Origin of the sequence: Phytohabitans aurantiacus (assembly GCF_027923225.1) — a bacterium.
GTDB classification, from domain to species: domain Bacteria; phylum Actinomycetota; class Actinomycetes; order Mycobacteriales; family Micromonosporaceae; genus Phytohabitans; species Phytohabitans aurantiacus.
Genome location: NZ_BSDI01000020.1, coordinates 57,672 through 115,342, shown reverse-complemented (window position 1 = coordinate 115,342; position 57,671 = coordinate 57,672). Strand labels below are relative to the sequence as shown.

51 protein-coding genes and 1 riboswitch (2 of these 52 cut by a window edge) are annotated in these 57,671 nt (G+C 71.0%); of the genes, 37 read left to right on the top strand and 14 right to left on the bottom strand.

The features are described 5' to 3' along the window. Positions 1-31, top strand: the end of a protein-coding gene (locus QMG73_RS21895; protein ID WP_281898499.1) for an alkaline phosphatase D family protein. It extends 1,607 nt beyond the left edge of the window; 31 of the gene's 1,638 nt are visible here — the last part of the coding sequence; its start codon lies beyond the left edge, outside the window; the stop codon is at positions 29-31. Here the strand turns inward: QMG73_RS21895 and QMG73_RS21890 are convergent, their stop codons facing one another. Next, a complete protein-coding gene (locus QMG73_RS21890; protein ID WP_281898497.1) occupies positions 32-1,588 on the bottom strand; it encodes a mucoidy inhibitor MuiA family protein in 1,557 nt (518 codons plus the stop codon). Between the two features lie 36 nt (positions 1,589-1,624). Here QMG73_RS21890 and QMG73_RS21885 point away from each other — a divergent pair, with 36 nt between their 5' ends. The 10 genes from QMG73_RS21885 (at position 1,625) to QMG73_RS21840 (ending at position 14,860) form a co-directional block, all read left to right on the top strand. Next, positions 1,625-2,029, top strand: a complete 405-nt coding sequence (locus QMG73_RS21885; RefSeq protein ID WP_281898496.1) for a YjbQ family protein — start codon at positions 1,625-1,627, stop codon at positions 2,027-2,029. 130 nt (positions 2,030-2,159) lie between these two features. Beyond that, a complete protein-coding gene (gene aceE / locus QMG73_RS21880; RefSeq protein ID WP_309299511.1) occupies positions 2,160-4,934 on the top strand; it encodes a pyruvate dehydrogenase (acetyl-transferring), homodimeric type in 2,775 nt (924 codons plus the stop codon). Between the two features lie 87 nt (positions 4,935-5,021). After that, complete coding sequence (locus QMG73_RS21875) at positions 5,022-5,474, top strand: hypothetical protein (RefSeq protein ID WP_281898494.1); 453 nt, start codon at positions 5,022-5,024, stop codon at positions 5,472-5,474. A 40-nt stretch (positions 5,475-5,514) separates the two neighbouring features. Continuing rightward, on the top strand, positions 5,515-6,795 hold the full coding sequence (locus tag QMG73_RS21870; RefSeq protein WP_281898492.1) for a GH1 family beta-glucosidase: 1,281 nt from the start codon (positions 5,515-5,517) through the stop codon (positions 6,793-6,795). Beyond that, positions 6,792-8,063: an MFS transporter gene (locus QMG73_RS21865; protein ID WP_281898490.1), complete on the top strand. Its 1,272-nt coding sequence runs from the start codon at positions 6,792-6,794 to the stop codon at positions 8,061-8,063. Before QMG73_RS21870 ends, QMG73_RS21865 begins: the two co-directional genes overlap by 4 nt. After that, positions 8,060-9,469: a glutamate--tRNA ligase gene (gene gltX / locus QMG73_RS21860; RefSeq protein WP_281898488.1), complete on the top strand. Its 1,410-nt coding sequence runs from the start codon at positions 8,060-8,062 to the stop codon at positions 9,467-9,469. Before QMG73_RS21865 ends, gltX begins: the two co-directional genes overlap by 4 nt. 205 nt (positions 9,470-9,674) lie before the next feature. Further along, entirely contained in the window at positions 9,675-10,331 is a 657-nt protein-coding gene (locus QMG73_RS21855; RefSeq protein WP_281898486.1) for a hypothetical protein, read from the top strand. A 172-nt stretch (positions 10,332-10,503) separates the two neighbouring features. Next, a complete protein-coding gene (locus QMG73_RS21850) occupies positions 10,504-11,979 on the top strand; it encodes an ABC transporter substrate-binding protein (protein ID WP_281898484.1) in 1,476 nt (491 codons plus the stop codon). Then, positions 11,979-13,682 (top strand): ABC transporter permease subunit, encoded by a 1,704-nt coding sequence (locus QMG73_RS21845; RefSeq protein ID WP_281898481.1) that lies wholly within the window; start codon positions 11,979-11,981, stop codon positions 13,680-13,682. The genes QMG73_RS21850 and QMG73_RS21845 overlap by 1 nt, the downstream gene beginning before the upstream one ends. Then, a complete protein-coding gene (locus tag QMG73_RS21840; protein ID WP_281898479.1) occupies positions 13,679-14,860 on the top strand; it encodes an MFS transporter in 1,182 nt (393 codons plus the stop codon). Before QMG73_RS21845 ends, QMG73_RS21840 begins: the two co-directional genes overlap by 4 nt. A 21-nt stretch (positions 14,861-14,881) precedes the next feature. On the opposite strand, the gene QMG73_RS21835 is transcribed toward QMG73_RS21840, so the two are convergent. Then, complete coding sequence (locus QMG73_RS21835) at positions 14,882-15,205, bottom strand: hypothetical protein (RefSeq protein ID WP_281898477.1); 324 nt, start codon at positions 15,203-15,205, stop codon at positions 14,882-14,884. A gap of 217 nt (positions 15,206-15,422) precedes the next feature. Between QMG73_RS21835 and QMG73_RS21830 the strand changes: the two genes are divergently transcribed. Then, positions 15,423-16,586 carry a sensor histidine kinase gene (locus tag QMG73_RS21830; protein ID WP_281898476.1) on the top strand — a complete coding sequence of 388 codons (1,164 nt, stop codon included), beginning with the start codon at positions 15,423-15,425 and terminating at the stop codon, positions 16,584-16,586. Continuing rightward, positions 16,583-17,239, top strand: a complete 657-nt coding sequence (locus QMG73_RS21825; RefSeq protein WP_281898474.1) for a response regulator — start codon at positions 16,583-16,585, stop codon at positions 17,237-17,239. Before QMG73_RS21830 ends, QMG73_RS21825 begins: the two co-directional genes overlap by 4 nt. On the opposite strand, the gene QMG73_RS21820 is transcribed toward QMG73_RS21825, so the two are convergent. Beyond that, on the bottom strand, positions 17,240-17,863 hold the full coding sequence (locus QMG73_RS21820; protein WP_281898472.1) for a phosphatase PAP2 family protein: 624 nt from the start codon (positions 17,861-17,863) through the stop codon (positions 17,240-17,242). Here QMG73_RS21820 and QMG73_RS21815 point away from each other — a divergent pair. The 7 genes from QMG73_RS21815 to QMG73_RS21785 all read left to right on the top strand — a co-directional run bounded on the left by QMG73_RS21815 (position 17,772) and on the right by QMG73_RS21785 (position 25,009). Next, complete coding sequence (locus QMG73_RS21815) at positions 17,772-19,103, top strand: PucR family transcriptional regulator (RefSeq protein ID WP_407676841.1); 1,332 nt, start codon at positions 17,772-17,774, stop codon at positions 19,101-19,103. The genes QMG73_RS21820 and QMG73_RS21815 overlap by 92 nt on opposite strands. Before the next feature lie 113 nt (positions 19,104-19,216). Then, positions 19,217-20,386 (top strand): acyltransferase domain-containing protein, encoded by a 1,170-nt coding sequence (locus QMG73_RS21810; RefSeq protein ID WP_281898469.1) that lies wholly within the window; start codon positions 19,217-19,219, stop codon positions 20,384-20,386. Beyond that, positions 20,386-21,330 (top strand): beta-ketoacyl-ACP synthase III, encoded by a 945-nt coding sequence (locus QMG73_RS21805; protein WP_281898467.1) that lies wholly within the window; start codon positions 20,386-20,388, stop codon positions 21,328-21,330. Before QMG73_RS21810 ends, QMG73_RS21805 begins: the two co-directional genes overlap by 1 nt. A 50-nt stretch (positions 21,331-21,380) precedes the next feature. Continuing rightward, positions 21,381-21,620 carry an acyl carrier protein gene (locus tag QMG73_RS21800; protein ID WP_265254092.1) on the top strand — a complete coding sequence of 80 codons (240 nt, stop codon included), beginning with the start codon at positions 21,381-21,383 and terminating at the stop codon, positions 21,618-21,620. A 3-nt stretch (positions 21,621-21,623) separates the two neighbouring features. Continuing rightward, the gene (gene fabF / locus QMG73_RS21795; protein WP_281898465.1) at positions 21,624-22,847 is read left to right on the top strand and encodes a beta-ketoacyl-ACP synthase II; all 1,224 of its coding nucleotides are present in this window, start codon (positions 21,624-21,626) and stop codon (positions 22,845-22,847) included. Between the two features lie 52 nt (positions 22,848-22,899). After that, positions 22,900-24,291, top strand: a complete 1,392-nt coding sequence (locus tag QMG73_RS21790) for an acyl-CoA carboxylase subunit beta (RefSeq protein ID WP_281898518.1) — start codon at positions 22,900-22,902, stop codon at positions 24,289-24,291. A 10-nt stretch (positions 24,292-24,301) separates the two neighbouring features. Then, positions 24,302-25,009: a class I SAM-dependent methyltransferase gene (locus QMG73_RS21785; RefSeq protein WP_281898463.1), complete on the top strand. Its 708-nt coding sequence runs from the start codon at positions 24,302-24,304 to the stop codon at positions 25,007-25,009. On the opposite strand, the gene QMG73_RS21780 is transcribed toward QMG73_RS21785, so the two are convergent. The 4 genes from QMG73_RS21780 to QMG73_RS21765 are packed head-to-tail and all read right to left on the bottom strand — an operon-like array spanning position 24,990 to position 30,347. Next, positions 24,990-27,152, bottom strand: coding sequence for a hypothetical protein (locus QMG73_RS21780; RefSeq protein ID WP_281898462.1), 2,163 nt, complete (start codon positions 27,150-27,152; stop codon positions 24,990-24,992). The two genes, QMG73_RS21785 and QMG73_RS21780, sit on opposite strands and share 20 nt — an antisense overlap. Further along, the gene (locus QMG73_RS21775; RefSeq protein ID WP_281898444.1) at positions 27,149-28,114 is read right to left on the bottom strand and encodes a glycosyltransferase family 2 protein; all 966 of its coding nucleotides are present in this window, start codon (positions 28,112-28,114) and stop codon (positions 27,149-27,151) included. Before QMG73_RS21775 ends, QMG73_RS21780 begins: the two co-directional genes overlap by 4 nt. A gap of 19 nt (positions 28,115-28,133) precedes the next feature. After that, positions 28,134-29,843 carry a glycoside hydrolase family 3 protein gene (locus QMG73_RS21770; RefSeq protein WP_407676839.1) on the bottom strand — a complete coding sequence of 570 codons (1,710 nt, stop codon included), beginning with the start codon at positions 29,841-29,843 and terminating at the stop codon, positions 28,134-28,136. A 12-nt stretch (positions 29,844-29,855) separates the two neighbouring features. Then, positions 29,856-30,347 carry a DUF3145 domain-containing protein gene (locus QMG73_RS21765; RefSeq protein WP_281898442.1) on the bottom strand — a complete coding sequence of 164 codons (492 nt, stop codon included), beginning with the start codon at positions 30,345-30,347 and terminating at the stop codon, positions 29,856-29,858. Between the two features lie 234 nt (positions 30,348-30,581). Here QMG73_RS21765 and QMG73_RS21760 point away from each other — a divergent pair, with 234 nt between their 5' ends. Next, positions 30,582-30,911, top strand: a complete 330-nt coding sequence (locus QMG73_RS21760) for a hypothetical protein (RefSeq protein ID WP_281898440.1) — start codon at positions 30,582-30,584, stop codon at positions 30,909-30,911. Positions 30,912-30,962: 51 nt separating this feature from the next. Here the strand turns inward: QMG73_RS21760 and QMG73_RS21755 are convergent, their stop codons facing one another. Continuing rightward, positions 30,963-31,808, bottom strand: a complete 846-nt coding sequence (locus tag QMG73_RS21755; protein WP_281898438.1) for a GNAT family N-acetyltransferase — start codon at positions 31,806-31,808, stop codon at positions 30,963-30,965. A 110-nt stretch (positions 31,809-31,918) separates the two neighbouring features. On the opposite strand from QMG73_RS21755, the gene QMG73_RS21750 reads away from it, so the two are divergent. Continuing rightward, the gene (locus QMG73_RS21750; protein WP_281898436.1) at positions 31,919-32,815 is read left to right on the top strand and encodes an alpha/beta fold hydrolase; all 897 of its coding nucleotides are present in this window, start codon (positions 31,919-31,921) and stop codon (positions 32,813-32,815) included. Between the two features lie 62 nt (positions 32,816-32,877). Beyond that, a complete protein-coding gene (locus QMG73_RS21745) occupies positions 32,878-35,031 on the top strand; it encodes a HelD family protein (RefSeq protein ID WP_281898434.1) in 2,154 nt (717 codons plus the stop codon). Here QMG73_RS21745 and QMG73_RS21740 read toward each other — a convergent pair. Further along, entirely contained in the window at positions 35,015-35,959 is a 945-nt protein-coding gene (locus QMG73_RS21740) for an SMP-30/gluconolactonase/LRE family protein (protein WP_281898432.1), read from the bottom strand. The two genes, QMG73_RS21745 and QMG73_RS21740, sit on opposite strands and share 17 nt — an antisense overlap. An 81-nt stretch (positions 35,960-36,040) precedes the next feature. On the opposite strand from QMG73_RS21740, the gene QMG73_RS21735 reads away from it, so the two are divergent. Beyond that, complete coding sequence (locus QMG73_RS21735; RefSeq protein WP_281898430.1) at positions 36,041-36,934, top strand: cation diffusion facilitator family transporter; 894 nt, start codon at positions 36,041-36,043, stop codon at positions 36,932-36,934. 95 nt (positions 36,935-37,029) lie between these two features. After that, a riboswitch (cyclic di-AMP (ydaO/yuaA leader) is annotated at positions 37,030-37,174 on the top strand. A 4-nt stretch (positions 37,175-37,178) separates the two neighbouring features. Then, positions 37,179-38,177, top strand: a complete 999-nt coding sequence (locus tag QMG73_RS21730) for a coiled-coil domain-containing protein (RefSeq protein WP_281898428.1) — start codon at positions 37,179-37,181, stop codon at positions 38,175-38,177. A 53-nt stretch (positions 38,178-38,230) separates the two neighbouring features. Here the strand turns inward: QMG73_RS21730 and QMG73_RS21725 are convergent, their stop codons facing one another. After that, positions 38,231-39,448: a cellulose-binding domain-containing protein gene (locus QMG73_RS21725; RefSeq protein WP_281898425.1), complete on the bottom strand. Its 1,218-nt coding sequence runs from the start codon at positions 39,446-39,448 to the stop codon at positions 38,231-38,233. A gap of 131 nt (positions 39,449-39,579) precedes the next feature. Between QMG73_RS21725 and QMG73_RS21720 the strand changes: the two genes are divergently transcribed. Further along, on the top strand, positions 39,580-40,572 hold the full coding sequence (locus tag QMG73_RS21720; RefSeq protein ID WP_281898423.1) for a 1-phosphofructokinase family hexose kinase: 993 nt from the start codon (positions 39,580-39,582) through the stop codon (positions 40,570-40,572). Next, on the top strand, positions 40,569-41,372 hold the full coding sequence (surE, locus tag QMG73_RS21715) for a 5'/3'-nucleotidase SurE (RefSeq protein WP_281898421.1): 804 nt from the start codon (positions 40,569-40,571) through the stop codon (positions 41,370-41,372). Before QMG73_RS21720 ends, surE begins: the two co-directional genes overlap by 4 nt. Here surE and QMG73_RS21710 read toward each other — a convergent pair. After that, on the bottom strand, positions 41,329-42,216 hold the full coding sequence (locus QMG73_RS21710; protein ID WP_281898420.1) for a serine/threonine-protein kinase: 888 nt from the start codon (positions 42,214-42,216) through the stop codon (positions 41,329-41,331). The two genes, surE and QMG73_RS21710, sit on opposite strands and share 44 nt — an antisense overlap. 41 nt (positions 42,217-42,257) lie before the next feature. Then, on the bottom strand, positions 42,258-42,629 hold the full coding sequence (locus tag QMG73_RS21705) for an STAS domain-containing protein (RefSeq protein WP_281898418.1): 372 nt from the start codon (positions 42,627-42,629) through the stop codon (positions 42,258-42,260). Between the two features lie 354 nt (positions 42,630-42,983). Between QMG73_RS21705 and QMG73_RS21700 the strand changes: the two genes are divergently transcribed. The 6 genes from QMG73_RS21700 to QMG73_RS21675 all read left to right on the top strand — a co-directional run bounded on the left by QMG73_RS21700 (position 42,984) and on the right by QMG73_RS21675 (position 49,434). Continuing rightward, the gene (locus QMG73_RS21700) at positions 42,984-43,349 is read left to right on the top strand and encodes a hypothetical protein (protein ID WP_281898416.1); all 366 of its coding nucleotides are present in this window, start codon (positions 42,984-42,986) and stop codon (positions 43,347-43,349) included. A gap of 135 nt (positions 43,350-43,484) precedes the next feature. Further along, a complete protein-coding gene (locus tag QMG73_RS21695) occupies positions 43,485-45,488 on the top strand; it encodes a glycoside hydrolase family 31 protein (protein WP_281898414.1) in 2,004 nt (667 codons plus the stop codon). 319 nt (positions 45,489-45,807) lie between these two features. Next, positions 45,808-46,902, top strand: a complete 1,095-nt coding sequence (locus QMG73_RS21690) for a hypothetical protein (RefSeq protein WP_281898413.1) — start codon at positions 45,808-45,810, stop codon at positions 46,900-46,902. Continuing rightward, a complete protein-coding gene (locus QMG73_RS21685; protein WP_281898411.1) occupies positions 46,877-47,584 on the top strand; it encodes a methyltransferase in 708 nt (235 codons plus the stop codon). Before QMG73_RS21690 ends, QMG73_RS21685 begins: the two co-directional genes overlap by 26 nt. Beyond that, a complete protein-coding gene (locus QMG73_RS21680; protein WP_281898409.1) occupies positions 47,554-48,378 on the top strand; it encodes an inositol monophosphatase family protein in 825 nt (274 codons plus the stop codon). Before QMG73_RS21685 ends, QMG73_RS21680 begins: the two co-directional genes overlap by 31 nt. 54 nt (positions 48,379-48,432) lie before the next feature. Next, positions 48,433-49,434 (top strand): AraC family transcriptional regulator, encoded by a 1,002-nt coding sequence (locus tag QMG73_RS21675; protein WP_281898408.1) that lies wholly within the window; start codon positions 48,433-48,435, stop codon positions 49,432-49,434. A gap of 3 nt (positions 49,435-49,437) precedes the next feature. On the opposite strand, the gene QMG73_RS21670 is transcribed toward QMG73_RS21675, so the two are convergent. Both QMG73_RS21670 and QMG73_RS21665 read right to left on the bottom strand, forming a co-directional pair. Further along, entirely contained in the window at positions 49,438-49,716 is a 279-nt protein-coding gene (locus QMG73_RS21670; RefSeq protein WP_281898406.1) for a hypothetical protein, read from the bottom strand. A 102-nt stretch (positions 49,717-49,818) separates the two neighbouring features. Beyond that, positions 49,819-50,151: a hypothetical protein gene (locus QMG73_RS21665; RefSeq protein ID WP_281898405.1), complete on the bottom strand. Its 333-nt coding sequence runs from the start codon at positions 50,149-50,151 to the stop codon at positions 49,819-49,821. A 193-nt stretch (positions 50,152-50,344) separates the two neighbouring features. Here QMG73_RS21665 and QMG73_RS21660 point away from each other — a divergent pair, with 193 nt between their 5' ends. From QMG73_RS21660 to QMG73_RS21645, 4 genes are all read left to right on the top strand, one after another. Then, the gene (locus QMG73_RS21660) at positions 50,345-51,193 is read left to right on the top strand and encodes an SDR family oxidoreductase (RefSeq protein ID WP_281898403.1); all 849 of its coding nucleotides are present in this window, start codon (positions 50,345-50,347) and stop codon (positions 51,191-51,193) included. Continuing rightward, positions 51,190-52,182 carry an SMP-30/gluconolactonase/LRE family protein gene (locus tag QMG73_RS21655; RefSeq protein WP_281898401.1) on the top strand — a complete coding sequence of 331 codons (993 nt, stop codon included), beginning with the start codon at positions 51,190-51,192 and terminating at the stop codon, positions 52,180-52,182. Before QMG73_RS21660 ends, QMG73_RS21655 begins: the two co-directional genes overlap by 4 nt. 94 nt (positions 52,183-52,276) lie before the next feature. Continuing rightward, positions 52,277-56,704 (top strand): glycoside hydrolase family 2 TIM barrel-domain containing protein, encoded by a 4,428-nt coding sequence (locus QMG73_RS21650; RefSeq protein ID WP_281898399.1) that lies wholly within the window; start codon positions 52,277-52,279, stop codon positions 56,702-56,704. A gap of 475 nt (positions 56,705-57,179) precedes the next feature. After that, positions 57,180-57,671, top strand: the beginning of a protein-coding gene (locus QMG73_RS21645; RefSeq protein WP_281898397.1) for a hypothetical protein. The gene runs 984 nt beyond the window's last position; the window shows 492 of its 1,476 coding nt (coding positions 1-492); the start codon lies at positions 57,180-57,182; its stop codon lies beyond the right edge, outside the window.

Sequence of the window (57,671 nt, the reverse complement as noted above, 5' to 3'; positions counted from 1 at the left end):
CACGGCGGAGTGGGAAACGGCCCGGCCCTAGCTACTCGCGCCAGCCGGCCATTTCCACGCCGCGGGCGAGCTCCACGCGCAGGCCCATCGCCACCTCTTTGGTGTCGCCCGGTTCCAGTTCGAGCTTCCAGGTCAGGACCCCCAGCTCCGTGCGCTCCACGGGGCTGGGGTCGACCCGGAACGCGCGTACCGTGATGCCCTCGTCGCGGGAGACCGGGATCTGGTCGAGCACGGTCACGCGGGCCGTCCGGGGCGTGTGGTTGGCGACCGTCGTCCGGTACTCGACCTCGCGCCGCCGCGTCGCGCCCAGCGCCGCCTTGGTGGCTGTGCGCCGGATCAGCTTGCGCTCGACGCGGATGCGGTCGTCGAGGCCGAGCGCCAGCTCGACCTCTTCGCCGGGCGCCCAGGTCTCCAGCACGGTGGCGCCCACGAAGTCGGCGCCGTGGAAGACCGAGGCCCGCCCGGGCAGCAGGGTGTGCGCCGAGCCGTTGGCGGCGGTGGCCCGCAGGTGGGCGTCGGGCGAGATGGCCGGCGCGGTCACGTAGTCGAGCTGCACGGGCAGCTCCAGCACCGCGACCGTGGCCCGGTGCGCGCCTCCGTCGGCGGGCACCGCGACCGGGTGCTCGGGCCGGTAGGTGGCCGCCGCGACGCCCTGCTCGATGACGCTGGTGCTCTCCTCGACAGCGACCACCGCGTCGCCCGCGTCCATCGCGAGCGCCGCGTTGAAGGCCGCACCCGCAGGTGCCGCGGGCATCGGCGCCCGTGCCCGGGAGGCGGCCACGGCGCGCGCCACCGGCAGCGGGCGGATCCGGTCGAGGTACCAGGGGTCCAGTTCAGGGACGGTCGTGGTGGTCGCCGGACGGGCGGTGGAGAGCACCAGCTCGCACTCCGGCCAGTCTTCACCGGTGCGCTGGGTCACCAGCCCGAACCAGGTGACGGCGAGGCGCTCGTCGTCGAGGCGCACGTCGTACGTCGACTCCCAGCCGGCGCCGTCCACCACGTACGACAGTTCCAGCTCGACGGCCCCCTCGGCGGTGACCTGCAGCGTCACGGCGGCGACCAGTTCGTCCGGTACCTGCTTGCCCCTGATCTGCGCCAGGTGGCGCTCGACGGCGGCCTTGCGCCTGCCGGTCTCGTTGACGCGCTGCGCCAGCTCGCGCTGTCGGGCCTTGGTCGCGGTGAGCTGCTCGGCGATGGAGTCGGCGAAGGCGGCGACCGCCGCCGGATCGGTCTCGCCCGCGGCGAGCGAGCGGGCGTACGTGCCGCCGGCGCGCTGGGCGAGCGTGCTGAGGAACTCGGCGCGCTGCTCCTCGACGGCGGACGCGTCGCCGAGGGCGCCCATCTCGGTGGCGAGCGCGTCGCGCTGGTCTTCCAGCTCGGTCACGGTCGCGTCGGTCGGCCGGGCCTGGTGCCGGGTGACCACGTCGACGCCGAGCACGGTGGCGGGCCCGTGGCCGCCGACCCGGATCGAGTCGCGGTGCAGGCCGAGCGGGAGGGGTCCGATGTGGACCACCTCGGTGCCGGCCGGCAGATCCACCTTGCCGCGCCTGGTCACCCGGGCGCGGTCGGGATAAACGGTCACTGCCACGATCGGAGCGTCCACGCGGTCAAAGATACTGGCGGGATGCACACAGAGGTGATCACAGTACGAACTGGCACTCGGCCGGTGGTCCGGGACATTACGCGCGAAGCGGCTGCCTTCGCCGATGACAAGGGCGATGGGCTGCTGCACGTCTTCGTCCCGCACGCCACCGCCGGTATCGCGATCATCGAAACCGGCGCCGGCTCCGACGACGATCTGCTCACCGCGATCGACGACGTGCTGCCGACCGACGACAGGTGGCGGCACCGGCACGGTTCGCGGGGCCACGGACGTGATCACGTACTGCCGGCGTTCGTCGCGCCGTACGCCACCCTGCCGGTGGTCGGCGGGCAGATCGCGCTCGGCACGTGGCAGTCGATCTGTCTGGTTGATCCCAACGGAGACAACGCCACGAGACAGGTTCGGTTCTCGTTTCTCCAGGGATAACGCGTTGTTACCGACGGGTACGTGTGTCGCACGTCGCGTCTGCGTGCGCTAGGCGTGACGGAAGCACTTCAGACGGGGCAGGATGGAGGTTTAAGAGACCTATCCCACACACGATATTGAGGGAGCGCCTGTGGCTACGGAACGCAGTGCAGGGCAGACACCCCGCCGCCCCGCCCAGCGCCCGGTGATCAGCGACGGCCTGCCGAGCCAGCTTCTCGACATCGATCCCGAGGAAACCCACGAGTGGATCGAGTCGCTCGACGGCGTCATCGACGAGCGAGGTGCCAAACGCGCCCGCTACATCATGCTGAGCCTTCTGGAGCGAGCCCGTGAGCGCCAGGTCGGGGTGCCGCCCCTGACCACCACGGACTACATCAACACGATCCCGCCGGAGCGCGAGCCGTGGTTCCCCGGTGACGAGTTCGTCGAGCGCCGCATCCGGGCGTACATCCGGTGGAACGCCGCGATGCTCGTGCACCGCGCGCAGCGTCCGGAGATCGGCGTCGGCGGGCACATCTCGACGTACGCGAGCGCCGCCTCCCTCTACGAGGTGGGCATGAACCACTTCTTCCGGGGCAAGAACCACCCCGGCGGCGGCGACCACATCTTCTTCCAGGGCCACGCCTCCCCCGGCATGTACGCCCGCGCGTACCTGGAGGGGCGGCTGGGCGAGGACCGGCTCGACGGGTTCCGGCAGGAGCTGTCGCACGCCGGGCCGGGCGGTGGGCTGCCCAGCTACCCGCACCCTCGGCTGATGCCGGACTTCTGGGAGTTCCCGACGGTCTCCATGGGTCTCGGCCCGCTGAACGCGATCTACCAGGCCCGCTTCAACCGGTACCTGCACCACCGGGGCATCAAGGACACGTCCGACCAGCACGTATGGGCGTTCCTCGGCGACGGTGAGATGGACGAGGTCGAGTCGCTCGGCGCGATCGGCCTGGCCGCCCGCGAAGAGCTCGACAACCTCACCTTCGTGATCAACTGCAACCTGCAGCGGCTCGACGGGCCGGTACGCGGCAACGGCAAGGTCATCCAGGAGCTGGAGTCGTTCTTCCGTGGCGCCGGCTGGAACGTCATCAAGGTGATCTGGGGTCGGGAGTGGGACCCGCTGCTCGCCGCCGACACCGACGGCGCGCTGGTCAACCTCATGAACACCACGCCCGACGGCGACTACCAGACCTACAAGGCGGAGTCCGGCGCGTTCGTCCGCGAGCACTTCTTCGGCCGCGACCCGCGCACCCGCAAGCTCGTCGAGCAGATGTCCGACGAGGAGATCTGGAACCTCAAGCGCGGCGGCCACGACTACCACAAGCTCTACGCGGCGTACCACGCGGCGGTCAACCACACCGGCCAGCCGACCGTGATCCTCGCCAAGACGATCAAGGGATGGACGCTCGGCTCCCACTTCGAGGGCCGCAACGCCACCCACCAGATGAAGAAGCTGACGCTCGACGACCTCAAGTCGTTCCGCGACCGGCTGTACCTGGACATCCCCGACTCGGCGCTCGAGTCCAACCCGTACCTGCCGCCGTATTTCCACCCGGGCGAGAAGTCCGACGAGATCCAGTACCTGCGGGAGCGGCGCGAGCAGCTCGGCGGCTTCCTGCCGTCGCGGCGCACCACGACGATCCCGCTCTCGATCCCGTCGCAGGAACGCTTCGCCGATGTCAAGCGCGGCTCCGGCAAGCAGAAGGTCGCCACGACGATGGCCTTCGTCCGGCTCCTCAAGGACCTGATGAAGGACAAGGAGTTCGGCAAGCGGTGGGTGCCGATCATCCCGGACGAGGCACGCACGTTCGGCATGGACTCGCTCTTCCCGACGCAGAAGATCTACTCGCCGCACGGGCAGAACTACACGTCCGTCGACCGCGAGCTCTTCCTGTCGTACAAGGAGGCGACCACCGGCCAGATCCTGCACGAGGGCATCAACGAGGCCGGCTCGGTCGCGTCGTTCACAGCCGCCGGCACCGCGTACGCCACGCATGGCGAGCCGATGATCCCGCTCTACATCTTCTATTCGATGTTCGGGTTCCAGCGCACCGGTGACGCGTTCTGGGCGGCGGCCGACCAGATGGCACGGGGCTTCGTCCTCGGCGCCACCGCCGGGCGCACCACGCTGAACGGTGAGGGCCTCCAGCACGAAGACGGCCACTCACACCTGCTCGCGGCCACCAACCCGGCCGTCGTGGCGTACGACCCGGCGTTCGCGTTCGAGATCGCGCACATCGTCGAAGACGGCCTGCACCGGATGTACGGCGACAACCCGGAGGCGATCTTCTACTACCTGACGATCTACAACGAGCCGATCCTGCAGCCGGCCGAGCCCGCGGGCGTCGACGTCGACGGCATCAAGCGGGGCATCTACCGGTACTCGCCGGCGCCCGACGTCGAGGGCCCGCGCGCGCAGATCCTGGCCTCCGGCACCGGCATGCAGTGGGCGCTCAAGGCGCAGCAGCTGCTCGCGCAGGACTGGGGCGTGGCCGCCGACGTCTGGTCCGTCACCTCGTGGACCGAGCTGCGCCGCGACGCGATCCGCGCCGAGGAGTACAACCTGCTGCACCCGGGACAGCCGGCGAAGACGCCGTACATCAAGACGAAGCTGGCCGACTCGGCCGGTCCGGTGGTGGCGGTCAGCGACTGGATGCGGGCGGTGCCCGACCAGATCTCGCGCTGGATTCCGGGCGACTACACCTCGCTCGGCACCGACGGGTTCGGCCTGTCCGACACGCGGCACGCGCTGCGCCGGCACTTCCACGTCGACGCCGAGTCGGTGGCGGTGGCGACGCTGCGCCAGCTCGCGGTGCGCGGCGAGGTGGCGCCCTCGGTGCCCGCCGAGGCGGCGAAGAAGTACGCCATCGACGACGTCACGGCGGCTCCGGTCGGCGAGACGGGCGGCGACTCCTAAAGCAGTACACGATCAGGGCGTCCTTCGGGTCGAAGGACGCCCTGATCTTTGCGTTACGGCCTGGATCGGGTAGGGCAGAATCGCCGGATGCACTTCCACCGGCACGAGTTCGGCGCGGTCGTCGACCTCGTGCGCGGCGTGGCCAGCGCGCACGATCCCGGCGAGTACGGAGACGGCGTCGAAGTGGTCATCGAGGCGCCCGGCCCCACGTTCCTGCGCGACATCTTCGGCGCCGACCCGGCCAGCGCGCGCATCGCCGTGACCAAGCCGGGCGGCGAGGTCGCCTACCCCTTCCACGTGCGGCTGCTCAGCGACCAGGGCGGCAACGCGGGCCGCCGGGTGCCACGCCGTCCGGGATGGGCGTCCAGCAACTCGGCGGGTCTGGCGTTCATCATGCAGAAGGCCCGTCCGGACGGCGCCTTCGACTGGGCCGACCTCGTGGCTGGCGCGATCGAGGCGCTCACCGCGCTCCGTACGGACGCACCGGACACCGGCTGGCGGGCGGCTGTGGACAGAGCGGTATTCCGCGCGTACTGGTAAGCCGCTACAGTGCGAGGAACTTTCATGTTAAGGGAGCAGCATGAGGTTTCCGGAAGGCTTCACCTGGGGCGTCTCGACCTCCTCGTACCAGATCGAGGGCGCGGTCAAGGAGGGCGGCCGCGGCACGTCCATCTGGGACACGTTCACCCAGCAGGACGGGCGGGCCACCGGTGACGAGGCCTGCGACCACTACCACCGGTACGCCGAAGACGTCGCGCTCATGGCCGACCTGGGCGTCGACGCCTACCGGTTCTCGGTGGCCTGGCCGCGCATCCAGCCCGAAGGCACCGGCCCGGCCAACCCCGAGGGCATCGCCTTCTACGACCGCCTCGTCGACGCGCTCCTCGCACGCGACATCGACCCGGTGCTGACGCTCTTCCACTGGGACCTGCCGCAGGCGCTCGAAGACCAGGGCGGCTGGCTGAACCGGGACACCGCGTACCGGTTCGCCGAGTACGCCGACCTGGTCGGGGCCGCGCTGGGCGACCGGGTCAAGCTGTGGATCACGCTCAACGAGCCGTTCATCCACATGACGCTCGGGTACGCCACCGGCGAGCACGCCCCCGGGCACGCGCTGCTGTTCGGGGCGCTGCCGGCCGCGCACCACCAGCTTCTCGGGCACGGCCTGGCCGTACAGGCACTGCGGGCGCGCACGACCAGCCCGATCAGCATCGCCAACAACTACTCCCCCGCCTGGCCGCAGGGCGGCACCGACGCCGATCTGGCCGCCGCCGCGACGTACCACGCGCTGCACAACCGGATGTTCACCGATCCGCTGCTCGGGCGCGGGTATCCGGAGATCGGCCTTGACGAAGAGGTCGTGAAGGACGGCGACCTCGACATCATCGCGAGCCCCATCGACTTCCTCGGCGTCAACTACTACAACCCCACCGGCGTGCAGGCGCCCCTGCCCGGCGCTCCGCTCCCGTTCGACCTGGTGGCCCTCGACGGGTACCCGATCACCGACTTCGGCTGGCCGGTGGTGCCGGACGGGCTGCGCGACCTGCTCGTCGGGTTCCTCACCGAGTACGGCGACGCGCTCCCGCCGATCTACATCACGGAGAGCGGCTGCGCGTACGAGGGCGTCGACGACCCCCAGCGGGTGGCGTACCTGGACAGCCACGTCAACGCGGTCAAGGCGGCCATGGCGGCGGGCGTCGACGTGCGCGGGTACTTCGTCTGGTCGCTGCTCGACAACTTCGAGTGGGCCGAGGGGTACACGAAGCGGTTCGGCCTGGTGCACGTCGACTTCGACACGCAGGTGCGCACGCCGAAGACCTCGTTCAGCTGGTACAGAGACCTCATCCAGGCGTCGAGATGACCGCCATCACGCCCATTCCGGTGCCAGCCGCGCTGGCCGAGCCGACCGTACGCGTCGGCCGTTCCTGGATCGCGCTGATCTTCTCCGCCAACCTGGGCCTGTGGATGGCGTTCTTCACGCCCATCCAGATCCTGCTGCCGCAGCAGATCGAGGCGATCGACGCGGCCAACAAGGAGACAATGCTGGCCTGGGTCTTCGGGTTCGGCGCGCTGGCGGCCGTGCTCGCCAACCCCATCGCGGGGGCGCTCTCCGACCGTACGTGCGTCAGGATCGCCGGACGCGAGCTCGGCAGGCGGCACATCTGGACCGCCGGCGGCGCCATCGCCGGCGCGGCGGCGCTCGTGCTGCTGGCGCAGCAGCACACCATCGTCGGCGTCGCGCTCGCGTGGGTCGCGGCGCAGATCTTCCTCAACGCCATGCTCGCCTCGCTCACCGCAGGGGTTCCCGATCGGGTACCTGTCAACCAGCGCGCCGCGGTGGCTGGCTGGGTGGGTATCCCGCAGGCGCTGGGCCTGGTCGTCGGCGCGGTACTGGTGACGGCCGTGGTGACCGGCAACGCCAACGGGTACCTGGCGATCGCGGTGGCCCTGCTCGTGCTGGCGCTGCCGTTCGCGCTGCGTACCGCCGACGACCCCCTGCCGCGCGAGCACCGGGCGCCGCTGCGCACGCGCGACCTCCTCGTCGGCCTGTGGGTGAGCCCCCGGAAGTACCCGGACTTCGCCTGGGCCTGGGGCACCCGCTTCCTCGTGCAGCTCGGCAACGCGCTCGGCACCCTGTACCTGCTGTTCTTCCTCAAGGACAAGGTGCACTACCCGAACCCGGAAGACGGGTTGCTGGTGCTGATCCTGCTGTACACGGCCGGCATGATGGCGACCGCGGTGGTCTCCGGAAAGCTGTCGGACCGCTCGGGTCGCCGCAAGGTCTTCGTCATCTGGTCCGGCGTGATCATGGCGGTGGCCGCGCTGCTGCTCGCCGTCTGGCCCACCTGGAACACCGCTCTCGTGGCCGCTCTCCTGCTCGGCGCCGGCTACGGGGTGTACCTGGCCGTCGACGCGGCACTGATCACCCAGGTGCTCCCGGTGGCGACCGACCGCGCCAAGGACCTCGGTGTCATCAACATCGCCAACTCGGCTCCGCAGGTACTCGGGCCGGCCATGTCGGCGCCGATCGTGGTGTACCTCGGCGGCTACCCGACCCTGTACGCGGTCACCGCCGCAGTCACCCTGCTCGGCTCCGCGCTGGTGGTACGGATACGCTCGGTCCCGTGACCGTACGCGTACGCTTCGCCCCTTCCCCGACCGGTATGTTCCACGTCGGAGGCGCCCGCTCGGCCCTCCAGAACTGGATCTACGCAAAGCAGCACGCCGGTGTTTTCGTGCTGCGCATCGAGGACACCGACGCGGCGCGCAACCGGCCAGAGTGGACCGAAGGCATCCTCACCGCGCTCGACTGGATCGGGATCGAGCGCGGCACGTACGAAGGTCCGCACTTCCAGTCGGCCAACGCGGGCGAGCACCGTGCCGCCGCCATGAGGCTGGCCGCCGACGGCCGCGCGTACTACTGCGACTGCGCCCGCGAAGACGTGCAGGCCCGCACCGGCTCGCAGTACCAGGGGTACGACGGGTTCTGCCGCGACCGGGGGCTGACCGAGGGGCCCGGACGGGCGTTGCGGTTCCGGACGCCCGATGCCGGCGAGACGGTGGTCGTCGACCTGATCCGGGGCGAGCCCACGTTCGAAAACAAGCTGATCGAAGACTTCGTCATCGCCCGCAGCGACGGCTCCCCGGTCTTCCTGCTCGCCAACGTGGTCGACGACCTCACGATGGGCATCACCCACGTGATCCGTGCCGAGGAGCACCTGCCCAACACGCCCAAGCAGCAGATGCTGTGGGCCGCCCTCGGCGTGAAGCCGCCGGTGTGGGCGCACGTGCCCGTCGTCGTCAACGAAAAGCGCCAGAAGCTGTCGAAGCGGCGCGACAAGGTGGCCCTGGAGGCGTACCGCGACGAGGGCTACCTCGCCGACACCATGCGCAACTACCTGATGCTGCTGGGCTGGGCGCCGAGCGGCGACCGCGAGATCGTGCCGTGGTCGGTCATCGAGTCGGAGTTCCGGCTGGAGGAGGTCAACCCGTCGCCGGCGTTCTTCGACGAGAAGAAGCTGCGCGCGTTCAACGGCGAGTACATCCGGGCGCTCCCGGTCGATGACTTCGTCGCCGCGTGCCAGCCGTGGCTGACCGGTACCGCCACCATCCCGCCGCCGCCGTGGGAGCCGGCCGGCTTCGACGCCGAGGCGTTCGCGGCGGTGGCACCGCTGGCGCAGACCCGCATCGCGGTACTGAGCGAGATCGTGCCGAACGTCGACTTCCTGTTCCTGCCGGCGCCCGCGATCGACGAGGCGTCCTGGGTAAAGGCGATGAAGGACGGGGCCGGCGAACTGCTCGACGCGGCGGCTGACGCGTTCGAGGCCCTGCCGTCGTGGGACGCGGTGTCCCTGAAGGAGGCGCTGGAGGCGGTCGGGTTGTCGCGCGGGCTCAAGCTCGGCAAGGCACAGGCACCGGTGCGAGTGGCGGTGACCGGCCGCAGCGTCGGCCTGCCCCTGTTCGAGTCCCTGGAAGTACTGGGTCGCGACCGCGCCCTCGCCCGCATCCGCGCCGCCCGCGTCCGCCTCCCCTGAACCGACCCCCTATGCGCCGCCGCCTACGGTTACGATCAGCGGCCAGCGACCAACTTGGTTTTAATCGGTCCTGGCTCGCACATAGTTGCAAAAACGTTGTCTCCAGATGCAACCGCTCGCGGTTCAGCGGAGTCTTTTGAGTACGCGGATGTGATTTCGGGGACCGAAGCGCGGGACCATCCGTCAAACGGGCGGGAGGATGGGCATGGGCGCACGGGTGAGCCGGCGGTGGTTGCTAAGCGGAGCGCTGCTGGCGGTGGTCGCGGCGCCGCAGCTGCTCGCGTCGCCCGCCTCGGCGGCACCGGCCAACACCCCCAGTGCGGTCACGATCACCGGTGAGGGGCTGGCCCAGCCGATCACCGTCCAGGCGGCCGAGAAGCCCGAGCTCTTCACCGCCGTGCTGAGCCAGGTGAGCTGGCTTCAGGGCAAGGGCCAGACGAGCTCACCGAAGCCCGACAAGCTCGGCCCCAAGTACACGGTGACCGTGCTCGTCGGCGAGGCCGCCAAGCAGACGTACGACCTGTACCCGCTCGCCAGCGGCGGGCCCCGCGCGTTCCGGCCGGCCAAGCAGCCCGACAAGAAGCTCAAGACGACGGCGGCCTGGTTCTACGGCCGCCTCACCATGTCGGAGACGCTGCGCGCGGCCGGCGTGCCGCTGCCCGAGCAGGCCGACTCGCTGCACGGCGGCGGCGTTGGCGGCGGCGAGCGGGTGTTCGACGACAACACCCTCAATCCGGGCCGCGACATCGACGCGCTGCTGACCGATCTGCGCCAGATGCTCCTGTTGAACGGCGCCGTCGTGGTCGTCATCACCCTGGGCCTGGCCGGCATCGCGCTGCTGGTCCGCCGCCGCACCCGCTAGGGCGCGCCCCACCCCCCTCCGGGGCCGCGCCCGTGGGCGCGACCTACCCCTCCAAGGTCGCGCCCAACCCCTCGTCGATCAAGGCGCCCTTCGCACTGAAGGGCGCCTTGATCATGTGATGAACAGCGCACACGTGGAGATGACAACGGTTTTCATGTAGCGTCCCGAAGCTATGCGACGACTCAGCCTGCTCCTGGCCACGCCACTCCTGCTCGCCGGCTGCTTCGCCGGCGGTGGCGACGAGGCAGCCGCCGCGCCCGGTGACGCGCGCCTCCGCGTCGCGCTCACGTTCCCGCCCACGCGCGGCATGTCGCCGCACGGCGACGACGCGGTGCGGCTGAGCCAGCTCGGCGTCATCGAGGGCCTGACCCGGCTCGACGAGAACGGTGCCGCGCGGCCCGCCCTCGCCACCGAGTGGCGCCGCACGGACGACCGGACGTGGCTGTTCACGCTGCGCGAGGCGAGGTTTCACGACGGCACCGCGGTCACCGCCGCCGCCGTGTCGGACGCCCTGCGCCGCGCGAACGCGGCCACGCCCCGCCTGCGCGTGCTGACCGGGCTCACCCTCACCGCGACCGCCGCCGGCCCGGACACCGTGGCGGTCAGCACCGACATCGCCGACCCGCTGCTACCGCAGCGGATGTCCAGCCCGGCGCTCGGCGTCCTCGCACCGTCCGCGTACACCGGCGGGCAGCCGAACCCGGTCCGCACGGCGACCGGCCCGTTCGTCCTCACCGAGGTGCGCGGCGCGCAGGGCGTCACCGCCGAGCGGTTCGACGGGTACTGGGGTGAGGCCGCCCGCGCCGCCGGCCTCGACGTGGAGTTCGTCAGCGACGGCACGACGAGGGCCAACGCGCTGCGCACCGGCGCCGTCGACGTGGTCGACACGATCCCGATCGCGCAGACCGCCGTGCTCGACCGTGCCGCCCTGCACGAGGTGCCCACCACGCGCACCGTGAACCTGCTTCTCAACACCGCCAAGGGCACCTTCGCCGACCCGGCGGCACGGGCGGCGGCGCGGGCCGCGGTACGGCCCCGGCCGATCGTCGACGGCGTCTACGAGAGCCGCGCCGACGCCGCACAGGGCCTGTTCGGGCCGGCGCTGCCGTGGGCGGCACGGCAGCGCGTCACCCCGGAGCGCCGCGCGCCCGGCACGGTCACCGGGCGACCGGTGGTGCTCGCCACGTACACCAACCGGCCCGAACTACCCGAGATCGCCACCGTGGTCCAGCGCCAGTTGGAAGACGCGGGCTTCGCGGTCCGCCAAGAGGTGCGCGAGTACTCCCGACTGGAGGCCGACGCGCTCGCGGGCACCTTCGACGCGGTGATCCTGTCGCGCTCGACCGCACTCGACACGGGCGACCCGGTCTCGTACCTCGCCAGCGACTTCACGTGCGAGGGCAGCTACAACATCGCCCAGCTCTGCGATCCGGCGGTGGACCGGGTGGTCGCCGAGGCCGGGGCGACCGGCGACAGCGCGCGCCGCCAAGCGGCGATCATGCGTGCGGAAGCCGCCGTCCTCGCCACCGACGCCGCCGTACCGCTGCTGCACGAGCGGGTCGTGCAGGGCGTGGCGCCGGGCGTGACCGGCGTACTGCCCGACGCCCGCGAGCGCACCCTCGTCGGTGCCGGTACCCACCGACGCTAGTGCTGACGCTCGCTGGTCGGGCCGCCTCAGCGGCGGCCATCGTCGCGGCGGTCGGCGCGCTGCCGTGGCTCGCCCAGACGGATCCGGCTTTGACGGTACTGCGCACCCGCTCAGCCGAGCAGGAGCCGACCCCCGAGGTGCTGGACGCGATCCGGCGCGAGATCGGCACGGACGGCGGGCCGCTGCCGCTGCTGGGGCGGTGGCTCGCCGGACTGCTGCGCGGTGACGCCGGCACGTCCTGGATCTCGGGTACCCCGGTGCTGCCGGATCTCGTCGCCGCGCTCGGCGTCTCGGTCACGCTCATGGCCGGCGCGCTCGCCGTGGCTGTTCCGGTGGCCGGTGCGCTGTGCCTCCGTACCCTCCATTTAGGATCACGTCGCCGGCTGTGCCGCACCCGTTCCGGCACAGCCGGCGCCTTGCTCGCCGCGCTGCCCGAGTTCCTGCTGGCGTCCGCGCTCGTCACGATCGTGGCGGTACGCCTCGACTGGACGCCAGCGTACGGGTGGGACGGTCCACAGTCGATGGTGCTGCCGTCGCTGGCGCTGGGCGTACCGGCGGGCGCGCTGCTCGGCCGGCTGCTCGACGACGCGCTCCCGGCCGCCTTCGCGGAGCCGTGGGCGCGCGCCGCCACCGCCGCCGGCCTGCCGCCCCGCGTGATAGCCCGGCACGCCCTGCGCCGTTGCGTGCCCGCGCTGCTCCCCCAGCTCGCTCTCGTCACCGTCGGCCTGACCGGTGGCGCGGTGGCGGTGGAGAGCCTGTTCGCCATCCCCGGTCTCGGGCGGTACGCCCTCCAGGCCGCTGTCGCACAGGACCTGCCGGCGCTCCAGGCGGCCACGCTCGCGCTCGTACTGCTCGGCGCGGCCACCGGCCTGTTCGCCCGTGCCGCCCGGCGCGCGCTGCTCGGCCCGGCCCTGCGCGCCCGCGCGCTACCGCCGCTGCACCCGCCCGTCCTCGCCACCGGTCGCGTGGCCGCCGCGGTGCCGGTCGCGCTGCTCGCGGTACTGGCCGTGGTGATCGGGCTCGGACTGCTGCGCGACCCGTGGCAGGTCGACACGGCAGCCCGGCTGTCGGCGCCGTCCTGGCACCATCCACTGGGGACCGACAGCGTGGGCCGGGACATCCTCGCCCGGCTGGGGCACGGCGCGCTGCGCACGCTCGCCGCCGCGCTCGCCGTCACGGCCGCCACGCTTGTCGTCGGCGTGCTCGCGGGACTGCTGCCGCGGGTGTCGGCCGGCGCCGTCGAGGTGCTGAACGCGATACCGGCGGTGGTGGCGGGACTTCTGGTCGCCGGCGCGGTCGGGCGCGGCACGGTCGGCGCGGCGCTCGCGGTGACCCTGGTCGGCTGGGCGGCGCTCGCCGCACACACGGCCGCACTGTCCGAACAGGAGCGTGCCGGCACGCATCTCGTCGCCGCCGCGGCTCTCGGCGCCGGCAAGTGGCACGTGCTGCGCCGGCACATCCTGCCCGCCGTGCTGCCACCGGTACTGCGGCACGCCTTACTGCGCATCCCGGCGATCGCGCTCGCACTCGCCGCGCTCGGGTTCCTCGGCCTCGGCGCCGCGCCGCCCGCACCGGAGTGGGGCCAGCTCCTCGCGGAGAGCCAGGCGTACGCCGAACGCGCGCCCTGGACCGTGGCCGCCCCGGCGAGCGCGCTGGCGCTCCTCGGCGTACTGGCCGTGTCGCTGGCGGGGGTACGCCGGTGAGCCCGCTGCTGCGCCTGCTCATCGGTACCCAGCTCGCGTTCAACGTCGGGTTCTTCGCGGTACTGCCGTACCTGGCCGGTCACCTCGGCGACGAGCTGGGCCTGGCCGGGTGGCTGGTGGGGCTCGTGCTGGGCCTGCGCACGTTCAGCCAGCAGGGGCTCTTCGTGGTCGGTGGCGCGCTGACCGACCGGTTCGGCGCCCGCCCCGTCGTACTCGTGGGGTGCGCGCTGCGCGCGGCCGGCTTCGCATCATTGGCGTACGCGGGCAGCACACCGGCGGTCATCGGCGCCGTACTGCTGATCGGCGTCGCCGCGGCCCTCTTCTCACCGGCCGTCGAGTCCGAGGTGGCTCGCCAGGCGGTGCGGCACGAGCGGGAGACGGGGCGCCCGCGTACCGAGGTGCTGGCGGTCCTCGCGGTCGCCGGACAGGTCGGCGCCTTCACCGGCCCGCTGCTGGGCGCGCTCCTGCTCCTCGTGGACTTCCGCGCGGCCTGCCTCGCGGGAGCCGCCATCTTCGTGGCGATCCTGTGCGGACACGCCTGGCTCATGCCGCGACGCACGCCCGGCGCACCGCATGCGGCCGGCCACCGGCACACCCTTGACGGACTGCGGCTGCTCGTCCGAAACCGGCGCTTCCTCGCGCTCAGTCTCGCCTTCAGCACGTACCTGCTGGCGTACAACCAGCTCTACCTGGCGGTACCGGCGCGGCTGGACTCTCCGACGGCCGTCGCGATGCTCTTCGCCTTCTCCTCGGCGCTGGTGATCGTCGCGCAGCTGCCGCTGACGCGATGGGCGTCGCGGCGCCTGGCGCCGCGCACCGCGGTGTCGGCCGGCCTGCTGACCATCGCGGCGGGTTTCGCGGCCGGCGCGGCCGTGCCCTCCCGGATGCTCTCGATGGCGGCGCTGGTCGCTCTGCTGACCGTGGGGCAGATGCTGGCGGTACCGGTCATCCGCGCCTGGCTGCCGGACCTCGTGGAGGACGCGCACCTCGGCCTGTACACGGGCGCGCTGTCGTCGATCTCCGGAGCGGTGGTACTCGCCGGCAGCGCGGCGAGCGGAGCCCTGCTCGACACCGGTGGAGCGCTGGTGTGGCTCGCACTGGCGGCGATGCCGGTGGCAGGTGTGGCGGCGGTGCGAGCGGCGGCCCGCCCGCGCGCGGCTAAACCAGCGGTTACGTAGGGTAACCACGGTTGTGTAGGCTCAGCACCAGCGCCGTGGGGGGCGCTCCCGGCGCATGCCCCGGCGCCGCGGCCGGACGGCGAGGTGTGGGTGGGCGCCCGCCCAGCCTTCCCACCGCGTGCGGCAGGCTGGTGGTACGCCCCGCTTGGGCAGCGTGCGGCCGCCGTCGTCGTCATCCGTGTCGTCGGCGGGTGCCGGCGGCTCGTCTACGGCTTCGACCGGGCCGCCCACGGCGTGTGGACCGGCACCGCACACCCAACGCATCTGCCGGCCGGGCGGATCGTGGCTCCCCAACACGTAATGCTGCTCACCATCGACGCCGTGCTCGGCCTCCCCGTGCGCCATCTCGGCCTCCTTACTGGCGGTTTCGGCCTACGCCAGCCTCCCCGGCCCCTATGACATCACTCATCCGGCCACCTTCGAAATAACGTGGCCCACAGTGACGACACAGTGAGAACATGACAAACCGGTCGTTGGACTACATCCTTCGACGGACTTCCGCTCCTTACACCTCGACACACAGGCGGAGGCCGGCGGCGTAGCCGTGTGATGTGATCGAACGGTGGCACGGCTCGGACTGGAACGCGGGACCATGCGCCGCGATCTCGCGATCGCCGGCGTGTCCTTCGTCGGCGGCCTCGTCATGCTCGCCGTCGGGGTCACCCACCCGTTCGACAGCACCACCGGCGTCCCGGTCGCCGTCTTCGTCGCGCCGCTCGCGCTGGCGAGCGCGGCCCTGGTACTGCGCCGGATCGCCACCCGCACCGGTCTCGCCATCGGCACGGTGGCGGTCGCCGGCGACCTGATCCTCGGCGGGTCGCTCCCCACGCTCCTCGTGTACTCCCAGGTGATCTACGACGCGTGCGTGTACGGCCCGGCCCGGCTGTGGCGGCGGATCATCGCCGCCGGCATCGTGCTCACCGCCGTGGGCGCGGTCGCCGGTATCGCCCTGTTCAGCTCCTGGCGCGGGCTGGCCCTCGGCATCGTGCCGGCGCTCGGCGTCGTACTGCCGGCGGTCACCGGGATCAGTGTCCGGCAGTACCGGGACCAGGCGACCGCCGAACGCACCCGCGCCGAGCAGACCGCCCGCCTCGTCGAGCTGGACCGGCAGCAGGCGGTCGCCGCCGAGCGGACCCGCATGGCCCGGGAACTCCACGACGTCATCGCCAACCACCTGAGCGCGGTCGCGATCCACGCCACGGCCGCGATCTCGATCCGAGAGCGTTCGGGCGATGCCGGCGGCGGCGCCGTTGATCAAGCACTACGCGTCATCCGGGAGAACAGCGTGCAGGGCCTGGCCGAGATGCGCCAAATGATCGAACTGTTGCGCGAGGAAGCCAACCCTGACGCCCTCACCAGAGCCCGGCTCAGCGAGGTCGACCGGCTGGTCGCTCGGGCCCGCGGCGCGGGTTTGACGGTGCGCCTGGAGACCGTCGGGGAACCCCGGTCCCTTCCGGTCAGCGTCGACCTGGCCGCGTACCGGATCGTGCAGGAGTCGCTTACGAACGCGCTCAAGCACGGCACCGGAGAGGCCGGCATCGAGGTGGGGTACGCGGCCGGCATGGTGCTGCTGACGGTGGAGAACCCGGTCAACTCCGCGCCCGCCGCACCGGGCGCGGGTGCCGGGCTGATCGGCATGCGGGAGCGCGCGGCCCTCCTGGGCGGCCGGCTCGACGCCGGCGTCCACGGCAAGCTCTGGCGAGTACACGCGGAGCTGCCCGCATGATTCGCGTGGTGGTGGCCGACGACCAGGACGCGGTACGGGCCGGGCTGGTACTGATCCTCGACGGCGCGCCCGACGTGGCGGTCGTCGGGCAGGCCGCCGACGGCGAGGAGGCGGTGACCCTCTGTGAGCGGCTGCGCCCCGACGTCGCCCTGCTCGACGTGCGGATGCCCCGGCTCGATGGCATCTCCGCCACCCGGGAGATCGTCGCCCAGGACCTGGCCGACGTACTGGTGCTCACCACGTTCGACCTCGACGAGTATGTGTTCGGCGCGCTGCGGGCGGGCGCCGCCGGATTCCTGCTCAAGGACACCGACGCCGACGGCCTGATCACCGCGGTCCGCACGGTGGCGCGCGGCGACGGCATCATCGCGCCCGGGGTGACCCGCCGGCTGATCGGCGCGTTCGCGGCAGCCGCGCCCGCGACCCCGGCGGCGTTGCGAGCGGCGGTGGACGAGCTGACGCCGCGCGAGCGCGAGGTACTGGCCTGCCTCGGCCTGGGCCTGTCCAACCAGGAGATCGCCGACCGCCTGGCGATGGCCGAGTCCACGACAAAAACCCACGTAAGCCGCATCCTGGCGAAGCTGGCGCTACGCAGCCGCGTCCAAGCCGCAATCCTCGCTCAGGACCTGTCCTTCCCCCCACCCCCGCCGTGATCAGGGCGCGGGATGGCGCGGGATGGTGCGGGCTAGCAGCGGGACTACTGCCAGGGCCAAGAGGTAGGCGCCCAGTACGTCCGTCGGCCAGTGGGCCAGGAGGACTACGCGGGTCGCACCCACCAGCAGCGCGAAGACCAGCGCCGCCGACAACACCACCGTGCGGGCCAGGCGCCCCAGGCGGTGCCACAGCAGGAGTACCGCCGCCAGGCCAGCCGCCGCCGCGTGCGACGTGTGCCCGCTCGGAAACCCGTTGCTGTCGACGAACACGAACCCGTCCAGCGGGCGTGGCCGGTGCAGGGCCCAGTGCATGATGCCCCACAGCAGCGGGATCGCCGCCGTCACCAGCGCGCAGAACACCGCCGACGCCCGCTGCCGGGTCACCGCGAAGTACAGGGTGGCCGCGGCCCCGTACGCCAGGAACGGCAGGGTCGCCGCGACATCGGTCGCCGTTCGCACGAACGAGATCAGATCCGGGTTCGAGGCGCCGTAGGTCCGGAAGTCGCCGCTCAAGGACAGATCGAAGCGTTCGATGGGTGCCCAGTCGGCGACCACGAGCGCCATCAGGACCACGAAGCCGGCCAGAGCGGCCAGCGGCACGACGAGCGGCGGACGGGCGATCATCCCGGCAATAGTGGCACGTCGCCGGACGTGCGACGCTGGACCCGTGGCTACCAGCGAGGACGGCGAGCTGAAAGCGACGCTGCGCCGGATCGAGCGTTCCGCGGGCGCGCTCGCCACCGCGAGCGTGTCTCGCATGGACGAGACGCTGCCCTGGTTCCGGGAGTTGCCCGCTGACCAGCGCGCGTGGGTCATGCTGGTGGCGCAGGCGGGTGTGCGGTCGCTGGTCGAGTGGCTGCGCCGCGACACGCAGGTGGGCAGCCAGGACATCTCGGACGAGATTTTCGAGGCGGCGCCGCGCGCGCTCGCCCGGTCGATCTCACTCCAGCAGACCGTGGCCCTCATCAAGGTCACGATCGACGTGGCGGAGGAACAAGTACCGCATCTTGCCGCTCCCGGCGAAGAGCGCGCCCTGCGCGAGGCCGTTCTGAAGTTTTCGCGCGAGGTCGCTTTCTCGGCCGCGCGCGTGTACGCGCGGGCCGCCGAGTCGCGCGGCGCCTGGGACGCGCGGTTGCAGGCGCTGCTGGTCGACGCGCTGCTGCGCGGCGACTCCTCCGACGTGCTGGCGAGCCGGGCCGCGGCGCTGGGCTGGGCGGACGCGCCGCCGGTCGCCGTGGCGGTCGGGCGGTCGCCGGGCGGCGAGGTCGCGGCGGTCCTGCACACCGTGTACCGCGCGGCGAGGCGGATCGGCGTGGAAATCATCGGCGGGGTGCATGGCGACCGTCTGGTGATCGTGCTCGGCGGCGCCACCGACCCCGTGAACGCCACCGAAAAGCTGCTCGCCGGGTTCGGCGCCGGGCCGGTCGTGGTCGGCCCGGCGGTGCCGAGCCTCGACGAGGCCACCGAGTCGGCCCGCGCGGCGCTCGCCGGCTTCCGCGCCGCGCCGGCGTGGCCGACCGCGCCGCGACCGGTCGCCGCCGCCGCGCTGCTACCGGAGCGGGTGCTGGCGGGCGACGTCGAGGCTCGCCGCGAGCTCCGGCAGGACGTCTACGGTGGCCTCGTGCGCGCCGGCGGCGAGCTGCTCGACACGCTCGACAGCTTTTTCGCGGCCGGCGGGGTGCTGGAGGCCGCGGCGCGGTCGCTCTTCGTCCATCCGAACACCATCCGGTACCGGTTGAAGCGCATCGCCGACGTCACAGGTCTGTCGCCGTTGACCCCTCGAGACGCCTTCGCGCTGCGGGTAGCGTTGACGATCGGTCGCCTGGACAGGCCCAGTACGCCGGTGACCTCCACCACACGCTGAACGATCCTTAGGGCGCGAGCTGCGATCTTTGTAGGGTCTCCACAAAGCCGCTAGTGCGGATTGGTGCCTGTCAGCACACACCAGACCCACCGGTATCAAGCAGAGTTTTACACGTGCTCGCCGTACTGTCGCCCGGTCAGGGTGCCCAGAAGCCCGGTTTCCTCACCCCTTGGCTGGAGCTGCCGGGTGCCGAGGCCCGGCTCCGCTGGTGGTCGGCGCTGGCCGGCGTAGACCTGGTGCACCTCGGCACCCAGGCGGACGCCGACGAGATCAAGGACACCGCACGCACGCAGCCGCTGCTTGTCGCGGCCGCACTCCTCGCCGCCGAGCACCTGCCGATGTACGACGTCTCGGTGGTCGCCGGCCACAGCGTCGGTGAGCTGGGCGCGGCCTCGCTCGGCGGGGTACTGACCCCCGAGGCCGCGGTCACCCTCGCCGGCGTACGCGGGCGCGAGATGGCAGCCGCTTGCGCGGTGACGCCGACGGGCATGTCAGCCCTGCTGGGCGGCGACGCCGGCGAGGTGGTCGCCGGCATCGAGGCGCACGGGCTGCACCCGGCCAGCCGCAATGGCACCGGCCAGATCGTCGCCGCGGGCGCGCTCGACAGGCTGGAGAAGCTGGCCGCCGAGCCGCCGGGCGGTGCCCGGGTGCGCGCGCTGCAGGTCGCCGGCGCGTTCCACACGCCGTACATGGCCCCGGCCGAGAAGGCGCTCGCGGCGGTCGCCGCCGGCATCACGCCGGGCGACCCCACCAAGATCATCCTGTCGAACCTGGACGGTTCCGCCGTCAACCACGGCCGCGAGCTCGTGCAGCGGCTCGTCCGGCAGGTCACCGCACCGGTGCGGTGGGACCTGTGCATGAGTACCCTCGCCGACCTCGGCGTCACCGCGGTGATCGAACTGCCTCCGGCCGGTACCCTCGCCGGACTTGTGAAACGCGAGCTGAAGGCCACCGGCGCTCCCGAGATCGTCACCCTCAACACGCCCGACGACCTCGCCGCGGCGCGCGACCTGATCGCGCGGCACGGCGTCGCGCCCAGCCACGAGCCGACACCGCAGTTCCGGGTAGTGGTGGCGGGCAGCGCGGGCACCTTCGAGCCGGCGGCGGGGCTCGCCGAAGGCGACGACGTCAGCGCCGGCCAGGTGATCGGCCACGTCGTGACCCGGCAAGGCGCCAACGAGGTCGCCGCCCACAACACGGGCGTGCTGACCGAGTGGCTCGCCCACCACGACGACCCGGTCGCACCGGGCCAACCCCTCGCTCGCATCGGAGGACATTTGTAATGGCCGGCTCGCGCATCGTCTCGCTGGGTCACTACCAGCCCTCCAGACTGGTCACCAACGACGACCTGGCCGCGATCGTCGACACCAACGACGAGTGGATCCGCGACCGGGTCGGCATCGCGACCCGCCGCGTCGCCGACACCGAGAGCGTGGCCGACATGGCCACCTCGGCCGCCGGCAAGGCGCTGGCCGCCTCCGGGCTGACCGCCGCCGACATCGACATGGTGGTCGTGGCGACCTGCTCGGCGATCGACCGCTGCCCCAACACCGCCGCGCGGGTCGCGCACCGGCTGGGCATCGCCGCACCAGCCGCGATGGACGTCAACACCGCGTGCTCCGGCTTCTCGTACGCGCTCGCGACCGCCGACCACGCCATCCGGGCCGGCTCGTCGCGTAACGCCATCGTGATCGGCTCCGAGAAGCTCTCCGACGTGACCGACTGGACCGACCGCTCCACCTGCGTGCTGTTCGGCGACGCGGCCGGCGCGGCGGTGCTCACCGCGACCGCCGACGGCGAGGAGCCGGGCATCGGCCCGGTCGTCTGGGGCTCCGCACCGGACCGCGGCGACGTGCTGAAGATCGAAGGCTGGCGCCCGTACATCTACCAGGAGGGCCAGGCGGTCTTCCGCTGGGCCACGACCGCGCTGGCGCCCCTCGCGCTCCAGGCGTGCGAGCGCGCGGGCGTCGCGTCCACCGACATCGCCGCCTTCGTACCGCACCAGGCCAACACCCGGATCATCGACGGCATCGTCAAGCGGCTCAACATCCCGAACGCGGTGATCGCCAAGGACATCGTCGAGTCGGGAAACACCTCGGCCGCCAGCGTGCCGCTCGCCCTGTCGAAGCTCGTCGAGCGCCGGGAGGTGCCTTCGGGCGCGCCGGTACTGCTCTTCGGCTTCGGCGGCGGCCTCACCTACGCCGGACAGGTAGTTCGCTGTCCGTAATTTCCCCGTTAAGGGAAAGCAACCAACCATTTGAGAGGAACCGAAATCCAATGACCCGTGACGAGATCATCGCCGGCCTCGCCGAGATTCTCGAAGAGGTTGCCGGCGTGAACCCGGACGACGTGGCCGAGGAGAAGTCGTTCACGGACGACCTGGACGTCGACTCGCTCTCCATGGTCGAGGTCGTGGTCGCGGCCGAGGAGAAGTTCGACGTCAAGATCCCCGACAACGAGGTGCAGAACCTCAAGACCGTCGGCGACGCCGTCTCCTACATCGAGAGCAACGCCTGACCCATGGCCACCACCGACGTCGTCGTCACCGGGCTGGGCGCGACTACCCCGTTGGGCGGGGACGTCGCGTCGACCTGGGAAGCAATGCTCGCCGGCCGCTCCGGGGTGGGTCCGCTCACCCAGGAGTGGGCCGCGCAGCTCCCTGTACGCATAGCGGCGCAGCTCACGGTCGACCCCTCCGAGAAGATCGACCGGGTCAAGATGCGCCGCCTCGACCGTTCCGAGGCGATCGCCCTCATCGCCGCACACGAGGCGTGGGCTGACGCCGGACTGGCCGACAGCGGGCTCGACGCCGAGCGGCTCGCGGTCAGTGTCGGCACCGGCATCGGCGGGGCGCAGACCCTGCTGGCGCAGGACGACATCCTGGAGGCGTCCGGTCCCCGCCGGGTCTCGCCGCACACCGTGCCGATGCTGATGCCCAACGGCCCGGCCGCGTGGGTCGGCCTGGAGCTGGGCGCCAAGGCCGGCGTCCACTCGGTCGCGAGCGCCTGCGCCACCGGCGCCGAGGCCATCTCGCTCGGGCTCGACCTCATCCGTGCCGGCCGCGCCGACGTCGTGGTCGCGGGCGGCACCGAGGCGGTCGTCCACCAGCTGCCGATCGCCGGGTTCGCGTCGATGCGGGCCATGTCGACCCGCAACGACGAGCCGGAAAAGGCCTCCCGCCCGTGGGACAAGGGCCGCGACGGCTTCGTACTCGGCGAGGGCGCGGGTGTCGTCGTGCTGGAGCGTGCCGACCACGCCGCCGCGCGCGGTGCCAGGATCTACGCCCGGCTCGCCGGGGCGGGCATCACCTCCGACGGGTACGACATCGTGCAGCCGCACCCCGAAGGGCTGGGCGCCACCCGGGCGATCGCGAAGGCGCTGGCCGACGCGGGCGTCTCCCGCACGGACGTGACCCACGTCAACGCGCACGCCACGTCGACGCCGGTCGGCGACATGGCCGAGATCGCGTCGCTGCGGGCGGCGGTCGGCGACCACCCGGTGCTCACGTCGACGAAGTCGATGACCGGGCACCTGCTCGGTGCGGCGGGGGCGATCGAGTCGATCGCCACGATCCTCTCCGTGCGAGACAGCGTCATCCCGCCGACGATCAACCTGGACGACCCCGAAGACGGACTGCTGGACGTCGCCGCTCACAAGCCGCGCCAGCACGACATCCCGGCCGCGCTGAACAACTCGTTCGGGTTCGGCGGCCACAACGTCGCACTGATCTTCACCCGCGTCTAGCTGCCTGGAGGCTGCCGTGACCGTGACGTCCACCGCCGCCGACTCATCCATTGTGGACCACCGCGATCCCGAAGTGCGGCTGCGCGCCGTCTTCGACGCCGGCTCGCTCCGGCTGCTGGCGCCGCGCGACGACTCGGGTGTGCTGTGGGCGCGCGGTGAGATCGACGGTACGGCCGCCATCGCGTACGCCACGGACGCCACCCGCATGGGCGGTGCCATGGGCACGGAGGGCTGCCGTCACATCGTGGACGCCATCGACACGGCGGTGCGCGAGCGGGTACCGGTGCTGGGGCTCTGGCACTCCGGTGGCGCTCGCCTCGCCGAGGGCGTGGTGGCGCTCGACGCGGTCGGTCAGGTGTTCGCGGCGATGGTGCGGGCGTCCGGCCGGGTGCCACAGATCTCGGTGGTGCTCGGCCCGGCGGCGGGCGGTGCCGCGTACGGGCCGGCGCTGACCGACATCGTGGTGATGAGCGGGGCGGGCCGGATCTTCGTGACCGGTCCCGAGGTGGTGCGGTCGGTCACCGGCGAGCAGGTCGACATGGAGCGGCTGGGCGGTCCCGAGCCGCACGGCCGGCGCTCCGGCGTGGTGCACGTGACCACGAAGGACGACGACTCGGCGCTCGTCGAGGCGCGCAAGCTGGCCGCCCTGCTCGGCCGCCAGGGCCGGTTCTCCCCCGCCGACGTACCGGTGGGCGACGACACCGACGGGCACGACATGGCGGCGGCGTTGCCCGCCGAGGCCAACCGCGCGTACGACGTGAAGCCGGTTGTGAAAGCGCTGCTGGATGAGCCAGGTGTAGAGCTGCACGCCAAGTGGGCGCCGAACGTCGTGACGACGCTGGGTCGCTTCGCGGGCCGCACCATTGGCGTGATCGCCAACAACCCGTTGCGCCTCGGCGGCTGCCTCGACGCGTCCAGCGCCGAAAAGGCCGCCCGGTTCGTGCGGATGTGCGACTCCCTCGGTGTGCCGCTGGTCGTACTGGTCGACGTGCCCGGGTACCTGCCGGGTCTCGGCCAGGAGTGGGACGGCGTGGTGCGGCGGGGCGCGAAGCTGCTGCACGCGTTCGCCGAGGCGGTGGTGCCGCGGGTCACGCTGGTGACGCGCAAGGCGTACGGCGGCGCGTACATCGCGATGAACTCGCGGTCTCTGGGCGCGACCGCGGTGTTCGCCTGGCCGAGCGCCGAGGTGGCCGTCATGGGCGCCTCCGCGGCCGTCAACATCCTGCACCGCAAGAGGCTGGCCGCGGCGCCGCACGACGAGCGTGAGGCGCTGCGCACCGAGCTCATCGAGGAGCAGACCCGGGTGGCGGGCGGCGTCAACCGGGCGCTGGAGATCGGCGTGGTCGACGACGTCATCAAGCCCAGCGAGACCCGCCGGCGCATCGCCGAGGCGCTGGCCGGCGCGCCGGCAGCCCGGGGCGCGCACGGCAACATCCCGCTCTAAGCTCTTCGGGGTGGAAGCCACCGAGATACGCAAGCTCGCCGCTCTCGAAGACACCCACTGGTGGTACCGGGAGCGGCGGACGCTGCTGGCACGAGCGCTGCGCCGCCTCTCAGCGGCCGGCACCCCCGCGGGCACCGCGCTCGACATCGGTGCCGCGGGCGGCGGCAACACTCGGGTACTGCGAGCGCACGGCTGGCGCCCCCTGGCCCTGGAGTACAGCCAGGAGGGTGCCGAGGTGGCCGCCGAGCGCGGCCTCGACGTGATCCGCGCCGACGCCCGCAACCTGCCGCTCCCCTCGGGTGGGCTCGACCTCGTGGTGGCATTCGACATCCTGGAACACATCGACGAAGACCACCTGGCCGCCGGCGAGATCCACCGCACGCTGCGACCGGGTGGCACCGCGCTGATCGCCGTGCCGTGCGACATGAAGCTGTGGTCCGCGCACGACGTGGCCGTGGGGCACGTGCGGCGGTACACGCGGGAGACGCTGACCGCCGTGGTGGAAAAGGCCGGGCTGGTCGTCGACGACCTGTGGAGCTGGAACGTCCTGCTCCGCCCCGTCGCGGCCTGGCGGCGGCGCAAGAGCACCGGCAGCGACCTCGACGACATGCCCGCGATTGTCAACACCGCGCTGACCGCGATCATCACCGCCGAGCGCTACCTACCGGTGAAGTCGCTGCCCAGCGTCTCGCTGATGCTCACAGCTCGTAAACCGTGATGCGGCTGTTCCGGTACCGCTCCGTCGCCAGCCCGGCCAGCAACGGCGACTCGGGGCGGGTGGCGCGGTCGGCGACCAGCCAGCGGACTCCCCGTGCGCGCAACGCGTCCAGTCGCTCGCGGGTCGGCTCGTAGAACGCCGCGTCGTTCAGCGCCAGCAGAGCCGGATCCCAGAACGGCTCCTCGGGGCCGAGCGGCAGGCCCACCATGCGCGGCGCGAACGTCCACCCCTCGACCAGCACGGCACGCTGGGCGTACGCGCTGAGCCAGAACGAGCGCGCGTCGCAGCCCACGTGCACCGTCAACTCCGCACAGTGGACGTTCGTGGCCAGTACGTCGTCGGGGTCGCTGTGCTCGTACACCCACCGGGCGGCGGCGATCCGCGACGCCGGTAGGAGCGTCACCGCGTAGGCGCCGCCGTTCGGGTACCGGTGAGCCGCCGCCGCGTCCATCACGAGCCCCGGCGCACCGGCGACCAGGACGCCTGTCAGCAGAAACGCCGGTGACCGCCACACCACGCTCACCAGCATCGCCACGACGGTCAGCGCGAGCGCCCACAACAGCAGCGGCACCAGCGGGTCGTACGCGGGCGTCGGGCTGAACCCCGCCCGCCACGTCAGCTGTATGACCGTGAGAAGCGTGCCCAGGCCGGCGGCGAAGGCGAGCAGCGACCAGCGCCACCGGCCCACCACCTCGGCCCAGCCCCACGCCGACAGGATCACGCCGAAGGCGAAGCCGGCCCGGACGAAGTACTGGTTGCTGCTCCCCGGGTGCGCGACCACGAGGTAGATCACCGGCCCGATCACGGCCCCGGACAGCAGGAACACCTTCTCCGGGTCGGTGAGCAGGCGCCGCCCCAGCGCGAAGATGCCCGCCAGCCGGAGCTGCAGGTTGAGCAGGAACGCCACTATCACCAGCGGCCACGACCACGCCGGCCCGACATACGGCTCCAGGCCGGACAGCGGCTTGACGGTCACGCCGTGGCTCTCGAACGCGAACAGCACCGCCGTCGCGAACACCTGCGCCACGATCGCCAGCCCCAGCGCCGCCGCGATGGGCCACACGATCCGGCGGCGGGTGACCAGCAGGACCAACCCGGTCAGCCCCAGCGCGCCCGCCACCACGGGCACCGAGCTGGCCTTCGCGCCCGTCGAGCCGGCCAGGAAGAGGGCGGCCAGCACCCATGTGCCACGCTCGGAACGGGAGCGCACCACGTCGACAAGTACCGCGATCAGGGGCAGGAGCAGCACCCAGCTGTACGTCATCGACGGGCTGCCCCACACGATGAACGTCGCCTGGGTGCCGAAGAGCTGCCGGATCCCGTTTTCGTAGCCGAACTCGCCGATCGTGAACATCAGCACGGCCGCGCCGACGCCCGCGTACGCCCGGCCGCTGATGCGCCATCCGACGACCGCGACCAGCACGATCGCCAGCGCGCACAGGGCCGGTACCGCCAGCCGCAGGAACACCGTCGGCAGGTCGACGCCGCTGACCAGGCTGGCCGCGCCCATGTGCGCGAACCCGAACCAGTGGTAGTGCAGCGGCTCGCCGGCCACCTGCGGCAGCTCGGGCGGCGCCTGGTGGGTCGCCGCGCCCGCGATCGACATCTGGAACGGCAGGTCGAGGTACTGTGCCTGCCCCTCGCTCGCCGGCAGGATCGGGTTGCGCCGCAGGAACGACTCCCACAGGTACAGCGTGAAGCCGGCGAGCACGGCTGTGACCGACCACGCCCAGCCGCGCGGCACCGCCGTGTATCCGCGCACCCACCAGTGCCGCCGCAACGGGCGCACGAGCGCGAACGGCGCCACCACGAAGGCCGGCCACACCCACAGCCAGCCCTCCAGCCCCGCCCGCACGAACACGAACCACGCGGCGAGCTCCAGCACCAGCCCGACGGCCGCGCCGAACGCCAGGTCTTCCACGAGCGTGTGCGGCTGGCGGCGCAGCGCCCGGTAGACGAGCGTGCCGGGCAGCAGCACGGCCAGCACCGCGTAGGCCGTGTAGCGCCCCACGTCGAGCAAAGGCGTGCCAGTGACCAGCAGCGCCCCGACGACAAACCCGTACGCGGCCGCAGCCGGCGCCCAACGCCACGGATCGCGGGCAGCCACCGCTGGCGGCGCGGCGGCCGGGGCGGCAACCGTCACCGCAGGCTGTCGGCCAGCTCGGCGGAGGCGTCGGTGTCCTCCGCGATGAAGTACGCCGGGCGGGCCTGCACGGCCGTGTAGATGCGGGCGACGTATTCGCCCAGCAGGCCCAGGCAGAGCAGTTGCACCGCACCGAGAAACAGCACAGCTACATACAGGGACGGCCAACCACTGACCGTGGCGCCGAGGAAGAACGCGATGATCGCCACCACGACCAGGACGCCGCACACCACGACGCCCGCGAGGCCCAGCCACGTCGCGACGCGCAAGGGCGCCGCGGAGAAGCTTGTCACGCTGTCTGCGGCCAGGCTCATCATGCGGGACATCGGGTACTTGGTGCGCCCGGCCGCCCGCTCGGCACGCAGGAACGTCACCTCACCGCTCGGGAAGCCCAGCCACGGCACCACGAGCCGCAGCACGGGCGTGCGCTCGGGCAGCTCGCGCAGCGCCTCGACGGCGGCCCGGCTCAGCAGCCGGAAGTCACCCGCGTTCGCCGGCACCTGCTTGCCGACCAGGCGACGCATGAGCCGGTAGTACAGGCCGGCCGTCCACCGCTTGAAGGGAGTGTCGACGGTGCGGTCGCCGCGCACGCCGTACACGATGTCGAGCCGCTCGGAGCGCGCGAGCCGCAGCATGTCGACGATGGTTTCCGGCGGATCCTGCAGGTCGGCGTCGATGCTGACCACGTACGCCCCGCGGGCCCGCATCAGGCCGGCGAGCAACGCGGCCTGGTGCCCGCTGTTGCGCCGCAGCCGCACGATGCGAAGCTGCGGCCAGCCGCGACGGGCCGCGTGCAGCGCGACCAGCGTGTTGTCGGTGCTGCCGTCATCGACGGCGACCACCTCGTAAGGCTCGCCGAGCCCGTCGAGCACACCGCGCAACCGGCTCACGAGCAGCGGCAGAACCGACTCCTCGTTGAACATCGGCACGACCACGGAAAGTGCCGGCTCGGCAACGACCACGCGCCCGACGCTATCAAAGCTATGCCGCGCAGGCGGTGCGCGGGAGGCCGGGGACGTCGATGGGGGCACTGCCGGAGGGCGGCGTCTTGCCGGCGAGGACGCCCGCGAGTGCGCGCATCGAGGCGCGGCTCGACGAGTACGTGGCGAGCAGCGACGGAGACTTCGACTGCGCCAGCAGGTTGGGGGTGTCCATCGCCACCGTCACCGCCGCGGTCTTGCTGAGGTCGGCGCGCTCGTCCCCGTACCCGATGAGATGGACCTCGGTGCCGCCGCTGTCGACGACCTCGACCCCGGCGGCCTTCAGCGCCTCGACGAGCGTGGCACGCGTGCTGTCGCGGCCCTTGGCGGCGGTGACGGTGACGGGCCCGCTGATCCCCTGGCAGTTGCCGCGCAGTTGGGTGACCGCGGCGGCGGCGAGCCGGTCCGCGGCGGCGGCGTGCGCGGCACTGCCCACGATGGACATCGCCGGTGCTGGCTTCGATCCGAGCTCGAACTTGAGCGTCAGCACCCGGGTGGCCGCGTCGACGAGGCGTTCGCGCGGCAGGCTGCCGTCGCGCAGCCCGCCGAGAATCCCGTCGTACGCCGCTTTCAGGTCGGGCGGCATCAGCAGGAGGTCGTTGCCGGCGTTGAGCGCGCGCACAGCGGCCTCGCCCGGGGGCCATTTCTCCGCCGGTGCCATGTTCATGCCGTCGGTGACCACCACGCCCTTGAACCCGAGCTGGCCGCGCAGCACGTCGGTGAGCACCTTGCGGGAGAACGTCGCGGGCGTGCCCGGGTCGATGGCGCGGACGTCGAGATGGCCGGACATCACGAGCTTGGCGCCAGCGGCGATGCCGGCACTGAACGGCGGCAGGTCACCAGCGTCCAATGTGGCCCGATCCTGCCGCAGCTGGGGCAGGTCGGTGTGGGAGTCGCCGGTCGTGTGGCCGTGACCGGGAAAGTGCTTGAGCGTGGCGGCGACCCCGCCGTCCTGCAGGCCCCGCACGGCGCCGCTCACCTGCTCGGCGACCTTCTTGGGATCGGAGCCGTAAGAGCGGGAACCGATGACAGCGCTGCCGTCGCCGCCGAGAACGTCGGCGACGGGCGCGAAGTCCACATTGATCCCCACGGCGGCAAGCTCCGAACCCGCCGCGCGCCAGGCGTCTTCGGTCAGGCGCGGATCGCCGGCCGCGCCGAAGGCCATCGCGCTCGGCAGCGTCGTGACACCGTCCCTGAGGCGGGTCACGACGCCGTACTCCTGGTCGGTGCCGACGAGCATCGGCGCCGCGCCGGCGGGCAGCTTCGCGGCGGCCTTCTGGAGTCCGGTGGTCAGGTCGAGTACCTGCTGTGGAGAGTCCACATTGGTCGTTGTCTGGTTCTTCGACGTCGGGTCGTCGGCGGAGAACCCGACGAGGATCAGGCCGCCGAGGTGATACTCAGCGACCATCTCGGCGGGGGTGTCGACACCGGCGAGCTTCTGGTTGCCCGCCGCCGAGCCGGGCGACACCTCGGTCGCCGAGCTGCCGTAGGCGTACGGCATGAGCACCTGCCCGGCGAGATCCTCGTCGGAGAGCCTCGCGACGAGTTGGGCGGCGCGCTCGGCCGGCCCGCCGGTGAGGGCGGGCTCTTCCTTCTTCTGCGGCGTGCTCGGGTCGGCACCGCAGGCGGCGGCCAGGGCGAGGACGGCGGCAAGAGCCAGGGGACGCAGGCGCACGCCCGCTATCCCAGCAGGCCGAACAGAACGGGGCAACTCAGGACGAGATCATCCAACCCGCGTGAGCAACGTCACTGGCGCCCCGTCGCCCGCGTACCGGTAGGGCTCCAGCTCCGCGTCCCACGCGGTGCCGAGCGCCTTTTCCAGCGCGTGGGCGAGCGCCTCCGGACCGCGTGCCGCCTCCATGATCGAGCGCAGCCGGTCCTCGCCGAGCTGGATGTCACCCGCGCTGCCCATGGTCGCGCGGAAGAGCCCCCGCCCCGGCACGTACATGTACCGCTCGCCGTCGACCCCCGGGCTCGGGTCCTCCGTGATCTCGAAACGGATCATGGGCCACTGCCGGAGGGCAGCAGCCAGCTCGGCACCCGTCCCCGGCCGTCCGGTCCAGCTGCACTCGGACCGGCGAGCGCCGGCCTCGACCGGCTGAATGGTCCAGTGCAGATTGACCGGCGCGGTGAGGACGCGCGCGATCGCCCACTCGACGTGAGGACACACGGCGAGCGGGGTCGAGTGGACGTATACGACGCCACGCGTTGGCACGGTGACCTCCCGAAGACCGAGGTGCGTCTTCCCCTACGACCTCGATCAACCAGAAGGTGCTGGACAACATGATGACGCCTGTGACGGATGGTGCGCCAGAGAATCGGCAAACTGACACGAGGAATAACGCAAATGGACAGACGTTGTCACGGAACGCGCCCGTTTCCGCGTCGGGTACAGTTCAGTTGTCTTTCTCTGTCCTGCTGCCTCTGTATCTGTGCAAGGAGTACCTCCGTGGCGAGCAACACCTCCAAGACCGCGCGCGCGTCAGTCCGCGCCGGAGCGGGCGCCCAGGGCGGGGCCCTGAGCGTGCTCGGTGAGTTCAAGTACCTCATCCCGCTCAACAAGGGCAAGCACGCGTACGTGCGCAACCTGACCAACGGCAAGACCCCCCACCTGCGCACCGACTCCGAGGCGTTCATCGAGGAGATCCGCGTACTGGTCGGCGCCGGCCACGCCGCGAAGATCCGCGCCGAGATCAACGCGCTGGCGGCGGCGTACCCGAGCGACGGCTGGGACGCCACCGAGAAGCGTCTCGTCGACGCGGGCGTCTTCGAAGCCTGATCCCCCAGCACGTAGAGGCCCCGCTCCGAGCGGGGCCTTCTTGCTGCATGCTCAGGGGTGCAGGAGGTACCAGCCGTCTCGGGTGATGCCTTCGATCCGGTAGCCGCGGTCGAGGGCTCCCACCATCGCGTCGCGGACCGCCATGCGCCAGCGCGCGGCCAGCGCCGCGTCCGTACCGCGCATGCGTTCCACGTCCGCTGGCACCGCCACGGCCAGGCGACCCGGCGCCGGCACGCCCGTCACGGGGGCCTCGGCGCCTGCCGTGTCGGTGCGGCCGACCAGGATCGTCGCGCCCGTCGGATCGGGCTCGGGACCGTGGCCCTCGGCCGCCGCGATCGCGGCCGATGACCCCAGCTCCCACCGGATGTACATGCGGTCGCTCGGGTCACCCGCGTTGATGCCGTCGTCCATGGCCCCGTAGAAGTCGGGCAGGTACGCCGCCGCACGCGCGCCCAGTTTGTGCAGGTTGAAGTAGGCGTTGCGGCGGATCAGCGGGTCGAAGGTCCAGCACACCGCGCCCACGCCGCGCGCGAGCGCCCAGGCCCGCTGGTGCAGCTTCACCGCGTACCCCACGCCGCCGCTCTGCCCCGCCGGGTCGACCCCGGTGACGTGGGAGTGCAGGTGGTCGGCGCCGAAGAATCCGACCGCCACCGCGACCAGCGTTGAGCCCCGGTAGGCGCCCACCACGTAGTTACCGGAGTGCGCGAACGCTCTCATCATGCCCGCGTTGACGATCTGGTCGGCCGAGTCGGCCCGCCAGATCCGGCGCAGCAGCTCGGCCGCCGCCTGCTGGTCGTCAAGGCTGGTCAGCTCGCGGATCTGGATGCCCAACCGGCCCTCCGCGGTGCGGGCCACGCGCCAAGCCTCGTCGCGCACATCCGTGGCTGTGTCGACCATGCATACAGCATGCGCTCAGAAACTTCCGCCGCAAGTGTCCGGACCCGAGTATGTGTGGCCTCCTTACAAATAGGGCATGATTGTTACCACCGGGTATCCAGGAGGTGCCCATGACGCAGCACAGCGAGGTGCAGCTCGCGGACGGTTCCCGACTGCACGTACGCCAGACCGGACCGGCCGACGCGCCGGTCACCGTGCTGCTGCTACACGGTTGGACGCTCGACGGCCGCATCTGGCACCGCCAGGTCGCCGCGCTGTCCGAGACCGCTCGCGTGGTCACGTACGACGCGCGAGGCCACGGCCGATCCGGCAGCCTCAACCGCGGCGCCGCGACGCTCGACCAGCTCGGTGACGACCTCGCCGAGGTGATGCGGGCCATCGCGCCGACCGGGCCGGTCGTGTTAGGCGGCCACTCGCTCGGCGGCATGACGATCATGGAGTACGCCCACCGCCACCCCGGCGACTTCGCCGCGCGCGTGAAGGGGCTCGTGCTCGTGTCGACCACAGCCGAGGGGCACGCCCACACGGTGTACGGGCTGCCGCCGCCGCTCGCCCGGCTGGTGCGGGTGGCCGAGCAGACCAGCGCGGGTGTGCTCGCCCGTCTGGGTGACTGGCGACCGCACCGCGCCCTGACACTCGCCCTGCAGCCGGGACTGCGGTGGCTCCTGTTCGGGTACCCCTGCGACCCCGCGGACGTCCGCCTGACCACGAAGGCCGTGGTGCGAACACCGCTCGGCGCCATTGGCGGGTTCCGCCCGTCGGTCGGTGCCCAGCAGCGCCTGGAGACCCTCGCCGCCCTGCCCACGGTGCCCACGACCGTGCTGGTGGGCGAGCGCGACCGGCTCACCCCGCCGACGTGCGCCCGATCGATCGCGACGGCACTGCCCGGCGCCCAGCTCATCGTCTGCCCGGATGCCGGTCACATGCTGACGCTGGAACGCACCGACGAGGTGACCTCCGCGCTGGTCGACGTGGTGCAGCACGCGCACGCTCCGAGCACGCACTAGTACCCGGAGCCGCGTACTCTCGTTCTGGCCCTCGCCAGACCTCCTTGGGAGCCACGACAACGTTGACAGACGCCGCCACCACGCTTCAGCAGGAGATCGCTGCCGAGCAGAGCCACGTGGATCGGGTGTACGCCCGCCTCGCCCAGCTGCGGCAGGCCGCCGTACGGGCGGAAAAGGACGGATACCGGCTCGCCCGGGTGGGCAACTTCGGCGCGCTGGTCGAGCGCGACGCGATGGTGTTCCACGCGGCGCGGCGGCGCCAGGCGCTCGACGCCGAGCATGAGGGCCTGGTCTTCGGCCGGCTCGACCTGCGCAAGGGACTCGACATGCGCGAGGGAGGCGAGCAGCGTGAGGGCCCCGACCTGCGTGATGTGACAGTGCTGTACGTGGGGCGGCTGGGCGTGCGCGGCGAAAACGCCGAGCCGCTGGTGATCGACTGGCGGGCACCCGCCGCGGCGGCGTTCTACCAGGCCACCGCCGCCGAGCCGCGCGGCGTGATCCGGCGCCGGATGATCCAGTCGTCGGGCGAGAAGGTCACCAACATCGAAGACGACCTGCTCGACCCCGGCGCCGCCCCGGAGGGCATGCGGGTGGTGGGTGACGGCGCCCTGCTCGCCACGCTGGCGCGCGCCACCGGGCGGGGCATGCGCGACATCGTCGCCACCATCCAGCGCGAGCAGGACCAGGCGATCCGCTCCCCCGCCGCCGGCGTGACGATCGTCTCCGGCGGGCCGGGCACCGGCAAGACGGCCGTGGCGCTGCACCGCGCGGCGTACCTGCTCTACTCCGACCGCAGCCGGTTCGCCGGCGGCGGCATCATGGTGGTCGGTCCGTCGGGCGTCTTCGTCGAGTACATCGCCTCCGTGCTGCCCTCGCTGGGCGAAGACACGGCCACCCTCAAGTCGCTCGGCTCGGTGATTCCGGGCCTGGTCGCCACGCGCACTGACACCTCGGCGGTCGCCTCGATCAAGGGGTCGCTGCGGATGCGCCGGGTCCTCGACCGGGCGGTGCGCGACGCGGTGCCGAACGGGCCGACCGAGCTGCGCCTGCTCTACCGCGGCCAGCTGCTGCGGCTGACCCGGCCGGAGCTCGACGCGATCCGCGCCCGGGCGCTGCCCCGGGGCGCCCGCCGCAACGAAGTACGGCGGGCCGGCATCGACGGGCTCTTCGACGCGCTGTGGGCGCAGGCGCAGCGGCTGGGAATCAGCCGCCTGCCGGAGCAGATCCAGTTCGAGGACGACCTGTCGGACCGGTCGGACTTCCGCGACTTCCTGCGCGCCTGGTGGCCCCGGCTGCTGCCCCGGCACGTGCTGGCCTGGCTGGCCGAACCGGAGCGGCTGCGCTCGTACGCGTCGGGCATCCTGTCGAACCAGGAGATCAAGGCCCTGACCGGCACCTTCACCCCCGGCGACCCGACGATCGCCGACGTGGCCCTGCTCGACGAGCTGGACGAGCTGCTCGGCAAGCCGCCGCAGCCGCCGAAGCCCAAGCGCGACCCGTACCACGTGATCGACGGCATCCGCGAGGTCACCACGTACGCCGACCGCCAGCGGGCCGCGCGCGCCGCGGCCACACAGCGCCCCGACGACTACCGCGAGTACGCGCACATCGTGGTCGACGAGTCGCAGGACGTCTCGCCGATGCAGTGGCGGATGCTGGGTCGCCGTGGCCGGCTGGCCTCGTGGACGGTCGTCGGTGACCCGGCGCAGACCGCGTGGACCGGCGACCCCGCCGAGCTGGCGAAGGCTCGCGACTGGGCGCTGGGCTCGCGAAAGCGGCACGACTTCACGCTCACCACGAACTACCGCAACTCGGCCGAGATCTTCGCGCTGGCGGCGAAGGTGATCCGCGAGCTGTACCCCGACATCACGCTGCCACGGGCGGTGCGCTCGACCGGGGTACCGCCGGAGGAGCTCACCGTGGCACCGGCCGACCTGCCGGACGCGACCCGGAAGGCCGCGTCCGGCCTGCTCGCCGACGTGGAGGGCACGGTCGGGGTGATCACGCCGGTGCCGCGCCGCGACGAGATCGCGGGCTGGCTCGCCGACCTGCCCGCGGAACGGTTGCAGGTCGTGACAAGCCTTCAGGCGAAGGGCATGGAGTACGACGGGGTGGTGCTCGTCGCGCCTGACCAGATCCGCGGCCAGGATGGCGCCCGCACCTTGTACGTCGCGCTGTCCCGTGCCACCCAGCGGCTGGTCACGCTGAGCGCTTGATAGCCACCGCGGTGTACGGGGTGTCCGGGGTGACGACGACGCCGAAGCGGGCGTTGGGCAGGTACAGGCGGTCGCCGTAGGCCGCCACGGTGGTCGGTACGTCGAACCGCGGGTCTGACAGGTGGGTGACCAGCGCGCCCCTGGTGCCCGCACGGTCGAGCCGGAAGACGGCGACCCGGTTGAGGCGGTTCTGCACCACGTACAGCGTGCGGCCGAGCACCAGCAGGCCGTCGCCGTTGGTGAGCACCTCGCCACCCAGGTCGACGCGCGTGGTGGCGCCGGTGGCCGGGTCTACCCGGAAGAGGCCGCCGGTGTTGGACTGCACGACCAGCAGCGCGGTGCCGTCGGGCGTGCGGGCGATGCCGTTGACGTTGAACCCGGCCTGGTAGACCAGGTCACCGCTGAACGGTACGGGCGTGAAGCCGCTCGGCCGGTCGAGCCGCACGCGATACAGGAACGGGTTCTGCGAGTCGGTGAAGAAGGCGCCGCGCGGCGTGACGACGACGTCGTTGATGAACGTCGGCGCGCTGGCGAACTGGTACGCGGCGAGCACCTCGCCGGTGTGCGCGTCGACGACCCGGGCGTTGCCCGCCGCGCCGCCCGCGACGAATAGCCGCCCGGCCCGGTCGAGCTTCAGGCCGACCGACGGCGTGCCCGGCCCGGTGGAGATGATCCGACCCTGGCCGGTGACGAGGCTGGCGCGGTAGATGGAGCCGGTGGCCAGCGAGCCGAAGTACGCGTACGGCCGCTGACCGATCGCGATCCCCTCGGGCTGGAACGCGTTCGGCAGGTTGATGAGGTCGGGGAAGCGCTTGCGATCGGCGCTCGCGCGGGTGGGAACGGAGACGGTGGCCGCTGCCGCGACAGCCGCGAGCATCGACGTGGTGAGCGTTCTGCGGGTCACTGCGATGTCTCTGTTGGTATCCACCCTCATCACTATGCCCCGATTCGACAGTGATTCCCAGTGCCATGTTTGCATACATAGCAATGTCCGCATATTTTAGAGGGCGTGGGAGCTGGACACGATCACGGAACGGCGGGCGCCAAGCACCGCGGCCCCCTGCTGGCCGCGTTCGCGCTGCTGGCGGTCTTCATGGTCGTCGAGGGCGCGGCGGCGTTGGCCACCGGCTCACTCGCGCTGCTCTCCGACGCCGGGCACATGTTCACCGACGTGCTCGGCATCGGCATGGCGCTCGCGGCGATGACCGCCGCCCGCCGCGCCGACAGGGACCCGCAGCGCACCTTCGGCCTGTACCGGTTGGAGGTGCTCGCCGCCCTCGCCAACGCCGTCCTGCTCTTCGGCGTCGCGATCTACGTGTTGATCGAGGCGCTGCGCCGGTTCGGCGACCCGCCAGACGTGCCCGCCGGCCCGATGCTCGTCGTCGCGATCGCCGGCCTGCTCGCCAACGTGGTGGCGTTCGCGCTGCTGCGCTCGGGCGCCAAGGAGAGCATCAACGTGCGCGGGGCGTACCTGGAGGTGCTCGGCGACCTGCTCGGCTCGGTGGGAGTCATCATCGCCGCCATCGTCATCGCGCTCACCGACTGGTGGTACGCCGACCCGATCGTCGCGGTCGCGGTCGGAGTGTTCATCCTCCCCCGCACCTGGAAGCTCGCGCGTGCGGCGGTACGCATCCTCGTGCAGGCCGCGCCCGCGCACGTCGACGTGGCCGACGTGCGCCACCGGCTCGCGGCGGTGCCGGGAGTGTGCGACGTCCACGACCTTCACGTGTGGACACTCACGTCCGGCATGGACGTCGTTTCCGCGCACCTGACGTTGGATCCCGCCGCACAGGTCGGACCGGTACTGGTCGAGGCGCGCGAGGCACTGCACGACGACTTCGACATCGCACACGCCACGCTCCAGGTCGAACCCGCCGAGGCTTGCAAACAAACCACCTGGTGACGGGCTTGTGACCGTGCGTGCAACGGGTGGGCACATCGATCGGAACCCGGTACGCTCGGCTCCGGTCACCGCCCGGCGGCGCCCCCCGGTGCCGGTGGTGACTGCCGCCTAATCGCCGCGCCAAGCGCGTGGCGAGCCGGGGAACCACGAGTTCCACCCGGGGTGAATCCGCGCGAGCGGTAGGGATACTTCCGTCCCGAACCCGTCAGCTAACTCGGTCGGCGGCTGACTGGAAGGATGGTTGATGGCTCATGCCCGCAGCCGGGTAGGGCTGCTCGCGGTGCTCGTCGCCGCGACGTTCGCTCTGGTCGGCATCCATGCTCAACCCGCTGGCGCCGCGCCCAACACCGATGACGAGGGTGGAACGGCGACACTGCGCGAGCAACTGGAAACAGCGAGCAAGGGGTACATCGTCGCGCAGGACACGCTCGCGAAGTCCAAAAAGGAGCAACAACGGCTCCAGACACAGCTCGTCCAGTTCGAGCAGGACCTGGTAGCGAAGCAACAGGTCATCGGCGAGCTTGCGAACGTGGCGTACCAGCGCGGCCGGCTCGGCCCCATCTCCGCGATGCTCAACGCCTCCACCCCGGAAGGCTTCATGGACCGGGCGTCCGCACTCGACACGCTCGCGGAGAGCGAAGACAAGAAGCTCCGCGACCTCCTCGACGCGCGCGACAACGCCAACAACACCAAGCTCGCGCTCGACAATCAGGTCAGGGAGCAGCAGAAGCAGGTCCAGGTCATGGCCGCCCGCAAGAAGCAGGCGGAAAACGCTCTAGCCAACTCCGGTGGCGGCGCCAGCTCCGACGGCCCGAGTGGCTCCGGCGCGGCGACGGCATCCCAGGGCCCGAGCGGCTCCGGCGGGTGCAGCGTCAAGGACCCGACGGGTACCGGTGGCTGCATCACGCCTCGACTGCTGCACGCGTACAAGGAGACGAAGGAAGCCGGCTTCACCCGGTACGTCTACTGCTGGCGCAGCGGCGGTTCCGGCGAGCACCCGAAGGGCCGGGCGTGTGACTGGTCCTCGGCCGCGAGCGGCTTCGGCAAGGTTTCCACCGGTGGTGACAGGGACTACGGCGACCGCCTCGCGAACTTCTACATCAAGAACGCGAGCGCGCTCGGCGTCCTCTACGTCATCTGGTTCCGCCGGATCTGGCTGCCCAGCAGCGGCTGGAAGTCCTACAGCGGCAGCGGCAGCCCGTCGGCCGAACACACCGACCATGTCCATCTCTCGGTGACATAGGTCGGCGTTTGCAGCGTGGAGGGGGCCCCGGTTCGGGGCCCCCTCCGGTGTTTTCAGCAGCCGATGCGCGACGATCCCAACGCCACATCGTCGAACCACAACGTGTCGGCGCCATCACCGTACGACTCCCAGCCCACGCGGAAGTCGGTGAGCGCGGGGCGCCAGTTGGCACGCGACAACCACTGGCTGTCGATGTCGTGCGTGGGCGTACCGTCGGCGACCAACCCGGTCACCTGGGTGCCGTTGACCCACGTGCGCAACTGTCCCTGCGCACCGTCCACCATGAACTCCACACAGGACCACACATTGGTCGGCAGCGGCACGCTCAGCGCCACGCCCGCCGGGCTCTGCTCGGGCAGCGTCGCGTCGTCGGACGCCCGGTTCCATTGCAGGGCACCGTTCTGGCCGCCCATCCGCAGATCGCGGTTGCCGTCGTTGGCGTCGCGCATGGCGAGGAACGTGACGTGCTGCTGCGGCAGCGATGTGGTGTGTCGCGCCCACAGCCGCGCGTACCGCACCGATCCCGCACCACTCAGGTTCTGTGTGGACCCGACGAAGACGTGGTTGCAGTATCCGGCGGTGCCGTTGACGCGCACCGACTTCGTGCCGCTGTGCGCGACCGCGCTGTCGATCGCCGCGGTGCCGGTGCCCTGGCAGTCCGGATACGTGACCGCCCACGCGCCGGTGGGAACGGTGCCTGTCTGGCTCTCGAACCCGTCACAAAGGACCGCGCCGCCGCAGCCTCCCGAAGGCGGCGGGGTGGTGGGGGGCGGAGTGGAAGGAGGCGGGGTGGACGGCGGTGGCGTGCTTGGGGGTGGCGTGCTCGGGGGCGCCGCCGTGGTCGGTGCCGCCGTCGTCGGCGTGGGACCGGTGCCGTTGCACGCGACGCCGTTGAGCGTGAAGCCGGTCGGTGCGGCGTTGCTCGCGGCGTAGGTGCCCTGGACCCCGAACTCCGTCGAGCCGCCCGCCGCCAGCGAGCCGTTCCACGCGGCGTTCCTGGCCGTGACGGTGGCCCCGGACTGGGTCACGGTGGCGCTCCAGCCGTTCGTGATCCGCTGGTCGCCGCCGTACGTCCAGGTGACCGTCCAGCCGTTGACCGCGGTGTCCCCGGCCGTGACCCGGACGTTGGCGGTGAACCCGCCGGTCCACGAATTGGCCTGGTAGCCGACCAGGCAGCCGGCCGCCGCGTGCGCGGTCTGTATCACCACGAAGCTGGCGGCGGCCATGAGGAGGCCGGCGACAGGCGCGGCGACGCGTGCAGAGATCTTCATGGATGGGCATCCTATTCATTGATAACTCTGAATGAAAGCATTGCAAGATCTGCAATATTTGCAAGAAGACGTCATCAATGGCGTGAGGCGCGTTAAGGCATAGGCCCGCGCCGGCGGGGAACACTCCGGACATGGCTGATCACGTGATGGTCTTCGCGCCGGCGCCGCAGCTCACGGTAACGATCGAGCAGCCGGCTGACGCGGTCGAGATACACCTTCACCCGGGCGGCCAGGGCATCTGGCAGGCGCGGATGATCACGTCGCTGGGCGTGCCGGTGGCGCTCTGCGCGAGCCTGGGCGGCGAGACCGGCCGGGTACTGGACACGCTGATCGCGGCCGAGGGCATCGACCTGCACGCGACCACGCGGGCGGCCGCCAGCGGCGGGTACGTGCACGACCGGCGGGGCGGCTCCCGCACGGAGGTGGCGGAGGCACCGGAGCCGCCACTTGGCCGGCACGACCTTGACGAGTTGTACAACCTCGCGCTGGCGGAAGGGCTCGGTGCCGCGGTGGCGGTGCTGAGCCGGCCGACCGATCCCGCCATCGTCCCGCCCGACGTGTACCGGCGCCTGGCCACCGATCTGGGTCGTAACGGCGTCAAGGTGGTCGCCGACCTCTCCGGCGAACACCTGTCGGCAGTACTCGAAGGGGCTCCGTACTTTGTCAAGGTCAGCCACGACGAGCTGACATCCGACGGGCGGGCCGCGAGTGACAGCGTGCCCGATCTGATCGAGGCGCTGCACCGCCTGCAGGATGAGGGCGCCCGCTCCGCCCTGATCAGCCGTGCCGACCAGCCGGCGCTGGCGCTGCTGGAAAACGACGTCTTCGAGGTCGAGATCCCCCAGTTGGAGGCGGCCGACCCGCGCGGCGCCGGCGACTCGATGACCGCCGGCGTGGCGGCCGTACTGGCCAAGAACGGCGACCTGCTCGCGGCCGTGCGCACCGGCGCGGCGGCCGGCGCGCTCAACGTCACCCGGCACGGGCTCGGCACCGGCCGCCCCGACGCCATCGCAGGCATGGCTGAACGCGTCGATCTGAAGCGTGTCAACCTGAAGGAGGTGGGTCGCGGGCGGCAGCGCCGGACCACCCCTGACGAGCTGGCGACACGGGTGAGGGCGCGATGAGGGTACTGGTGACCAACGACGACGGCATCGCGGCGCCCGGGATCCGGTGGCTGGCGCGCGTCGCGTCCGACAGCGGGCACGAGGTCGTCGTGGCGGCGCCCGGCAATGAGGCGAGCGGCATGAGTGCCGCGCTCCGCGCGGTCGAGAAGGATGGGCGCATCATCGTCACCGAGCAGCCCCTCGATGGCCTCTCCGGTGTCGAGTCGTACAGCGTGGCCAGCTCGCCGGCGTTCATCGCGCTGCTCGCCACGCGCGGCGCGTTCGGGCCGCCGCCCGACCTGTTGCTCTCCGGCATCAACCGGGGCGCCAACGCCGGCCTCGCGGTGCTGCACTCGGGCACGGTGGGTGCCGCGTTCACCGCCGCCGCCTATGGCTGCCGCACGATGGCCGTATCGCTCGACATACTCACCCCCGGAGCCGTGGAGACCGGCGGTGCCATGCTCAGGCCCGGCAGCCGCGACGAGGCACGGCACTGGGCGACGGCAGCCCAGTACGCCGCCGACATGCTGAAGACGCTCGTCGACGCGCCGGTGGGAACTGTTCTCAACCTCAACGTCCCGGACGCGCCACCCGAGCGCGTCAAAGGGATACGGCGGGCACGGCTGTCGCGCTTCGGTCAGGTGCAGATCACCGTCGCCGAGGCGGGGCAGGGCTTCGTGCGCACGTCGCTCGAAGAGTCGGGCGCCAGCCTGGAGCCCGGCACCGATCTGGCGCTCCTGGCCGAGGGGTTCGCCACCGTGAGCGCCATCCGAGCCGTCAGCGAAGTGTCCGATGTGGAGCTGCCGGACTGGCACGGGTAGTCAGGCCCCAGAGCGAGAGGGCAACGTCGCGGCCGCTGGGCCGGTCGGCGGGACGCTTGGCCATGCAGGCACGGCAGATCTCGGCCACCTCGCGGGGCAATCCCGCGACGGCGAGCACCGGCGTGGGCGCCATGCAACGAAAGTGCGGCGTGGTGAAATCGGTGCCGGGTAGGGCATTCGGGTACGGTGATCCGCCGGTCACCATCTGATAGAGCAGGACACCCAGGGAGTACACGTCGTCGGCGGGCTGAGCCGCGGTGGTGAGCCGGTGCGCGGGCAGGATGGGCTGCCGGCGAGGCACGGCGTTGCGGGTCAGTCGCGGCTTTCCGGGTATCGTGCGCTTGCGCTCCACAGTGGTCGCCAGACCGAAGTCGACGATCTTTATCCCGTCTGCGGTCAGCATGACGTTGGCGGCGCTCAGGTCGCGGTGCACGAGCCCGCGCCGATGCGCGACGGCGAGCACGTCGGCGACCGCGGCTGCCACCGGCACCGCTTCTGTCCACGGCATCGCGCCGCCGGCGAGCCTGGTGGCCAGGCTGACGCCGGTGAGCAACTCCATCACCACGTACGGCAGGACGGTGCCGTCAGGCAGTGGCGCGTCGCCGTATCCGTAGACGCGGGGCACGCTCGGATGGCGCAACCGGTCGATGATCAGGGCTTCGCGCCGGACACCGTCACGCGCCCATGAGTCAGCGGCGTGCGCGGCGGCCAGCGCTTTGATGGCAAGCCGCCGCGGCGCGACCACGTCGATCGCCTCGTACACCGTGGAGACTCCACCGTGGCCGATGGCGCCGAGGATGACGTATCGCCCGAGAAGTGCGGTGCCCAGCGGGAGCGATGTCACGCTAACGGACTATTCCGCACAGGACGGGTGAAAAACAAGGGTCAGCCGCCGGCCGACTGGACCTCCGGCGTGCCCGCGGCCGACCCCGCGTAGTACGGCTCGGGTGCCCCGAAGAGGCCGAGCAGCCCGGTGACCCAGAGCTGCCGGTGGACAAACCGGCTCGGCTCGGTGACGACCAGCTTGACGCCGCTGACCTCGGCTGTCTGGAACCCGGCGACCATCGCGCTGATGCCCACCGAGTCGATGAAACTGACCAGCCGCATGTTGAGCTGGATGCGGGCGGGGCGGCTCTTTGTCAGCACCGCCGCTACCGCTTCGCGCACTTCGTGCGCCGTGTCCACATCGATCTCGCCGCGAGGGGCGATCTCCACCACGCCGTCAGGCATGGCCGATGTCAGGATCGACAGGCTCACGCGAGCACCTCCACTCGCCCGGAACCACCAGGCGCCTCGTCAGTACGCGGGCCGCGACCGAGCGTATTCCTCCGCATCGTCAGCCGCCAGTCCCCAGAGGGAGCAATCTGCGCAAGCCCACCCTGCCAGATCCACCCATACCGGAACAACCGCATCATAACTACCCACGTACCCCTTGGTTCTAAACCACCAGGGTACCGGCCCGTGGCCAGGGGTTTCCCGGTCGCGCGCGGCGATTCCGCGCCGGGCGAAAAACGTCACACTCCGATCTTGAGAGTGCCACAAGATCGACAAGGTTTCACGCCGGGAGCCAGCGGGAACCCATCCACAAGGGTGCCCCGTAGGAGGTAGGAAATGCTCAGTACACCTTGGACAGATCGGCGTGGGCGTGCCGAGCGGATCGCCACGCAAGCCTGGGACCACCTGGTTTCCGCCGTCGAGTCGGCGGGCGATACGGCCCGGTCGGCGGCTGGCGGCGCGGAAGACAAGGTGGGCTCCGCCCGAGACGAGGCATGGCGACGGGCCAGCGACGCGTTCGACGCGCTCGCAGGCCGGCGCCCGCACCGCCCCTGGCTGCTGATTCTCGGCGCCGGGCTGGTCGGTGCCGCGATCGGCTGGGCCGCCGGCACGGCGGCACGCAACGCGATCACGCGCGACAACGAGGACCAGATCGAGATCGTCGAAGCCGACGCCGAGCGCCGAAGCTCCACTCTGGCATAGCCGCCCACGGTCACGGCGCCTTTCCTTCGGGAGGGGCGCCGTGGTCATGCGGGAGGGTTGCCGTGCGCGCAGTCGGTGAACTACCGTGATCGAAGCGCTTCGACTAGCACGGTTATCGATATAGGGAGCCCGCGCATGACCGCCATCCGCAGCGTGGAAAACGGCCTCGAGGTGTCGTCGCACCGGCAACTGCTGCGGATCGAGCCGTGGGGCACCGACAGCGTGCGGGTCCGGGTGGCGCTCGGGCGCATCCGCGACGACATACCGGGTGCGCTGCTCGCGTCGGCCCCCGACCCGGCAGCCGAAATCACCATCGACGGCGACCGGGCCACCCTCGTCAACGGCGACCTCACGGTGGCGGTACACATCGATCCGGGCGAGGCGGAGTCGGAGGCCGAGGTCGTGTTCCGGCGGACCTCGACCGGCGAGGAGCTTCTCGCCGAGGAAAGGGCGCACTTCTGGTGGCCGGGGCCGCGGCTCTTCCAGCCGCACGGCAACGGCTTTCACCGGTTGGAGCAGCGCTTCCGGGCATACGACGGCGAGCGGCTCTACGGGCTCGGGCAGCACACCCATGGCCGGCTCGACCAGAAGGGCCTGGTGCTGGATCTCGTGCAGCGCAATGCCGAGATCAGCATCCCGTTCCTGGTGTCCAGCCGGGGCTACGGCCTGCTGTGGAACATGCCAGCGGTCGGCCGGGTCGAGTTCGCCGACAACGGCACCCGTTGGGTCGCCGACGGCGCCCGCCAGATCGACTACTGGGTGACCACCGGCAGCGGACCGGCGCAGATCCTCTCCCGGTACGCCGACGCCACCGGCCACCCGCCGCTGCTGCCCGACTGGGCCACCGGGTTCTGGCAGTGCAAGCTGCGCTACCGCACCCAGGAAGAGCTGATGTCGGTGGTCCGCGAGCACAAGCGGCGCGGCCTGCCCATGTCGGTCATCATCACGGACTTCTTCCACTGGACCCACCTCGGCGACTGGAAGTTCGACCCGGCCGAGTGGCCCGACCCGGCCGGCATGGTCAAGGAGCTGGCCGACCTCGGCGTCCGACTCATGGTGTCGATCTGGCCGACGGTGAGCCCCTACAGCGAGAACTACCGGCAGATGGAGGCCGAGGGGCTGCTCGTCGGCACCGAGAGCGGCGTCGCGCACCACGCGCCGTGGAAAGACAAGGGCTTCGAGGTCGAGATGCCGGTGGCGTTCTACGACAGCACCAACCCGCGAGCCCGCGAGTTCGTCTGGTCGCGCGTCAGGGAGAACTACTACAACCTCGGCGTGAAAGCGTTCTGGATAGACGCGTGCGAGCCCGAGGTCCGCCCGAACCACCCGGGAAACCTCGCCTTCCACGCCGGGCCGGGCAACGAGGTCTTCAACCTCTACTCACGCGAGAGCGCGCGGACCTTCGCGGAAGGCTTCGCGGCCGAGGGCGACGACGAGTTGGTACTGCTCTGCCGCTCCGGTTGGGCTGGTGGCCAGCGATACGGGGCGGCGCTGTGGTCGGGTGACATCGCCGCGACGTTCGACTCGCTGCGGCGCCAGGTGCGCGCCGGCCTCAACGTGGCCATGTCCGGCGTCCCGTGGTGGACCACCGACATCGGCGGGTTCCACGGCGGCGACCCCGACGATCCCGAGTTCCGCGAGCTGATCGTGCGGTGGTTCCAGTTCAACGCGTTCTGCCCGCTGTTCCGGCTCCACGGATACCGTGATCCCAAGAAGCCGTTCGGGCCCGACATGACCGGCGGACCCAACGAGGTCTGGTCCTTCGGCGACGAGGCGTACGAACACATCACGGCGACACTGGAGCTTCGCGAGCGACTGCGCCCCTACCTGGCGGCGCAACTGACAGTGGCGCACGAAACCGGCGTGCCACCGATGCGACCGCTCTTCGTCGACTTCCCAGACGACCCGCGCGCGTGGGAGATCGAAGACCAGTTCCTGCTCGGACCGGACGTGCTGGTCGCGCCGATCACGGAATACCGGTCCCGCTCTCGGTCCGTGTACCTGCCAGCCGGCGCCGACTGGGTCGACCCGTGGAGCGGCGCCCGCCACCCCGGTGGATCGACGCTCGAAGCCGACGCGCCGCTCGGCCGCATCCCGGTCTTCCTCCGAAATGGAGCCCAGATCCCCGTCGCCCCGTAGCGCCACCTGTCTTCGGCTTCCGGTTGCGATGCCATGCCAACCTGGCGGTAACGGCGCGCGGTTTACGCACAGCGCCGCACACCGCGGGGAGGTCCCGTTGCCGACAAGGAGGCCACACGCATCCGGGTTCGAGCTGTACTACCGGCGGCTGTCCCGGTTGAGCCCGGCGTGGGAGGTCTGCAACGAGGCGATCCTGGATCTCCGGGCCTTCGGCGGCATATCGACGCTCACCCTCGTCACTCCCGTGAACTGCACGCCAGAGCAGGGCGAACGGGTCGCGGTCTGCGTACTGCAGTCGACATGGCGGCACGGTGATCCGTTGACCATCGGCACCGGCGACACAACCCCGATGACACTGCGGATCGTCAGCTACTCGGAGAACCTCGCCGATCCCGAGTTACGCCACACAGATGCGGGCATCGAGCTCTCGGTACGGTTCGACGCCCCGCCCAGGGACCGGGTGGGCTGTGTTCGCGTCGAGATCGAGGCGACCGATCTCATGATGCCCATGCCGGAGAGAACGCCGGTGAACCGGGCGGCCTGCGGCCTGAGAATCCGTTGGCACGACGGGTTTCGGCACCGCACACGCCTTGTGCTCCACCGGTCCGCTGGCTCCATAACATGCTTCACCAAGGGCAACTACGCGATGGCTTTCCCGAGTCGCCCGGCGGCAGACGGACTGAGGACCCTGATCCTGTACGCGGATACACGAATGATGGAGCTCCTCTATGGATTCGTCCGCGACCCGTCGACCGCCCTGCTCCGATCGGCGTCCAGTCTGGTCTTCGCGGGCCTGGGGTTCCTCGCCGCCTGGCTCATGGCGCAAGCGGTGGTCGCCGGCACCGAACCGGAGTTGGCCCAGTACCTGGCGATGCTGGGTGGGCTGGCGATTCCCACGGTAACCGCGTTCGCGGAAATCGTTGCCCACGACCGGCATTCGCTGTACGCCAGACGGCGCGACCTCGGCTTCGCCGTCACCCTGATAGCTATCGTGGCCGGCGTCGCCGGGATCACGGGCGCCGCCTACCTCAGCCTCGCGTCCAACTTCGGCTCGTCCGAGGTACCGGAACATCTATCACCCTTGCCGTGGTGCTTCGCTGCCATTGGCGTACTGCTGCTGATCAGTGGCGTGGTCCTCTTGACCGCCTACCGAAGTGGCCTGCTCATTCCGTACGTCTGCGACAACGCCACGTGCGCCAATCGCCTGTACCTCCGCTACCGGCGACGCGATTGCTACGCCACCGGCCGCATCGTCTGTGAGTCCTGCGAGCTGACGACCTGCATGCCGTGTCCCCGTAATTTCTGGCAGCGAGGTCTCCCGGTCATCGACGACGTGGGGCGCGACCCGGTCGAACGCTGGCAGTACAGGTGCCTCGACGGAGGAGATCGTGCTCAAGCTGGCGATCCACGATGATCTTCTGGTCATCCTGAGTGACTCGGTGGCGACGCCCGGCGCCGACACCACGTATCTGGCCACGTACTCGGATCGGATCGCCTGTCGGGATGCGCTCGTCGTCGGATGTGGTGCTGGCCTTCTAGCGCTTCGCCTGGCTCGCCGCGGGGTGCGCGTGCGTGCCCTCGACGTAAACCCGGAGGCGGTCCGTCTGTGTCAGCGCAACGCTGTTGTCAACGACGTGTCCGACGGTGTCGTGGCTACGGCGACAGACGCGACGACGGCTACAAACCTTGGGACGTTCGATCTCGTGATCTCGAACCCACCACAGTTGCCCGCCGCGTATCCGGCGAGCGGAGCGTCTTGGGTCCAGCTGGCGAACGACGGAGGTGCCGGAGGCAAGGACTTCATCGGGTGGCTCTGCGAAAACGCGGCCCGGCTCCTTCGCCCGGCCGGCGTTCTGCTGTTCACCCACTTCGGCTTCCTCGAACCCGAAGCCACTGCGGAGCTGCTGCGCCGGGACGGCTTCGAGGTCCGGGTGGAGTACGCCCTGACGAAGTCCGCGGGCATCCTGTCAGGGGAACGACTGGCTCGGCTCGGCACACCGATCACGGAGTATGGCGTATACATAGTTGAAGCTCGCAGGCCCGCACTTCCACAGGAGACGAAAGAGTGGACCACGACCGGCGCATCGACAAAGTAGACACTATTCTTGCCGACGTATTCGAGAACCTTGGCAGGGATATCAGGCGCCGGGTCGAGACCATGAGCGGGCTCTCCGCTCTGAGGACCAAAGTCGACGGCGACACCACACACGCCTTCGATTCAATGGCCGAAGAACGGATCGTCCAGGCACTCGAACGCGCCGGCGTCAACGCGGTGGTAAGCAGCGAGGAGTCCGACGATTTTGTGATCGGGGACGGCAACGAGTACCTGGTCATCGTCGATCCGATCGATGGCTCGGACATGGTCGCGCGCGGTTACCCTCTAGCATCGACAGCCATTTCAATCATCGATCGCAGCAAGGAAGTCCCGGTCTACTCGCGAATCTACGAGATTTTCACCGGATGCCACTTCGTCGCAAAAGACGGCTCGGCGACCCGAAATGGTCGGCTTATGAGACCCTCAAAGATCGACGACCTTGCATCCGCCTTCATCGTCTCCTATTCCGCCACGCTCGCACGCCGAACCGCCCCCGCGATGCGACCGATTCTCGATACTCGCTCCAGCCTGTTTCTCAACTATGGCGGCCCACTCGACATCGCAAAGGTCGGCTCCGGCCAGTGCGAGGCGGTGGTCGAGTCGATCAAGGGCTTTCCGCCGCGTGACCTCATACCCGGGCTCCACATCGCCATGTGCGCGGGCGCGGTCGCCGCCGACCTGGACGGCAACCCGCTCCCCCTGGCGTTCGACCGCGACAGTCGCTGCACCTTCGTTGCCGCCGCGAACGCGGCGTTGCTAGATCAGCTACTCGCCGCCGTGGCGGTGGCGGCGTAACGCCAAACGGGTGCACGTGTTGACGGGGTCGCGACACAGGAAAATACTCCGTGTATGGGCACGAATACCGAGGGAGACCACTTCTCGTCGTTCGGGCCCGTATCTATTCGTACGTCCGACGTGGACGAGACGCGTGCCATCTGTCAAGAGTTCTTTCATCCGATGACGCTCGACGTGCCCGCCGGCGGCACGGGGTTCGCGTTCGACGGCACCGTGGCTCAGCTCGGCCCGCTGACGGTGGGCGATGTCGGCTTCGGCACCGAGGTCTCGATGGCCTGCGAGCATCGCCAGGCGTACCACCTCAATGTGCCGCTCTTTGGCTATCTGGAGAGCGAGCACGGCGGCCAGGCGTTACGGGCGGGCCCGGGGTCCGGCTCGCTCTACCAACCCGAAGGGCCCGTACGCCTGCCCCGGTTGGGCGCGGGCCTGCGGCTGCTCGCGGTCAGGATTGACGCCCGGGCGCTGGAGGCGGAGCTGGAAAGTCTGCTGGGTCGCGCGATCCACGGTCCGCTGCGGCTCGGCCCGGAGGTCGACTTCACGACCGGGCCCGGGCGGAGCCTGGCGCGACTGCTCACCCTGGTACGGGACGAGATGGACAACCCCGACGGGTTGATCAGCCAGCCGCTGGTCGCCAGCCGGCTCACACACAGCGTCCTGACCGGACTGCTGATGACCGCCAACCATCGCTACCGCGAGGAGCTGTGCCGGCCGGCGCCGCCGTCCCGGCCACCGAGCGTCCAGCGGGCGGTCGACGCGATCGAGGCGACGCCCGACGTGCCTTTCACGGTGCACGATCTCGCCAAGGTCGCGGGCGTGAGCGTGCGCAGCCTCCAGGAGGGTTTCCGGGAGTACGTGGGCATGCCGCCCATGGCGTATCTGCGCCGCGTGCGGTTGGAGCGCGTACACGCCGACATGTCGGCCTCCGACGGTGGGTCGGCGACGGTCGCCAGCGTGGCGCACCGGTGGGGGTTCACGCATCTTGGCCGCTTCGCGCGGGCGTACCGCGCCCAGTACGGCGACCTGCCCTTCCAGACGCTGCGCCGCAGGACCGGCTGACCGCTACTCCCCCGGGTCGCTCTGCGGGATGAGCGCCAGCGGACGCACCGGAACGGCTTCGATGCCTTCGGCCTCGCCCACCAGTGCGCGCACGTAGGCCGCGACGCGGGCGATCGCCAGCCGTCCGTCGCGCACCGTCAGTGCCAATGGCGAATCCCAGCCCGGCGCCATGCCGAGCAGCGCGGCGTGCGCTTCGTCGTAGCGGTCCAGGAACTGCTCGGCCCGCTCCAGCGCCAGCGTGGCCCGCGAGAGGTCACGCTGCAGTTCCACTTCGTCAATCATCCCTTAACGCCCCCTTACTAGGAACGTTAGGCAGGTGACGTCTGGTGGTCGAGCCGGTCCGCGCGGATCATGTCCACATTGCGCAGCGGGGAGAGGCGCCAGTCACCCTCGGCCGGCTGCCTTGCCCGGCGCGGCCATCCGGAACACCACGTCGGCGGTGAGGGCACGCAGGCCATCCGCGAGCTCCGGGTGGTACCGCAGCGCGTCGTCGAGGCGGGCGCGCCACTTGGCGACCTCAACGAACGGTGCCTCTTCGCGCTCGGCCAGCCGGACGAGCCATCGCGACTCGGTGAGCGCTTCGCGGTACGCCGGGCCGAGCAGCGTCGCGAGCCGGCGACCCAACCACGGATACAGGTGATCGGTGTCGGCGGCGGCGACGAAGGCGCGTGCGCCGTCCCACGCCAGGCGCGGCTGATGAACGATCTCGTGCCCCATAGCGGCCTCCCATCACCATCATCGATTGCTGGCGGCGCGACCACAACCTGACCGATTGGCCGGATCGTCCCAAAAGACCTGTCGAACCCGCGTGGCCAACCGCGCAGGGTGAGGCTGCGGGAGCGACGGTATAGCCCACGACGGACATCGCGGCAGCTCAATAATCCCGCCCTTTGAATGGGATGATGCGGGCATGGCTATGGACGCTGCTCTTGCGATTACGGGTGCCACCGGGCGGCTTGGCGGGCGGGTTGCCCGCCAACTGGCCGAACGCGGTGTCCGCCAGCGCCTCGTGGTGCGCGACCCGGCCCGCGCGCCCGCCCTCGACGGCACCGAGGTCGTCCAGGCCACCTACGACGACGCCGACGCGGCGCGGCGGGCGCTGGAGGGCGTGGAGACGGTGTTCATGGTGTCCGGCGCCGAGGAGCCCAACCGGGTCGCCGCGCACCGCACGTTCGTCGACGCGGCGGCCGCAGCCGGGGTCACCCGGCTCGTCTACACGTCGTTCTTCGGCGCCGCGCCAGACGCCACGTTCACGCTGGCGCGCGACCACTGGGCGACCGAGGAGCACATCCGCGCGAGCGGGCTGGCCTTCACGTTCCTGCGCGACAACCTCTACATGGACTTCGTGCCGATGATGGCCGGCGACGACGGGGTGATCCGCGGGCCGGCCAGCAGCGGGCGGGCCGCCGTGGTGGCGCAGGACGACATCGCCGACGTGGCCGTGGCTGTGCTGCTGGCGCCGGAGGCGCACGGGGGCGCCACGTACGACCTCACCGGCCCCGAGGCGCTCAGCATGGCCGAGATGGCGGCCGCGCTCACCGAGGCGACCGGCCGGCCGGTGACCTTCCTGGACGAGAGCATCGACGAGGCGTACGCCTCCCGCGCCTCGTACGGAGCACCGAAGTGGCAGGTCGACGCCTGGGTCAGCACGTACCTCGCGATCGCCTCCGGGGAGCTCCTGCCGGTCAGCGACGCGGTGGCCAAGGTGGCCGGGCACCCACCCACGAGCCTTGCCGAGTTGCTCGCCCGGCCCGCATGAGCCGGCCGCGCATCCGGCCGGTGGTGTGGTCGCCACCGCCGGCCCCGCCGCGCGCCCGGCAGGCGCACAGCGAGCCGCCGATGCCGGCGCCGCACCTGCTCCCGGTCGACGGCGCCGGCCCCGAAGACGTGGCGGTCCACCCCGACGGCACGCTCTACACCGGCCTGGAGGACGGTCGCATCCTCGCGCTCCCGTCCTCCGGGCCCCCGCAGGTCGTCGCCGAGACGGGCGGGCGGCCGCTCGGCATCGAGATCGCCGCGGACGGCACGCTGCTGGTCTGCGACGCCTATCGCGGGCTGCTGCACGTCGACCCGGCATCGCGAAAGATGGCTACCCTCGTACCGGCCGGAGACGCCCTCACGGTGTGCAACAACGCCGCGATCGCGGCTGACGGCACCGTGTACTTCAGCGACTCCACGCGCCGCTTCCCGCTCGCGTACTGGCGGGGCGACCTGATGGAGCACTCCGGCACCGGGCGGCTGCTGCGCCGCACGCCCGACGGGGCGGTCGACGTACTGCTCGACGGGTTGCAGTTCGCCAATGGCGTGGCACTGGCGGCCGACGAGTCCTTTGTGGTCGTCGCCGAGACCGGCGCGTACCGGCTCACGCGACTGTGGTTGACCGGGGCGCGGGCGGGGCAGCGGGACACGCTCGTCGACAACCTGCCCGGGTTTCCCGACAACCTGAGCACGGGATCAGACGGCCGGATCTGGATCGCCATCGGCAGCCCCCGCAACCGCGTACTCGACTGGGCGCACGCTCGCACGCCGCTGATCCGCCGGACGGTCTGGGCGCTGCCCGAACGCCTGCAGCCGCAGCCGGTGCGCACAGCGTGGGCGATGGCCGTCGACGACTCCGGGCGGGTGGTCGCCGACCTGCAGGGTGCCGGCGACAAGTACCACTTGGTCACCGGGGTACGCGAGCACGGCGGGCGGCTCTACCTCGGCAGCCTGGTCGAGGGCTCGATAGCCGTCGTCGACCTTATGTGAACCCCTTGAATATGGGTCCCGATTAATGTTAGGAAGGGTGCGGAGTTGTCGGGCTGTGTTCGGGTCTGTGTGATCCGAGTTCGGGAGGCTGTCGATGTCGCGCCGTGCTGTGCTGGCTTCCCTAGCGATCACGGTCCTGCTGTGGCCCGGCGGCGCGCCCGCCAGCGCGGCACCGTCACCGGCCTCCGGGCCGGTCACAGTGGACGACGTCTACCGGTACCTCGACGATCCCGGCATGACCGGCGAGGGACAGGAGCAGCCGCACGCGCTCCTTCGCCCGTACGCGGACGCCCGCACCGCCGCCGCTGACATCACCGACCACAGTGTTCGGTCGCCGTGGACCGCCTCGCTCAACGGCGACTGGAAGCTCACCATCGCCGACCGCCCCGGTGACCTGCCGGCCGGCTTCCACGCCGCCGAGTACGACGTATCAGGCTGGCCCACCGCCTCCGTGCCGCACACGTGGCAGTCCGACTTCGTCGACCACCCGATGTTCCGCAACATTCCCGAGGAGATCTGGCCCGACGACCCACCGCGGGTCCCGCGCGACGTCAACCCCACCGGTGCCTACGTCCGCACGTTCCAGGTGGCGCCGTCGTGGTCGGGCCGGCGGAGCCTCCTGCGCTTCGAGGGCGTCACCAGCGGGTACTTCGTGTGGGTCAACGGGCGGTACGTCGGGTACGACCAGGGTGGGTACACGCCAGCCGAGTTCGACGTCACCGACTTCACGCACCCGGGCACCAACCGCGTCGCCGTGCAGGTGCACCGTTGGGGCTCCGGCGCCTACCTGGAAGACGTCGACCAGTGGCGCTACAGCGGCATCTTCCGTGACGTCTGGCTGTACAGCACGCCGCGGACGTACCTGCGCGACGCGTACATCACCACCGACCTCGACGAGTCCTATGTGGATGCGGTGTTGACGGCGCGGGTGGCGGTTGGTGGCCCTGCCGACGGCTACACGGTGCGCGGGACGCTGCTGAACAGCGCCGGCCGTCGCGTTCTGGAGATGACCGGCACCGGCACGCTCACCGCCACCGTGTCCAACCCTCTGAAGTGGAGCGCCGACGCGCCCAACCTGTACGCGCTGGTGCTGGAGCTGCTCGGGCCGGACGGCCGGGTCACGCACACCACCGCGCAGGCGGTCGGCTTCCGCGAAGTGGAAGTGCGGGACGCTCAGATGCTCGTCAACGGTCAGCGGGTGCTCATCAAGGGCACCAACCGCGCCGAGACCGACCCGGAGACCGGCCGGCACGTCACCCGGGCGGCACAGCGCCGCGACGTCGCGCTGATGAAGAAGCTGCACATCAACGCGGTACGCACCTCGCACTACCCCTCGGACCCGTACTTCTACGACCTCGCCAACCGCGAAGGGCTGTGGATCGCCGACGAGGTCGACATCGAGACGCACTCGCACGAGAACTGCCCCAACAACTGTCTCGCCTCCCGGCCCGAGTGGCAGGCCGCGTTCGCCGACCGGTTCCAGGCGATGGTCGCCCGCGACAAGAACCACCCGAGCGTCATCATCTGGGACACCGGCAACGAGGCGGGCCTGGGCACCGCGCACTTCGCGATGGCCACGTGGGCGGACGCCAACGAGCCGACCCGGCTGCTGTACCACCAGTCCAACAGCCCCAACGGCGATGCTCCCTTCGCCGACGTCTGGGGGCCGCGCTACCCGACACCGGGTTACGTCGAGTCGATCGGCCGCACCGCCACCCGCCCGATCGTCTTCGGCGAGTACGCCCACGCGATGGGCAACAGCCTGGGCAACTTCGACCGCTTCTGGGCGCTGGTCCGGCAGTACCCGTCGCTGCAGGGCGGGTTCATCTGGGACTGGGCGGAGGCCAACCTGCGGCAGCCCCTGTATCTCACGCCTGACTCGTCGCCCAACGGCATCCAGGCGTTCCTCGTCGGCAAGCCCACCGTGGCGTCCGGCAACCTCGAACTGTCCAGTCTGGACGACTTCGTCAGCACGTTCCGCGACCCCCGGCTCGACTTCACGGGCAGCGCCGTGACGCTCGACGCGCGGGTGCGGCCCGGCGAATGGGCGGGCAGTTTCCCGATCGTCACCAAGGGCCGCGCGTACGCCCTCCAGATGCGCGACCGGACCACGCTGGAGTTCGGGGTGACCACGGGCGCCGGCTTCGCCGCGGTCGCCGCGCCGGTGCCGGCCGACTGGTACGACGCGTGGCACCGGGTCACCGGCGTGTACGACGGCGCATCTCTGAAGCTGTTCATCGACGGTGTCGAGGTGGCGACCGCCGCCCGCACCGGCACCCTGGACCCTGGCCTCTACGAGGTGAACATCGGGCGCAACGCCGAGACACAGCAGGACGACCTGCGCACCCGGCTGGCCCGCGGCTCCGTCGACTGGGCACGGGTGTATGGCGCCGCCGTCCCGCCCTCGGCCACACCACCGGCCGCAGCGTTGGCCCTCGACTTCGACAGCGTCGAGCACAAGGGCGACTTCGACAGCCTGGGCATCAGCCTCTCCGGCACCGACGGCATGGTCGGCACCGACCGGTACCTCCAGCCTGAGACCGTGGAGGTGGCGTGGGCACACGCCCCCATCCGGTTCACCCGCGCCGCCGATGGCAAGGTCAGCGTCCACAATGAACAGACCGCTGGCGCGCTCGACGTGACGCTGCGCTGGAAGCTCGTCGAGGTCGACCGCACGCTTCGCGACGGCAGCCGGCGCCTGCGCCTCTCCCCCGGCGAAACCGTGTCGATCGGCATCCCCACGCCGTCGACCAACCCGCACGACCGCGCCCGCCGGTTCCAGATCGAGGCGGTCGGCGACGACGGCCTCCGGTACGGCTGGGACGAGTTCGACGCGGGCGGTCGCGTGGTGCCCGGCGTACAGCGGCCGTCGACCGGCACCGCGCGCCTGTCCAACGACGGCGACACGATCGTCGTGTCCGGCAAGAGCTGGCGGTACACGTTCGACACCGCCACCGGCACGCTCAGCTCGATGGCCTCGGACGGCCGGGAACTGCTGCGCACCGGCCCGCAGCTCGACGTGTACCGGCCGCCGACCAGCAACGAGACGTACGGCTGGGGCACCGCCGATCGGGAGATCTGGCACCAGCTCGGCCTCGACCGGCTCCAGACCTCGGTGACGGGCGTGACATCGTCCACCGTGGACGGCTCCGCCGTCGTGGAGGTGCGCAGCGTCGCCCGTGGCTCAGCTACGTTCGAGATCGAGCAGGTCATGCGGTACCGGATCGACGGGCGAGGCACCATCACGCTCGACCACCGGGTCACGCCGCGCGGATCGGGCGCCAGCCGCCTGCCGTACCTGCCCCGGGTCGGCGTGCAGGTCCAGGTGCCCGACTCGATGCGCCAGTTCGCCTACTACGGCAAGGGTCCACATGAGACCTACAACGACCGGTCGAGTGGCGCGTTCACCGGCGTGTGGCGCACCACTGTCGACAAGGAGTACGTCCGGTACTCGCGGCCACAGGCGTACGGCAACCACACCGGCGCGCGGTGGGCGACCCTGCACGACGGGCGGGGCGGCCTGCTCGTCGGCGGCGACATCGACGTGAGCGTGACACCGTACGACGAGCTGGCTCGCGCCGAGTACGACTTCCAGCTCCCGCTGGTACGCAACAACGGCTGGGTCACGCTGCACGCGGCGGCCGGCGAGACGGGCATGGGCGAGACGCCCAACTCGGTGCTCAGCGAGTACCGCGTCTCCCCGACCCGGACGCACGAGTACAGCTTGGTTTTGCGACCGCTCTCCGCTTCCGAGGTCCGTGCGGACGGCGTACCGGACTCCCGCGCCTCCGCGCCCTGCCCACCGGACGTCGCGTTGGCGACGGACGGCCAGATCCGCCCCGGCGAGCCGCACCCCGTGACCGTCGCCGTCACCGAGCGCTGCGCGCTTGGGGATGTCGCGGTCACGCTGGCGGCGCCGGAAGGTTGGACCGTCACGCCCGCGGGCCCAAGGGAATTCACCGTGACCGCACCCGCGTCCACCGATTTCGGGGCCTACGATCTGACGGCCACCGTCACCGCACAATCGAACGGCTTCCCGGTCACCGTCGAGGCGACCGCCACCGTGCGCGCCCCGCTGCCGGCGGGCGGGCGGTGGGTGAGCGACCTGCCGTTCCTGGTCGCCGAGAACGGCTGGGGCCCGGTCGAACGCGACATGAGCAACGCCGAGCAGCCCGCCGGCGACGGCCGCCCGATCACCATCGGTGGCACCGTTTATGAGAAGGGCATCGGCGCGCACGCGACGTCCCGCGTCGTGGTCGACATCCCGGCCGGCTGCACGTCATTCCGCGCCGACGTGGGCGTCGACGACGAGATGGGCAACAGCGGCTCGGTCGCGTTCGAGGTCTGGGTCGACGGGGTGCGGCGAGCGGCGAGCGGGGTGCTGACCGGTGCCGCCGAGGCGGAGCGGATCGTGGCGGACGTGACCGGCGGCACCCAGCTGGAGCTCCGCGTGACGGACGGCGGCAACGGCAACGGCGCCGACCACGGCGACTGGGCAGCGGCTCGCCTCCTCTGCCCCTAACCCCACCCCCACCCCCCGTTCCGCCGATCAAGGGCGAATGCACGTGGTTGGATCTCTTTTTCACGTGCATTCGCCCTTGATCGATGGAGATCTCCTTGATCGACGCTGTCGCGCCAAGCGATCGACGCCACCTTGAGCGCTGCGGCGCGACAGCCACGGCCGCACGCCTCGCAAGCCGTATCGGTCGCCCCTCGCCGCGCGGTACTGAGCCTCAGGTCACTGGACGACGACAGCCGACAGTGATCCAGAGAACTGTCAGCCGGCCACTTCTGACCTCTCGCTCCTCGCCGGCCGTGAGCCCGAGAGCGTCGTGAAACTTCCCTTGCCTCAAACGATCGACGCTCACGCGGCACGTCAGCCCCTCCCTTTGCCTGGTGGTCGCACCCTCAAGCAGCGTTTCACGCAAAGGACGGGTCTGTGAAAACAACGTGCTTGACGTCGCTAGTATCCGCAGGGAACCCGGGAGGTTGAGGGGATGCAGCCAGACAGTCCGTATCGGCTGGTCGAGGCGTTGGGGTCGTCTCAGGTCGGCAGTGTCTGGTCGGCCGTGGACGCGGAGGGCAGGCCGCTGACCGTGGCGCTGCTCGACGCCTCCGTGGCGCTGGACCAGCAGTGGCGGGACGCGTTCGCCGCGGCGGCGAACGCGCTAGCTCAGCCGCAGGCGGGCGGACCGCGGGTGCTGTACACCGATTTCGCCGCCCCCTCCCCCTGGGTCGCGTGCGCCGGCGGCGGTGGGCCCGGCGCGGAGCAGGTCTTCCTTACGCTTGGCATCGCCTACCAGCCGATGCCGCCGGACCTCGGCGGGGTCGACGAGCCGGCGGCCTCGACTCCGCCGGCGGCCACGGAGGCGGCGGCCACGGAGGCGGCGGCAGCCCCCGAGGTGGCCGCAGCCCCCGCAGGCGCCGTGGTTGCCGCGGACGACGGTGCTCTGGTGGACAGTGAGACAACGCAGCCCACGCAGAAGATC

Coding starts and splice junctions, on each gene's coding strand:
- QMG73_RS21885 (WP_281898496.1), top strand. CDS start 1,625: ATGCACACAGAGGTGATCACAGTACGAACTGGCACTCGGCCGGTGGTC.
- QMG73_RS21875 (WP_281898494.1), top strand. CDS start 5,022: ATGCACTTCCACCGGCACGAGTTCGGCGCGGTCGTCGACCTCGTGCGC.
- QMG73_RS21870 (WP_281898492.1), top strand. CDS start 5,515: ATGAGGTTTCCGGAAGGCTTCACCTGGGGCGTCTCGACCTCCTCGTAC.
- QMG73_RS21865 (WP_281898490.1), top strand. CDS start 6,792: ATGACCGCCATCACGCCCATTCCGGTGCCAGCCGCGCTGGCCGAGCCG.
- QMG73_RS21855 (WP_281898486.1), top strand. CDS start 9,675: ATGGGCGCACGGGTGAGCCGGCGGTGGTTGCTAAGCGGAGCGCTGCTG.
- QMG73_RS21850 (WP_281898484.1), top strand. CDS start 10,504: ATGCGACGACTCAGCCTGCTCCTGGCCACGCCACTCCTGCTCGCCGGC.
- QMG73_RS21835 (WP_281898477.1), bottom strand. CDS start 15,205: ATGGCGCACGGGGAGGCCGAGCACGGCGTCGATGGTGAGCAGCATTAC.
- QMG73_RS21825 (WP_281898474.1), top strand. CDS start 16,583: ATGATTCGCGTGGTGGTGGCCGACGACCAGGACGCGGTACGGGCCGGG.
- QMG73_RS21815 (WP_407676841.1), top strand. CDS start 17,772: ATGGGTGCCCAGTCGGCGACCACGAGCGCCATCAGGACCACGAAGCCG.
- QMG73_RS21820 (WP_281898472.1), bottom strand. CDS start 17,863: ATGATCGCCCGTCCGCCGCTCGTCGTGCCGCTGGCCGCTCTGGCCGGC.
- QMG73_RS21805 (WP_281898467.1), top strand. CDS start 20,386: ATGGCCGGCTCGCGCATCGTCTCGCTGGGTCACTACCAGCCCTCCAGA.
- QMG73_RS21800 (WP_265254092.1), top strand. CDS start 21,381: ATGACCCGTGACGAGATCATCGCCGGCCTCGCCGAGATTCTCGAAGAG.
- fabF (WP_281898465.1), top strand. CDS start 21,624: ATGGCCACCACCGACGTCGTCGTCACCGGGCTGGGCGCGACTACCCCG.
- QMG73_RS21755 (WP_281898438.1), bottom strand. CDS start 31,808: ATGGTCGACACAGCCACGGATGTGCGCGACGAGGCTTGGCGCGTGGCC.
- QMG73_RS21750 (WP_281898436.1), top strand. CDS start 31,919: ATGACGCAGCACAGCGAGGTGCAGCTCGCGGACGGTTCCCGACTGCAC.
- QMG73_RS21730 (WP_281898428.1), top strand. CDS start 37,179: ATGGCTCATGCCCGCAGCCGGGTAGGGCTGCTCGCGGTGCTCGTCGCC.
- QMG73_RS21725 (WP_281898425.1), bottom strand. CDS start 39,448: ATGAAGATCTCTGCACGCGTCGCCGCGCCTGTCGCCGGCCTCCTCATG.
- QMG73_RS21720 (WP_281898423.1), top strand. CDS start 39,580: ATGGCTGATCACGTGATGGTCTTCGCGCCGGCGCCGCAGCTCACGGTA.
- surE (WP_281898421.1), top strand. CDS start 40,569: ATGAGGGTACTGGTGACCAACGACGACGGCATCGCGGCGCCCGGGATC.
- QMG73_RS21700 (WP_281898416.1), top strand. CDS start 42,984: ATGCTCAGTACACCTTGGACAGATCGGCGTGGGCGTGCCGAGCGGATC.
- QMG73_RS21695 (WP_281898414.1), top strand. CDS start 43,485: ATGACCGCCATCCGCAGCGTGGAAAACGGCCTCGAGGTGTCGTCGCAC.
- QMG73_RS21675 (WP_281898408.1), top strand. CDS start 48,433: ATGGGCACGAATACCGAGGGAGACCACTTCTCGTCGTTCGGGCCCGTA.
- QMG73_RS21670 (WP_281898406.1), bottom strand. CDS start 49,716: ATGATTGACGAAGTGGAACTGCAGCGTGACCTCTCGCGGGCCACGCTG.
- QMG73_RS21665 (WP_281898405.1), bottom strand. CDS start 50,151: ATGGGGCACGAGATCGTTCATCAGCCGCGCCTGGCGTGGGACGGCGCA.
- QMG73_RS21660 (WP_281898403.1), top strand. CDS start 50,345: ATGGCTATGGACGCTGCTCTTGCGATTACGGGTGCCACCGGGCGGCTT.
- QMG73_RS21655 (WP_281898401.1), top strand. CDS start 51,190: ATGAGCCGGCCGCGCATCCGGCCGGTGGTGTGGTCGCCACCGCCGGCC.
- QMG73_RS21650 (WP_281898399.1), top strand. CDS start 52,277: ATGTCGCGCCGTGCTGTGCTGGCTTCCCTAGCGATCACGGTCCTGCTG.